At 68.7% G+C, this 48,316-nt stretch carries 44 protein-coding genes and 3 tRNA genes (1 of these 47 cut by a window edge); 16 read left to right on the top strand and 31 right to left on the bottom strand.

Features of this window, described 5'->3' with window-relative positions:
• Positions 1 to 567: 567 nt before the first annotated feature.
• From ASG80_RS06805 to ASG80_RS22830, 3 genes are all read left to right on the top strand, one after another.
• On the top strand, positions 568 to 756 hold the full coding sequence (locus ASG80_RS06805) for a hypothetical protein (protein WP_156401697.1): 189 nt from the start codon (positions 568 to 570) through the stop codon (positions 754 to 756).
• Between the two features lie 520 nt (positions 757 to 1,276).
• Positions 1,277 to 1,468 (top strand): hypothetical protein, encoded by a 192-nt coding sequence (locus tag ASG80_RS06800; RefSeq protein WP_156401696.1) that lies wholly within the window; start codon positions 1,277 to 1,279, stop codon positions 1,466 to 1,468.
• Between the two features lie 153 nt (positions 1,469 to 1,621).
• Positions 1,622 to 2,707, top strand: a complete 1,086-nt coding sequence (locus ASG80_RS22830; RefSeq protein ID WP_235508215.1) for a tyrosine-type recombinase/integrase — start codon at positions 1,622 to 1,624, stop codon at positions 2,705 to 2,707.
• Positions 2,708 to 2,874: 167 nt separating this feature from the next.
• Here ASG80_RS22830 and ASG80_RS06790 read toward each other — a convergent pair.
• The 7 genes from ASG80_RS06790 to ASG80_RS06760 all read right to left on the bottom strand — a co-directional run bounded on the left by ASG80_RS06790 (position 2,875) and on the right by ASG80_RS06760 (position 9,583).
• Positions 2,875 to 2,948, bottom strand: a tRNA-Met gene (locus tag ASG80_RS06790).
• Positions 2,949 to 2,985: 37 nt separating this feature from the next.
• Positions 2,986 to 3,057, bottom strand: a tRNA-Thr gene (locus ASG80_RS06785).
• An 86-nt stretch (positions 3,058 to 3,143) separates the two neighbouring features.
• Entirely contained in the window at positions 3,144 to 3,566 is a 423-nt protein-coding gene (locus tag ASG80_RS06780) for a phage tail protein (protein WP_056729417.1), read from the bottom strand.
• Positions 3,567 to 3,627: 61 nt separating this feature from the next.
• On the bottom strand, positions 3,628 to 5,490 hold the full coding sequence (locus ASG80_RS06775) for a glycoside hydrolase family 13 protein (protein WP_056729416.1): 1,863 nt from the start codon (positions 5,488 to 5,490) through the stop codon (positions 3,628 to 3,630).
• A gap of 132 nt (positions 5,491 to 5,622) precedes the next feature.
• The gene (locus ASG80_RS06770; RefSeq protein WP_056729428.1) at positions 5,623 to 6,546 is read right to left on the bottom strand and encodes a sugar ABC transporter permease; all 924 of its coding nucleotides are present in this window, start codon (positions 6,544 to 6,546) and stop codon (positions 5,623 to 5,625) included.
• Between the two features lie 65 nt (positions 6,547 to 6,611).
• The gene (locus ASG80_RS06765) at positions 6,612 to 8,231 is read right to left on the bottom strand and encodes an ABC transporter permease subunit (protein WP_056729415.1); all 1,620 of its coding nucleotides are present in this window, start codon (positions 8,229 to 8,231) and stop codon (positions 6,612 to 6,614) included.
• A 125-nt stretch (positions 8,232 to 8,356) separates the two neighbouring features.
• The gene (locus tag ASG80_RS06760; RefSeq protein ID WP_056729414.1) at positions 8,357 to 9,583 is read right to left on the bottom strand and encodes a maltose ABC transporter substrate-binding protein; all 1,227 of its coding nucleotides are present in this window, start codon (positions 9,581 to 9,583) and stop codon (positions 8,357 to 8,359) included.
• A 273-nt stretch (positions 9,584 to 9,856) separates the two neighbouring features.
• On the opposite strand from ASG80_RS06760, the gene ASG80_RS06755 reads away from it, so the two are divergent.
• The gene (locus tag ASG80_RS06755; RefSeq protein WP_056729413.1) at positions 9,857 to 11,626 is read left to right on the top strand and encodes a glycoside hydrolase family 13 protein; all 1,770 of its coding nucleotides are present in this window, start codon (positions 9,857 to 9,859) and stop codon (positions 11,624 to 11,626) included.
• A 243-nt stretch (positions 11,627 to 11,869) separates the two neighbouring features.
• On the opposite strand, the gene ASG80_RS06750 is transcribed toward ASG80_RS06755, so the two are convergent.
• The 6 genes from ASG80_RS06750 to ASG80_RS24000 form a co-directional block, all read right to left on the bottom strand.
• Entirely contained in the window at positions 11,870 to 12,766 is an 897-nt protein-coding gene (locus ASG80_RS06750) for an endonuclease domain-containing protein (RefSeq protein ID WP_056729412.1), read from the bottom strand.
• Between the two features lie 173 nt (positions 12,767 to 12,939).
• A complete protein-coding gene (locus ASG80_RS06745) occupies positions 12,940 to 15,054 on the bottom strand; it encodes a M23 family metallopeptidase (RefSeq protein ID WP_056729411.1) in 2,115 nt (704 codons plus the stop codon).
• A 666-nt stretch (positions 15,055 to 15,720) separates the two neighbouring features.
• The gene (locus ASG80_RS06740) at positions 15,721 to 16,551 is read right to left on the bottom strand and encodes an inositol monophosphatase family protein (RefSeq protein ID WP_056729410.1); all 831 of its coding nucleotides are present in this window, start codon (positions 16,549 to 16,551) and stop codon (positions 15,721 to 15,723) included.
• Positions 16,552 to 16,675: 124 nt separating this feature from the next.
• Positions 16,676 to 16,757 (bottom strand) — tRNA-Tyr (locus ASG80_RS06735).
• A 135-nt stretch (positions 16,758 to 16,892) separates the two neighbouring features.
• Positions 16,893 to 17,615 (bottom strand): PH domain-containing protein, encoded by a 723-nt coding sequence (locus tag ASG80_RS06730; RefSeq protein ID WP_082589841.1) that lies wholly within the window; start codon positions 17,613 to 17,615, stop codon positions 16,893 to 16,895.
• A 4-nt stretch (positions 17,616 to 17,619) separates the two neighbouring features.
• Positions 17,620 to 17,784 (bottom strand): hypothetical protein, encoded by a 165-nt coding sequence (locus tag ASG80_RS24000; RefSeq protein ID WP_164470558.1) that lies wholly within the window; start codon positions 17,782 to 17,784, stop codon positions 17,620 to 17,622.
• Positions 17,785 to 18,062: 278 nt separating this feature from the next.
• Between ASG80_RS24000 and ASG80_RS06725 the strand changes: the two genes are divergently transcribed.
• A complete protein-coding gene (locus ASG80_RS06725) occupies positions 18,063 to 19,082 on the top strand; it encodes a LacI family DNA-binding transcriptional regulator (RefSeq protein WP_056729409.1) in 1,020 nt (339 codons plus the stop codon).
• Positions 19,083 to 19,115: 33 nt separating this feature from the next.
• On the opposite strand, the gene ASG80_RS06720 is transcribed toward ASG80_RS06725, so the two are convergent.
• Positions 19,116 to 20,264 (bottom strand): ROK family transcriptional regulator, encoded by a 1,149-nt coding sequence (locus ASG80_RS06720; protein ID WP_056729408.1) that lies wholly within the window; start codon positions 20,262 to 20,264, stop codon positions 19,116 to 19,118.
• A 125-nt stretch (positions 20,265 to 20,389) separates the two neighbouring features.
• Between ASG80_RS06720 and ASG80_RS06715 the strand changes: the two genes are divergently transcribed.
• The 7 genes from ASG80_RS06715 to ASG80_RS06685 all read left to right on the top strand — a co-directional run bounded on the left by ASG80_RS06715 (position 20,390) and on the right by ASG80_RS06685 (position 28,829).
• Positions 20,390 to 22,525, top strand: a complete 2,136-nt coding sequence (locus ASG80_RS06715; RefSeq protein WP_056729407.1) for an alpha-galactosidase — start codon at positions 20,390 to 20,392, stop codon at positions 22,523 to 22,525.
• 42 nt (positions 22,526 to 22,567) lie between these two features.
• The gene (locus tag ASG80_RS06710; protein ID WP_082589839.1) at positions 22,568 to 23,890 is read left to right on the top strand and encodes an ABC transporter substrate-binding protein; all 1,323 of its coding nucleotides are present in this window, start codon (positions 22,568 to 22,570) and stop codon (positions 23,888 to 23,890) included.
• Position 23,891: 1 nt separating this feature from the next.
• On the top strand, positions 23,892 to 24,830 hold the full coding sequence (locus ASG80_RS06705) for a carbohydrate ABC transporter permease (protein ID WP_082589837.1): 939 nt from the start codon (positions 23,892 to 23,894) through the stop codon (positions 24,828 to 24,830).
• Complete coding sequence (locus tag ASG80_RS06700) at positions 24,830 to 25,747, top strand: carbohydrate ABC transporter permease (RefSeq protein ID WP_056729406.1); 918 nt, start codon at positions 24,830 to 24,832, stop codon at positions 25,745 to 25,747. The genes ASG80_RS06705 and ASG80_RS06700 overlap by 1 nt, the downstream gene beginning before the upstream one ends.
• A gap of 68 nt (positions 25,748 to 25,815) precedes the next feature.
• Positions 25,816 to 27,516 (top strand): alpha-amylase family glycosyl hydrolase, encoded by a 1,701-nt coding sequence (locus ASG80_RS06695; RefSeq protein WP_056729405.1) that lies wholly within the window; start codon positions 25,816 to 25,818, stop codon positions 27,514 to 27,516.
• 88 nt (positions 27,517 to 27,604) lie between these two features.
• The gene (locus tag ASG80_RS06690; protein ID WP_056729404.1) at positions 27,605 to 28,093 is read left to right on the top strand and encodes a YajQ family cyclic di-GMP-binding protein; all 489 of its coding nucleotides are present in this window, start codon (positions 27,605 to 27,607) and stop codon (positions 28,091 to 28,093) included.
• 13 nt (positions 28,094 to 28,106) lie between these two features.
• Positions 28,107 to 28,829: an NUDIX domain-containing protein gene (locus ASG80_RS06685; RefSeq protein ID WP_369816229.1), complete on the top strand. Its 723-nt coding sequence runs from the start codon at positions 28,107 to 28,109 to the stop codon at positions 28,827 to 28,829.
• Positions 28,830 to 28,842: 13 nt separating this feature from the next.
• On the opposite strand, the gene ASG80_RS06680 is transcribed toward ASG80_RS06685, so the two are convergent.
• The 10 genes from ASG80_RS06680 to ASG80_RS06635 all read right to left on the bottom strand — a co-directional run bounded on the left by ASG80_RS06680 (position 28,843) and on the right by ASG80_RS06635 (position 38,063).
• Positions 28,843 to 29,844 (bottom strand): alpha/beta hydrolase, encoded by a 1,002-nt coding sequence (locus tag ASG80_RS06680; RefSeq protein ID WP_056729402.1) that lies wholly within the window; start codon positions 29,842 to 29,844, stop codon positions 28,843 to 28,845.
• A gap of 105 nt (positions 29,845 to 29,949) precedes the next feature.
• Positions 29,950 to 30,831 (bottom strand): type II secretion system F family protein, encoded by an 882-nt coding sequence (locus ASG80_RS06675; protein WP_200952514.1) that lies wholly within the window; start codon positions 30,829 to 30,831, stop codon positions 29,950 to 29,952.
• Between the two features lie 11 nt (positions 30,832 to 30,842).
• Positions 30,843 to 31,799: a type II secretion system F family protein gene (locus ASG80_RS06670; RefSeq protein WP_082589835.1), complete on the bottom strand. Its 957-nt coding sequence runs from the start codon at positions 31,797 to 31,799 to the stop codon at positions 30,843 to 30,845.
• Complete coding sequence (locus ASG80_RS06665) at positions 31,796 to 33,304, bottom strand: CpaF family protein (RefSeq protein ID WP_056729399.1); 1,509 nt, start codon at positions 33,302 to 33,304, stop codon at positions 31,796 to 31,798. Before ASG80_RS06665 ends, ASG80_RS06670 begins: the two co-directional genes overlap by 4 nt.
• Complete coding sequence (locus tag ASG80_RS06660) at positions 33,291 to 34,652, bottom strand: AAA family ATPase (protein WP_162256605.1); 1,362 nt, start codon at positions 34,650 to 34,652, stop codon at positions 33,291 to 33,293. Before ASG80_RS06660 ends, ASG80_RS06665 begins: the two co-directional genes overlap by 14 nt.
• An 11-nt stretch (positions 34,653 to 34,663) precedes the next feature.
• The gene (locus ASG80_RS06655) at positions 34,664 to 35,419 is read right to left on the bottom strand and encodes a Flp pilus assembly protein CpaB (RefSeq protein ID WP_056729397.1); all 756 of its coding nucleotides are present in this window, start codon (positions 35,417 to 35,419) and stop codon (positions 34,664 to 34,666) included.
• A gap of 51 nt (positions 35,420 to 35,470) precedes the next feature.
• Entirely contained in the window at positions 35,471 to 36,529 is a 1,059-nt protein-coding gene (locus ASG80_RS06650) for a TadE/TadG family type IV pilus assembly protein (RefSeq protein WP_255355581.1), read from the bottom strand.
• Positions 36,529 to 36,921: a TadE/TadG family type IV pilus assembly protein gene (locus ASG80_RS06645; RefSeq protein ID WP_082589829.1), complete on the bottom strand. Its 393-nt coding sequence runs from the start codon at positions 36,919 to 36,921 to the stop codon at positions 36,529 to 36,531. The genes ASG80_RS06650 and ASG80_RS06645 overlap by 1 nt, the downstream gene beginning before the upstream one ends.
• Positions 36,922 to 36,997: 76 nt before the next feature.
• Positions 36,998 to 37,198 (bottom strand): Flp family type IVb pilin, encoded by a 201-nt coding sequence (locus ASG80_RS06640; protein WP_056729394.1) that lies wholly within the window; start codon positions 37,196 to 37,198, stop codon positions 36,998 to 37,000.
• Between the two features lie 214 nt (positions 37,199 to 37,412).
• Entirely contained in the window at positions 37,413 to 38,063 is a 651-nt protein-coding gene (locus ASG80_RS06635) for an A24 family peptidase (protein WP_056729393.1), read from the bottom strand.
• A gap of 119 nt (positions 38,064 to 38,182) precedes the next feature.
• On the opposite strand from ASG80_RS06635, the gene ASG80_RS06630 reads away from it, so the two are divergent.
• Entirely contained in the window at positions 38,183 to 38,506 is a 324-nt protein-coding gene (locus tag ASG80_RS06630; RefSeq protein ID WP_056729392.1) for a hypothetical protein, read from the top strand.
• Between the two features lie 75 nt (positions 38,507 to 38,581).
• Here the strand turns inward: ASG80_RS06630 and ASG80_RS06625 are convergent, their stop codons facing one another.
• From ASG80_RS06625 to ASG80_RS06615, 3 genes are read right to left on the bottom strand one after another with little or no spacing between them, the layout of a single operon-like run.
• Positions 38,582 to 39,955 carry an FAD-dependent oxidoreductase gene (locus tag ASG80_RS06625; RefSeq protein ID WP_056729391.1) on the bottom strand — a complete coding sequence of 458 codons (1,374 nt, stop codon included), beginning with the start codon at positions 39,953 to 39,955 and terminating at the stop codon, positions 38,582 to 38,584.
• A gap of 17 nt (positions 39,956 to 39,972) precedes the next feature.
• Positions 39,973 to 41,097: a polyprenyl synthetase family protein gene (locus ASG80_RS06620; protein ID WP_056729390.1), complete on the bottom strand. Its 1,125-nt coding sequence runs from the start codon at positions 41,095 to 41,097 to the stop codon at positions 39,973 to 39,975.
• Positions 41,098 to 41,144: 47 nt separating this feature from the next.
• Positions 41,145 to 41,855 (bottom strand): class I SAM-dependent methyltransferase, encoded by a 711-nt coding sequence (locus ASG80_RS06615; RefSeq protein WP_056729389.1) that lies wholly within the window; start codon positions 41,853 to 41,855, stop codon positions 41,145 to 41,147.
• A gap of 196 nt (positions 41,856 to 42,051) precedes the next feature.
• Between ASG80_RS06615 and ASG80_RS06610 the strand changes: the two genes are divergently transcribed.
• Together ASG80_RS06610 and ASG80_RS06605 are read left to right on the top strand one after the other, a co-directional pair.
• Entirely contained in the window at positions 42,052 to 42,336 is a 285-nt protein-coding gene (locus ASG80_RS06610) for a DUF427 domain-containing protein (protein WP_056729388.1), read from the top strand.
• A gap of 35 nt (positions 42,337 to 42,371) precedes the next feature.
• Positions 42,372 to 43,664, top strand: coding sequence for an isochorismate synthase MenF (locus ASG80_RS06605; protein WP_235508214.1), 1,293 nt, complete (start codon positions 42,372 to 42,374; stop codon positions 43,662 to 43,664).
• 111 nt (positions 43,665 to 43,775) lie between these two features.
• On the opposite strand, the gene ASG80_RS06600 is transcribed toward ASG80_RS06605, so the two are convergent.
• From ASG80_RS06600 to ASG80_RS06590, 3 genes are all read right to left on the bottom strand, one after another.
• Positions 43,776 to 44,633 carry a polyphosphate kinase 2 family protein gene (locus ASG80_RS06600; RefSeq protein WP_056729387.1) on the bottom strand — a complete coding sequence of 286 codons (858 nt, stop codon included), beginning with the start codon at positions 44,631 to 44,633 and terminating at the stop codon, positions 43,776 to 43,778.
• 98 nt (positions 44,634 to 44,731) lie between these two features.
• Positions 44,732 to 46,567, bottom strand: coding sequence for a 2-succinyl-5-enolpyruvyl-6-hydroxy-3-cyclohexene-1-carboxylic-acid synthase (menD, locus tag ASG80_RS06595; protein WP_235508213.1), 1,836 nt, complete (start codon positions 46,565 to 46,567; stop codon positions 44,732 to 44,734).
• A 52-nt stretch (positions 46,568 to 46,619) separates the two neighbouring features.
• Positions 46,620 to 47,111, bottom strand: a complete 492-nt coding sequence (locus ASG80_RS06590) for a PLD nuclease N-terminal domain-containing protein (protein ID WP_082589827.1) — start codon at positions 47,109 to 47,111, stop codon at positions 46,620 to 46,622.
• A gap of 73 nt (positions 47,112 to 47,184) precedes the next feature.
• On the opposite strand from ASG80_RS06590, the gene ASG80_RS06585 reads away from it, so the two are divergent.
• A complete protein-coding gene (locus ASG80_RS06585; RefSeq protein WP_056729385.1) occupies positions 47,185 to 47,487 on the top strand; it encodes a DUF4229 domain-containing protein in 303 nt (100 codons plus the stop codon).
• Positions 47,488 to 47,532: 45 nt separating this feature from the next.
• Here the strand turns inward: ASG80_RS06585 and ASG80_RS23440 are convergent, their stop codons facing one another.
• Positions 47,533 to 48,316, bottom strand: partial view of a hypothetical protein gene (locus tag ASG80_RS23440; RefSeq protein ID WP_156401692.1) — the 3' end only. The gene runs 929 nt beyond the window's last position; the window shows 784 of its 1,713 coding nt (coding positions 930–1,713); its start codon lies off the right edge, out of view; it ends in the stop codon at positions 47,533 to 47,535.

Here is a 48,316-nt window from a genome sequence, read left to right as displayed (position 1 = left end):
CCGCGCGACACGCACGACGTCGTCACGGAACTCGGCGGGGTAAGGCTTGGGCACAGCAACATCCTTCCAGGCCGCCCTCACGGGCAAGCCAGATCAGATGTCACCTATCCGTGCAGCAGACCCGCCAAACCCTCTAACCGTCAGGGATGTCCTGATACATCAACTGTCAGAGATGTCCTGATGCAGAACCGTCAGGCATGTCCCGATACATCACACCCGCGGTCGAAATGCGCGATCCTGGCGTGCCCACATTCTGCCCACAACTGCACGAGATCAATTGGACATCGCGGTGATCATGAAGACCGAAGTCCCGCGTATTCACTGGGATCGCGCGTGCTCGGCTCCGAGATTCCGCGGCATCCGGGCCGACTGACAATCGAAGCGTCACCGACACTGAGGGCGTTGGCGGTGCACGCGAGTCCGCGCTACCTAGCGGGTTCACAATGCACAAGTTGCCGAACGCCTACACCGTGGCGAACCAGGGCGACACAGCATGGATCCACGCGTGGGCTACGAATGTCGGACGGCCACGTGAGTATGGTTTCGATAACGGTGGAAGGTGGAACGGTGACCATTACGCTCAATGTCCTGTCGCCCGAGGACATCAGGACTCGGCGTGCCGAGCTCCTTGACTCCATCCATATGTCGTTTCAAGAGCTGAAGGCACGCGGCAGTGTGTTCGCATTGTCTCCGTACGAGCAGGGAATCCTCGACCAGATCCTGGACTTGGATTACCTCGGTGACGGCGACTCGTAGTCTCGAAGACGAGGTTCGAGCGTTTGTCACGAATCTCACAACTACGGTCAGCGGAACACTCCCGGGCATTAACGCTGAACCGTTCACAATCCAACTTGATCGGGCTGGTCGTCACATTACGGTGCGGCAGAGCGCACTTGAAGGAATTCCCCTCGTTGTCGAGGGCCAGCCTCTGCTCAACTTGAAGATCTCGCACCGCTGCGCCTGGAGCTCCGATAGGGAATTCCTGTCCGTCGTAGAGAGCGAGTATGTGCTTCTGTTCATGGGGCTTACGGAGCCGCTCTTTCGCTATCACTTCCGCCGGAAACCAACCGGTGGGCTACCATCGGCTCACCTTCACGTGCATGCCCACCGGGACGAAATGGTGGCAGCGATGCTCGGAGGTAGCGACAGGGGCAGGGTTCGAGAGCGACTGAGACAACTCGGGACCGGCTCATACCCGCGGCTCGCGTCCTTGCATTTCCCACTCGGCGGTCCCCGTTTTCGGCCGAGCTTAGAAGATGTAATCGAGATGGCGCGTGTGGAGTACCAGATTGAGACGCTGCCGACCGCCGATGACGCCCTTGCGAACGGGCGCTTGACGTACCGACAGATGCAGTTGATGGCCGCGGTCAGTGACGATCCCCTAACGGCAGCCGCCGAGCTGGAGCGTCTGGGCTTCGAGGTTGTTCCACCTTCTGGGAACCTGCCGCTGCGCCCCAACGAATACTGAAGCCTTCGGCCCTTCCGGAGACAGACGGGAGCCCGCGGTAAGCCGCTTTGCGGGAAGAAATTCGGACCTGGGGCTCCCGCCGAATCATGGTCGATAGGCTCGAAGTTCATCCGGAAGGGGAGCCCTTGGCGACAGTTGAGCCCTACACGACAAGTGCTGGTAAAGCGCTACCGTGTCCGATATCGCAAGCCGGATCATTCGCAGACGACCAAGCGTGGATTTAGGACCAAGAAGGAAGCTGAACTCTTCCTCGCGAGCGTAGAGCTCGGCAAGGCGGCGGGCACCTACATCGATCCCTCGAGTGGACGGATGACGGTGGGGTCGCTGGGTGCGGCGTGGCTGACATCGCAAACCCACCTCAAGCCCTCGTCGGTAGCCGTCGTCGAATCCGCGTGGCGACTCCACGTCGAACCCGCCTGGGGTCGGGTTCCGGTAGGCGACGTGCGACACAGTGACGTACAGGACTGGGTTGCCCGTCTAAGTTCCGGTGTTGCAGGAAAGTCAAAACCCAAGTCGCCGGCCCTCGTCCATCGCTGTTATGGAGTTCTTGCGGGGATTCTTGATACAGCGGTGAAGGATCGCCGGATTCCGTCCAACCCCGCACGTGGCGTTGGCCTTCCCCGCAAGGTGAGCCGAGAGCATGTCTATCTCAGTCACCGACAGGTCGACCGACGTGCGCGTGCTGCCGGCGATCATTCGACGCTCATTCGGGTGCTTGCATACACGGGTCTTCGATGGTGCGAGGTGAGCGGCCTCCGTGTTGGAGACGTCGACCTCGACAGACGCAGAATCTCAGTGAGTGTCAACGCAGTTCTGGTCGGGGGCAAGGTAGTTCTCGGAACGCCGAAGACTCACAAACGACGGGTCGTTCCGTTTCCCACCTTTCTCGCCGCGCCTCTATCCCAAGCGTGTGCGGACTGTGGACCGAGCTCAATACTCTTCTCCGACAAGTTCGGCAGCCATCTCACAACGCCAACGGTCCGTGAGAACTCGTGGTTCGACAAAGCGTTGAGGGAAGCTGGACTCGAGCCCATGACCGTGCACGATCTCCGTCACACTGCGGCAAGCCTTGCCGTATCCGCCGGGGCGAACGTCAAGGCCGTCCAGCGGATGCTCGGCCACGCCTCTGCAGCGATGACCCTCGACACGTACTCAGACCTGTTCGATGACGACCTCGATGTCGTCGCCACAAGGCTGGGCGAAGCAGCGGTCCAAGCCGGCGTCACCCTTGCGGTCTAACCCCGAGGTGACCGCGCCCGCGGCTTGAGCCCGGTCATCGGCTCATTCGGGCTCACTTTGAATCACCCCAAATTGAACGAAGTGTGGTCAAAATGTGGTCAGAGCAACGACCTGTCGCGGCCAAGCCAACAGAGTTGAGGCCTGAGATCCGCGGAATTCTGCTGTTGTAGCGAGGGCGGGACTCGAACCCGCGACACCACGATTATGAGCCGTGTGCTCTAACCACCTGAGCTACCCCGCCGGGAAGGTTCTTCGAGCATACGCCCGTGCAGAACCAGAGCCCCGAGTCAGGATTGAACTGACGACCCCTTCCTTACCATGGAAGTGCTCTACCACTGAGCTATCGGGGCGCGTGCCGAACTCGGCAACCGTACGAGGATATCACCTCGCCGGGCCTCCTTCGAACCGAGCACGAGAGCGCATCGCCCGCAATACGTCAGCTCTGATCGGCCTCTTCGTAGGCGATGACCACGGCTTCGGTGGACGTCGCGTCGTCGGTCTCGATCGACCGCACGTGGCACTTTCCGAACGAGAAGGTCTCCCTCGGGTTCCCCGATTCATCGCGGGTCATGACCGACACCTCGAACGGGTGGGCGGCCACGTCACGCCCGAGCGCGGCCAGGAACCAGTCGCCGATCGTCGCTGATCGAACAACGATGCCGCGGGTCACGGTGAACTCCCCCGACTTCGCCCGGCCGATCAGGTGTCGAACAACGTACTTCCCGTTCGCGGCCTGCTCCTTGAGCTCGGCCACGTCGGCGGCCGAGAGGCCGGATACCTCGATGACGCCGGGAATCTCGACGCCGTCGATGGTGACGACGAGCTCGTCGCCACGCGGCGAGTCAGGCGGGAGCGACATGTCGTCTCCTCCGTGGTCGAGCAGGCGGATGCCTCATCGTCGCACGGGAAGCATCCGGCCGTCAGCCCCACGCGGGCGCGGCCACGCCCGGCAGCGACCACGCGGCGAAGGCCGGGCCGTCGGCGGCGAGGTGCACGAGACCGTCGGATGCCGCGAGCCGGGCGTCACCGAACAGGGGCGCCGCGGCATCCGTTGCATCCATCGCGGCCGCCGCGACCTCGAGCGTCGCCGCCGTCCGCGCCGCGAACACGAGCACGGATTCCTCCGCCGACTCGCGCACGAACGCGAGCGCGTCCTCCCCCACCGCGAGCCAGCGGATGCCACCGGTTGCGAGCACCGAATGCGCGCGCCGCAGCGCCACGAGCGACGCGTACGTGTCGAGCACGGGCGCGACCGCGGCATCCGCTTCGCTCCCCCACGGGATGGGCGTGCGCGACGCCTCGCCGTCGATGCCCGTGAGCCCGAACTCGTCGCCCGCCCAGACCACGGGGATGCCGGGCAGCGTCACCGCGAGCCCGAACGCCACGGGCACCGTGCCGGACCGCGCCGACGTGCGGAACCGCGGCGTGTCGTGGGTGTCGAGCGCGTTCATCGTCGCGAGGCGCGTGCGCCATGGGAACTCCGCTGCGAACCGCACGTGCGCAGCATGGAAGTCGCGCCCGTCGTAGTTCGGCACGCGCTGCAGGGCGAACCCGATCCCGCCGCCGCCCACGCTGCCGGGCTCCTGCAGCCAGCTCCACAGCGGTCGCGTGAACGGCGTGTATGTCATCGCCCCATCCCACGCGTCCCCCTGGAAGTCGGATGCCGCGTCGTTCGTCGACTCGCCGAGGAGGATGGTGTCGGGGTTCACGTCGAGCATTGTGCGCCGGATCGCCTGCCGCACCTCGGCGTTGAGGTCCTCGCCGCCGAGCCGACCCGTCATGTTCGCGACGTCGATGCGCCAGCCGTCGAGTGAGAACGGCGGCTTCAGGTATCGGGCGACGATCGAGTCGGGCCCCTCGATGAAGCGACGGCGCAGCTCGGGTGAGCTCCAGTCGAACTTGGGCAGGCTCGGCACGCCGAGCCACGACTCGTAGCCGCCATCCTGCGCCTCGTCGCGGAGGTAATAGAAGGAACGCTCGGGCGCCGCCGGGTCGGCCTGCGCCGCGCGGAACCACTCGTGCGCATCGCCCGAGTGGTTCGACGTGAGGTCGCCGATCACGCGGATGCCGCGGCGGTGCGCCTCCTCGACGAGCCGCACGAGCGCGTCGTCGCCGCCGAGCAGCGGGTCGACCGCGTCGAACGTCGATGCGTCGTAGCGGTGGTTCGACCGGGCCGGGAACACCGGCGTGAGATACAGCAGGTTCACGCCGAGTCGCTCGAGGTGGTCCAGGCGCTCGCGCACGCCGTCGAGGTCGCCGCCGAAGAACTGCGCCGAGCGGCCGGGTGGCACCTCGTCGACCGGGTCGGACCAGTCGGCGGGGATCGCCCAATCGGGCGTCGGGCGGGCTGCCGCGGCATCCGACCTCGCGAACCGGTCGGGGAACACCTGGTACAGCACGCTCTCGGCCGCCCACTCAGGCGGCGCGGGGTGCGCGACGAGCCGGTAGTCGTCGTGATCGCGCGTCTCGGTGGTGAACAGGCCGAGCTGGTTCAGCCAGTGCTGCCGCCCGTCCTCCCCCACGAGCAGCCAGCGGTAGCCGTGCACCGGGTTCTCGACCTCGACGGACGCCTCCCACCAGTCCCAGCCGTCGACGGATGCCACGAGGACTGCCTCGCTGAACCGCGGCTCCCGATTCGGATTCGACCGCGTGCCCACCCACGCGAGCGCGCCGAAGTCCTTCGGCACCCGCAGCCGCACGCGCACCGTCTCACCGAGCGCGGGCGCCTGCGTCGAGACGTGCAGCGGGGATCCGTCGTGGTGCGGCAGGGGTCGCTCAGGCATCCTCATCCCTCACTTTGTGGTGTGCAGAATTCAGGAACGCGTGTGCAGTAGGTACCCGTGAGGCCGCGCGAAACCGTACGCCGACGGGCATCCGCGCACACCCGTTCCTGAATTCCGAAACGCTACGCTACTTCACTTCACGGCGCCGGCGGTCAGGCCGCCGACGATGTACTTCTGCAGGAAGAGGAACAGCGCCACGACCGGCAGCGCCGCCATCACGGCACCGGCCGAGAACGCGCTCCAGTCGGCATATCGTGGGTTCGAGACGAGCTTCGTGAGGCCCACGGCCAGCGTCTGCTTCTCGGTGTCGATGAGCAGCACGGATGCCACGGCGAACTCGTTGACCGTGAAGATGAACGACAGCAGGGCCACGACCGCGAGGATCGGGGCCGCGAGGCGCACGATGATCGTGAAGAAGATGCGGGCATGGCCAGCGCCGTCGATCTTCGCGGCCTCGTCGATCGACGCCGGGATCGTGTTGAAGAAGCCGTACATCAGGAAGGTGTTCACGCCGAGCGCACCGCCGAGGTACACCATGATGAGGCCGATCTGCGTGTTCAGGCCGATGGCCGGGAACCAGTCCGCAATCGCGCTCATGAGTAGGAAGATCGCGACGACCGCGAGCATCTGCGGGAACATCTGAATCACGACGATGGAGATGAGGCCGAACCGGCGTCCGGTGAAGCGCATGCGCGAGAAGGAGTACGCCGCGAGGCCGCCGAGGAAGACGGTGCCGATGGCGGTGGCGGCGGCGATGATCAGGGTGTTCCCGAACCATTGAGGGTACGGCACCTGGGGATCCGTGAGGATGCGCACATAACTCTCGAGGCCGATGCTCGAGAACAGGGCATTCGAACCCGTCAGCGTGCCCTGCGGGTTGAGCGACGACGAGATCACGAAGACGATCGGGAAGAGCGCGAACAGCGTCATGACGATGCCGACGATGTGACGCCAGCCGGTCGCCCGGAACCATCGCCCGAACTTGAACGGGCGCTTGACCGGGACACCCCGCGGGTGCGCGGCACGCTCCGCCTCGAGGTCGAGGCCCGACGCCATGATCTCGGCCTCGACGACGGGGGCCTCGACCCAGGAGCGGTGTTCCTTGGTGGGCTTCTTGGCCATCAGTTCAGCTCCTCGAGCGACTTGGTGCGACGGAAGGCGATGATCGCAATCACCGAGACCACGATGAAGATGATGATCGAGTACGCGCTCGCGAGGCCGTAGTCACGCGACTGCCCGGTGAAAGCCACCTTGTAGACCATCGTGATCAGGATGTCGGTGAAGCCGACGGGGATCGGCGCATTCGAATCTCGTGGACCGCCGTCGGTCAACATGTAGATCACGTTGAAGTTGTTGAAGTTGAACGCGAACGACGCGATCAACAGCGGCGCCACCGTCACGAGCAGGAGCGGCAGCTTGATCAGCCGGAACACCGCCCAGGGCTTGGCGCCGTCGACGGTCGCCGCCTCCTGGATATCGTCGGGGATCGACTGCAGGGCGCCCATGCACACGAGGAACATGTAAGGGAAGCCGAGCCACAGGTTCACGATGAGCACCGAGACCTTGGCCATGAAGGGGTCGGTGAGCCAGGGCACTTCGGCCCCGCCGAGCAGGACTTGGTTTATGAAGCCGAAGCTCTCGTTCATCATGCCTCGCCAGATGAGGGCGGAGAGGAACGTCGGGATCGCGTACGGCAGGATCATCAGCACGCGGTAGTACCGGCGGCCCCTCATGCGCAGGTCGTTGAAGACGATCGCGAGGAAGAGTCCGAGGAAGAACGTCGACGCGACCGAGATCAACGCGAACGCGAAGGTCCACAGCGTGACATAGACGAGCGGTTCCGCGAGCCGCTCGTCGGTGACGGCGCGCACGAAGTTGTCGAATCCGACCGTGATCTGCCAGCCCGGCAGCAGTTCCTCGCCGCTCTCGGAGGTGAAGGCACCGGTGCCGATGTCGGAATAGACCGTGCCTGTCGTGACATCCGTCATCGTGCCGGCGGCCTCGTCGTATTCGAGGGTCGACACGTACTGGTACGCGGTCGAGCCGTCGGGCGTGCGGAGCGCTCCGTCGTTGGGGTCGTCGGAGAACGGCACGGCGAGCTCGGTGATCTCGTCGGTGCGGGCGAGCACATCGGCGAAACTGAGGGATGTCCAGCCGTCGGTCGCGACGGCCTTGCCGCCTTCCATGTCGGCGTCGACCGGCTCCAGCGGCCTGTCATTGGTACCGACGTAGGCATCACCGTCTGGGTCGGTCGCGAGGAGGCCGAGCGTGCCGAGCTGGTCCACGACAGTGACGGGGTAGGTGGGCGAGTCTTCGACGCGCTGGAGCGACGACGCCATGAGCGACGAGACCGCCTGCTCCTGCGAGCCGTTGTGGCCCGTGCCGTAATTGGTGAAGGCGATGTACCCCGTGTAGACGAGCACGAACACCTGGAACAGCACCAGGAAGATGATGCCGGGGGTGAGGTACTTCGCCGGCAGCTTCCTGCGCGAGAAGTAGATCCAGTTCACGACGGCGGCCACCAGCGCGACCACCGCCGCGACCAGCCACTGCCCGCCCATGACGAGCACGAACACGGCGGACACCGCGATGGCGTCGAGGATACCGAGGAGCACGAGCTTGAGCACGAGCATCTTGATGCCGCCGGATGCCGCATCCGCGATGTTCGCGGCCTGCCGCTGTCGCTTGGTGGGTCGCTGCGGCGCCTTGGCGGCGACCTCTTCGTCGATCGTGCTGCTCATCCTGCTCGCTCTTCTCGTCCGTTATAGCAGGTTGAGGAGCGGCCGCGGGAGGCGGCGCGTCTCGAGACCGGCTGGTCTCGAGGCGCGTCGCGCTCCGCGCGGCGCTCCTCGACCTGCGATCGGGGTTACTTGATGGCGGCCTGCACGTCGCTGGTCAGCTTCTGCCAGGTCGGGACGGGGTCGGCACCGTTGATGATGTCGGCCTCGGCGATGCCCCAGTACTGCCACACCGAACCCATGGCGGGGATGGCGGGCATCGGCACGGCCTCGGCACCGACGGCGGCGAAGCCCGCGATGATCGGGTCGCTCGACGCGGTCTCGGCCGCGGCCGAGAGGGCGGGGAGGATGTTGCCGGCCTCGAAGAGCTCGAGCTGCACGTCCTCCGTGCCGATGTAGTTGACGAGGAAGTCGTTCGCAGCGACCTTGTTGTCCGACTCGGCCGAGATGAAGAAGCCCTTCACGCCGGCGAACGGCGAGGCAACCTCGGGGCCGGGGCTCGGCACGGTGTCGATCGCGACGTTGATGCCGCCGTCGATCGCGGCGCCCACATTCCACGGACCGGTCAGCCAGAATGCCGACTTGCCGGTGAGGAAGCTCTCCTTGGCGATGTCACTGGTGATGTCGGTGTTGAAGGCGCCGGTGCCGTTCTTGCCCTGGCTGCCGAGCCACGTGGCGAACTGCTCGCCGCCCGTGTTTCCGAGCTGCAGGTCGGTGGGGTCGTAGCCCTCAGCACCGCTGCCGAACACCGGGGAGCCGAACGCGGTCTGGAACGGGTAGAGGTGGTAGGGGTTGCCCTCTGCGCCCTGCTCCACCACGAAGGGCTGCGTGAGGCCGGCGGCCTGGCCCTTGGCGATCATGTCGTCGAAGCTCGTGGCGGGCTCGGGAACGAGATCGGCGTTGCGGAGCATCGCGATGTTCTCGACCGCATACGGGAGCATGTAGGTGGTGCCCTCGTAGGTCGACGCGTCGACCGCAACGGGGAGGTAGTCGCCGGCGGAGTCGCCGAGCTCGATCGGCGCGACGACGCCGTTCGTCGAGAGCTCGCCCAGCCAGTCGTGCGCGCCCATCGTGATGTCGGGGCCCTTGCCGGTCGGCACCTGCTGGATGAAGTCGTCCTTGATGTCGGCGACGTCCTTACCGACGATGTCGACCTCGACGCCGGTCTTCTCGGTGTAGGCGTCGGCCGCGCCCTTCAGCGCGTCGACGCGCTCGGCGTCGACCCAGACCGTGAGCGTGCCGCTCGACGTCGCGTCATCCGAGGTGTCGCCGCCGCCGGCGCAGCCCGCGAGGCCCAGCGTCACCACGACCGCGGCGGCCCCGGCAGCGAGGAGGCCCTTCTTGTTCACCCTCATTGGTGTGCCCTTCTCAGTGTGCGTGAGATCGGCGCCTTCGCCAAGGTGAGGGAGCTGTGATCCCCGTTCCGATCTCGGAACCGCGCACCGTGCCCGAAAGGCCGTTCTTCCGTTTGGAGTGCTCGCAGATATGCAAGCGATTACAGGTATACCGTGCATGACGTTCATTACCAAACCGGAGAGCCAGCATTGATACCGGTTCGTAACCATGGCGTGACACGCTGATGATGTAAGCGTTTCCATGCTGTAACGAGATGTCGTACAGTTTCCGTCATGACTTCCGAGTGGTGGCGCACCGCCGCGATCTACCAGATCTACCCACGGTCCTTCGCCGACGCGAACGGCGACGGCATGGGCGACCTCGCCGGCATCACCAGCCGACTGGGCGACCTGCAGGACCTCGGCATCGACGCCATCTGGCTCTCCCCCTTCTACACGTCGCCGCAGCGCGACGCCGGCTACGACGTCGCCGACTACTGCGACGTCGACCCGCGCTTCGGCACCCTCGCCGATTTCGACGCCATGCTAGCCGAAGCGCACGCCCGCGGCATCCGCGTCATCATCGATCTCGTGCCGAACCATTCGTCCGACGAGCACGAGTGGTTCCAGGCCGCGCTCGCGGCGCCGGCCGGCAGCCGCGAGCGCGGGCGCTATCTCTTCCGCGACGGCGGCGGCCCCGGTGGTGACGAGCCGCCGAACAACTGGGAGTCGGTCTTCGGCGGCCCCGCGTGGACCCGTGTCATCGAGTCCGACGGCACGCTGGGCCAGTGGTACCTGCACCTCTTCGACAGCTCGCAGCCCGACTTCGACTGGACCAATGAGGAGGTGCGCGAGGAATTCCGACGCATCCTCCGCTTCTGGCTCGACCGCGGTGTCGACGGCTTCCGGGTGGACGTGGCGCACGGCATGGTCAAGGCCGAGGGCCTGCCCGACTACACGCCGCCCGCCGAGGGCGGCAGCATGGGCGGCGCCGGCGGTGTTTCGGTCGGCGAGACCGTAGGCGCGACTGTCGGCGCGACCGTCGGTGCGACGGTCGGTGGGACGGTCTTCGCGACGGTGGGCGCCGACGCCACCGGCGTCGCGCTCGAGCCCGAGATCTCGACGGAGCCCGGCGCCCTCGCACCCTACTGGGGCCAGGAGGGCGTGCACGAGATCTACCGCGACTGGCGTGCGCTCCTCGACGAGTATCCGGGTGAACGCATCCTCGCCGCGGAGGCGTGGGTCGACCCGCTCCCCCGCGTCGCGAAGTGGGTGCGCCCAGACGAGATGCACCAGGCGTTCAACTTCGCCTACCTCGAGACGCCGTGGAACGCGGCAGCGCTGCGCCAGGTGATCGACGACTCGCTCGAGGCGTTCGCCGCGGTCGGGGCGCCGTCGACCTGGGTGCTATCCAACCACGACGTGGTGCGACACGCCACGCGCCTCTCGGTCACCGAGGCCAACCCGCAGGGCCATGGCCTCGGCCCCCGCTCGAAGGGCCTGCCCGAGTACGCGCCCGGTCTGCGGCGCGCTCGCGCCGCGACGGCACTCATGCTCTCCCTGCCCGGCTCCTCCTACCTCTACCAGGGCGAGGAGCTCGGCCTTCCCGAGGTCATCCACCTGCCCGACGACGCCCGTCAGGATCCGACGTGGTTCCGCACGGACGGCGAGCGCTACGGCCGCGACGGATGCCGCGTGCCGATCCCGTGGGAGGCCGACGCGCCCACCTACGGCTTCGGCCCCGACGGCGACCCGTGGCTCCCGCAGCCAGAGCAGTGGGGCGAGCTCGCCCGCGATCGCCAGCGCGGCGTGCCCGCGTCGACCCTCTCGCTCTACCGGGACGCGCTGCGACTGCGGCGCCAGCACGACCTCGGAGCCGGATCGCTCGAGTGGCTGCCCGGGTTCCCCTCGGACGCGGTCGCCCTGCGCAACGGCGACGTCGTCGTGGTTGCGAACACTGGCGCCGAGCCGGTCGAGCTGCCCGACGGCGAAGTGATGCTCGCGAGCGGGCCGCTCGAGGGCCGCTCGCTGCCGCACGACACCACGGCCTGGCTGCGCGCGTAGTCGTCGAGCGGATGCCGCGCGGCGGCGCCGCGCCCTCTCGCCGCGGCGCCCGCCGGCGGCATCCGCCCGCGCCGTCCGCCCATCCGCTGGTCCGCCGCACTCGCTCGCCCGCGGCATCCGCTGTCCTGCAGCCTCTCCTCGCGGTCGCCGTGATGCGAAAGCACATGAGAATCCGCATTTCGGTGCCCCCACAGCACCCATCGGCGGCATTCTCATGCGCTTTCTCGGCTTCGGAAGCCTGGTTCACGCGGGGATCGCCGGATGCGGCCCCGCGCCGAGCCACCGATGCTCGCCCCGCGCGACGAGCGCGAGGATCCCCGCCCGCGCGCGATCCCATTCGTGCATGACCTGCCGGTAGCTCAGCCGAAGCACCACGTAGCCGCGTGTGACGAGCTCGAAGTCGCGACGTCGGTCCTCCTCGAACGCCTCCCCGGTGTGGAACGCCTTCCCGTCGAGCTCGATGACGAGGCGGTCCCCCACGAGCACGTCCACTCGCCCGACTCCGTCGATCTCGACCTGGACGCGATGAGGGATCCGCTTCGACCGCAGCAGCAACCGGATCATCGTCTCGAGACCCGACTGGCTCTCGGGGTCGACCCGGTCGATCAGGTGACGGCGGGTCTTCGGCATCCACTCGCGGACCCTGTCGAGGTGTCCGAGATCGAGCTCCTGTCGCTCGAGCGCCGAGTCGATGGTCACGAGTGCGCTCGAGGCATCCGTGCACGTGAACATCTCCGCGAGCGCGGCGGTGAGCGGATCCCTCGCGCGATCGAAGCCGCCACGACTGCGGTAGTGCAGGCAGACGCGGTGCTTCACGCGATCGACTGGCAGCCGTCGGTCGTGGGGCGCGGAGAGGCGCCCGGTCGACGACCGCACACGCACATGCAGCATGCCGTCGTCGAGCAGCCAGAGCCGGTGCATGCGCGCCACGGATGCCGCGGTCGCGACGCCGCCGACCCGGACCGCGCGAATCAGGTCGGGATGCGCGCCGGGCACCGCGAACCAGCCGTTCCTCACCCGGAGGATCGAGCCGCGTCGAACCGCGGCCTCGACGTCAGCCCGGCTGAACCCGGCATGATCGAACGCGGTATGCGGAAGGACGCCGCTGTTGGCGCGGAGGTACTGGGCGACGGAGGACACGACACCGAGTGTGCCGATCGCGGCGGCCGCACGACGGTCTGTCGCGCTGATCTGTGGACAACCCGCCGAAACCGCAGGAGATTCCACGTGATGGTTCCGCCTGAGGCCCTGTGATGCGGATCCCCATGCGTTCTTCCGCGCGACGGCGCCACCCGGACGGAGCCGGACGGGTGCTAGTTCGTATTGGCGTAGAGCCACTCGAGCGGGTCGATCTTGGTGCCGTCGACGCCGCCGACGCGGATCTCGAAGTGGAGGTGCGGGCCGGTCGACATGCCGGTGTCGCCCGTGGTGCCGATGACGTCCGCGACGTGCACCGTGTCGCCGACCTCGAAGCGGCGCGAGTCGTACTCCATGTGCGCGTAGACGCTGGTGATGAGCTCGCCGTCGATCATGTGGTCGATCATCATCACGACGCCCAGCGAGCCGCCTTCGTCCGTCGACACGGCGACGGTGCCGTCGGCGATCGCCTGGATCTCGGCACCGAGTCCGGGGTTGAAGTCCTGGCCGCCGTGGTTGCTCGAGCAGCCGTAGCAGTCGCGGTATCCGAACCGGTCGCCGATGTGCACGCCGACCGCGAACGGCCACTGGATCGTGCCGGCCGGGTTGTTCGTGAATGTCGCTTCGGGGCGGATGCCGGCAGCGCGCGCGTACTCCTCGATGGTCTGGCTCTCGTAGCCCTCGCGCTGCATGCTCTGGGCGACGATGTCGCCGTTCACCACTACGCGCTGCCCGTCCAACGTGTCGCCGCCGTAATTCGCGAGCGCCAGCGCCTGCACGTCGGCGGGCGACAGCAGCGACAGCGACGGGATCGTCGTGGCGATCGCGAGGAGCGCCGCGAAGCTCATCGCCACCACGCTCACGACACGGCCGGCGGCGCCCCGTCGGCGTGCGGGGACGGATGCCCCGGGGCGCGTGCCGGGGCGAGTGGCCGGCTGCGGTGACCAGGACCGGGCCGGGCGGGCCGCGGGGGCCGGGGTGTCGTTGCGGGGGAAGTCGCGCCGTGATTCCGCGCTGCGGTCGGACGTGCGATCGCTCGCGGGCGCGGCGTCGAGCGACGGGTGGTGCCGGAGTGGCTCGGGGATCGATCCGAAACCGAGCAGGTCGGAGACCTCGGCGACGTCGGCGGGCAACTCGGCCGCGGCCGGGGACCCTTCGGGGCGGCTGCCGCGGCGCAGTTGCAGTTCGAGGTTGAGGGGCGCCGGCGCGGGAGCGGCTGACGGACCGGCTGCCGGCAGTGCGCCGGCGGCCGCGGCGACCGCCACCGCGAAACCGGCGGTCGGGTCGACGGGCGGGACGACCGCGGATGCCGCGCGGCCCTCCACTGCCGAGCGTGCGGGTGCCGCGGTTGCTCCGTGGGGCGCGGCCGCCCCGGGCCCGCCGTGGAGTCCGGATGCCGCGAGCCCCGCGAGTCCCGACGTGGTCGCCGCAGATCCGGCGTCGGCCGCCAGGGCTGACGCCGCCGACGCCGCGGCTCCGGTCCCATTCACGAGGAACGCGAGGTCGCCGTCGACGAGCTCGGGTGCCGCGGGAACAGCAGCACCGCGCCGCGGTCCAGGTGCCTTCGAGGAGGCCGAGCGCTTCGCGCCCTTCTCGGGCTTCTCGGGCTTCTCGGGCTTCGAGATCCTCGCCGCCTTCGCGGCCTTCGCCGCCTTGCGGTCGGCTCTGCCGCCTCGGCCACCGCGGCGATCGTTGCCGCCCTCTTCGTCGGGATCGACGGGGTCGTTATCGAGCCCAGAGAACAACGCGTCGAAACCGGCGGGCTCCTCTCGCCGGGAGGAACGGCCCGAGGAACGGCTGCCGGAAACGGAGGAGGCCGAGCTGCGACCGACGGGGCGGTCGACCTGCTCGGCCTCGAGGTGCGGGGTCGCCTCGACTGCAGCCCGGCGCCGGAGCGCGGGCGCTTCGAGTGTTTCGTGGGGTGCGACATCCGTGCCGCCGAAGATGGCGTCGAACCCGGGTCGTTGCGGCGTCGGCTGCGGCGCGATCGGCGTCGCCGCGTTGTGCGAGGCGACAGGATGCTGCAGGGCGATCGGCTGCACGGCCGCCGGCTGCTGGGCGATCGGCTGCTGCTGGGCGACCGGCTGCGTGGCCGCGGGCTGGTGCGGATATCGCGCCGGCTGCGGGGTCGTCGGCGCCGCGGGAGTCACGAGCGGCTGGTACACCGCTGCCGGCTGGATTGACGAGTACGCGGCCTGCTCGGGCGCGTGCACCGCTGCCGGCTGGATTGACGAGTATGCGGCCTGCTCGGGTGCGTGCGCCGCGCCCGGCTGCGCCGGATACTGCGGCACGGCAGCCTGCGTCGGATACTGCGGCGCCGAACCCTGCGTCGGATACTGCGGCGCCGAACCCTGAGCCGGATACTGCGGCGCCGAACCCTGAGCCGGATACTGCGAGACGGACGTCGACCCGTACGCGGCAGGCGCGCCGACCGGCGGAGGAGAGGCCTGCCCTAGCTGCCATGACGCCGGGTACGCCGCCTCAGGCGATCCATGCGATACCGGCGGTGCCGGTGCGGTCTGCGCGGCGCCCGCCTCAGCGTACGCCGACTCGAGCCGGAACGCCTCGGCCGCCTCTCGTTCCCGGATCTCCCGTCGCGTCAGGGGTCGCTCAGGCCGCAAAGGGACCTGTGTGCCTGGCGCAGAACCGTCGGGCACGAGGGGGGACTCGAGCACGTGGGGGACCTTCGGCGTATCGGGGGCGGAACGGGACAGGGAGGTGAGCATCCCGACCCTGCGTCGAGATAACGGGTTGGTAAAGACTAACCGTTCTCGTGGGCGTTCGCCACGAGCGTCGGCGAGTTCCGTCGCTCGCGGCTCGCCCGGACCGCGACATCCGCATCAGTCCGCGGATGTCGCGACGAGAACTCGCGCGATCGCGTCGCGACCCCGGCGAGTGCGCGCCGAAGACCGCTGCACGCACGGCCGCAGAGGGCACGGACGCGCCCGCAGCCGCCCTCAGGCGTCGATGCCCGCCGCCCGCAGCGCCGCGGCGAGCTCCTCGTACAGCACGGGCGGCGCGGCGACGAGCAACTCGCTGTTCTCGCGGCCACCGTACGGCCCGCCGACGCGGGCGCCCGCCTCGCGGGCGATGAGTGCGCCGGCGGCGTGGTCCCACGCGTTGAGCCCGTGCTCGTAGAACGCGTCGAGCCGGCCGGCGGCGACGGCGCAGAGGTCGAGCGCGGCCGACCCGATGCGGCGGATGTCGCGCACCTTCGGCAGCAGTTCGAGGAGCACTGTCGCCTGCTCGCGTCGACGCTCAGCGGCATACCCGAACCCGGTGCCGACGAGCGCGGATCCGAGCGACACGTCGGCGTTCACGGCGAGTTCACGCCCCGCCAGGCTGGCACCGCCGCCCGCGGTCGCCTCGAAGAGCTCGCCGGTGACCGGGTTCACGACGACCCCGGCCAGGGTCGTGCCCTCGACCTCGCCGCCGCCCGCACCCTCGACCACGGCGATGCTGACCGCCCAGGCCGGAATGCCGTAGAGGAAGTTGACGGTGCCGTCGATCGGGTCGATGACCCAGTCGACGCCGCTCGTGCCGATGTGGGTGGCGTCCTCCTCGCCGACGATGCCGTCGTCGGGTCGCGCATCGAGGATGAGCGAGCGGATCAGCGTCTCGGTGTCACGGTCGACGGCGGTCACGACATCCGTCGGCGTCGACTTCGTCGCGACGACGCTCACCCCCGCCCGCCGTGCGTCGAGCGCGAACTCCGCGGCCCGTACGGCGAAATCGCGGGCGAGGTCGAGCAGGGCGGCGGATGCGACGGATGCGACGTGCTGGCTCATGCCCTCACGCTACGCCAGCACGTCGCCGGCGGCCCGCCGCGCGGGCGCGCCGAGGTACCGCCCCCATGCCGCCAGACCGTGCCCGAGAACGACGAAAGCCCCGGATCACCGGGGCTTCCACACGTGGCGAGTGAGGGATTCGAACCCCCGAAGTCGTAGACAGCTGATTTACAGTCAGATCCCTTTGGCCGCTTGGGTAACTCGCCAGTCGCACCCGACCGCGTTCCGCACACAACCGGGGGCCTGTCAAGAATACCCGCGGACTGGCGTGGCGAGAAATCAGCGCCGATGAGCGGATGCCGCAGGGTCGAACGCCACGCAGATCGCGCGTCGTGGGGCCCTCAGCCCTCGGCGCGCCACCACGGCACGTCGATCGGGGCGGTGTCGGCGTTCGGCGCGACGGGGGCCGTGTCGGCGTTCGGCGTGACGGGGGCGGTCTGGCCCCCGGGGGCCGGCATGACCGGGGCAGTCTGGGCCGCCTGGGCGGCTGCAGCGGCGCTCTGGGCGGCCGCGGCGGCCTGGGCGGCCCGGTCGGCGCGGCTCATCGTGCGCGCCCCACCGGCGCCACGCAGACCGGATCGCTGGATGACCCGCTGGATCGTGAGCCCGCGCTGGGTCGGGGAGCCGACGTAGCGGATCTCCCGGAGCCCTTGCTCCTGAGCCGCCGACTCGAACACGAAGTGCCCGTAGTTGAAGATGCGGCCGAGGATCGGAACGTGCACCGAGATGTCGAGGATGCGCGAGATCGGCATCGTGGCCACGTGCTGCGAGAGGATGCCGTGCACCCGGAACACCCGCATGTTCGTGATCACGAAGCGGTCCATTCGCATGCCGAGCATGCGCCACAGTGCGTGCAGGAGCAGTGCCAGCGCCCCGAACAGCGGGACCCAGTACGCACTCGAGGGCAGCCAGAATACGAGCAGCAGCACCGGGATGATCGCGAACAGTTCGAGGATTGGGCCGAAGACGGCGGCCCAGTGCTTGTACACCTCGTCGATGATCACCTCGCCCTCGTCGGCGATGAGGTATCGATCGACGTGGGGATCGAGCGTGAAGACGCTCATGGCGTCACGTGGCGAGGGAAGTGAAGAACCGGCCCACCGCTTGGACTCCGCCCCACACCGCTCCGACCGCGCCCTCCACGGCGTTCGCGGCATCCTCGGGGCGTGTGATCAGGTAGAAGAGGGCGAAGAGCACGACCAGTGCCAGAGCGATGCGCCTGACCCACTTCATGGCGTGCTTCCTTCCTACGGCGACGGTGGGCGACTACCCCCGCGGGCAGGCCAATAGACAGATGCCTTTCTACCGCACGCGGGCGACTGCCGGCAACGGCCCGCCCGGCGCGGCGCGATCATTCCCACGCGATCGTCAGACGCCGACGTCGGCCGAGCCGAGGGCCGTAGGCGCCCCTCGATCGCACCAGCGCCCTTGCCTCGACCGCCCCGCGACCGGCCCGCACCGGCCCAGGCGATAGGATTTCCCTGACTCGGCGAGGCCGGGAATGAGGAGCCATGGCCGGCATCGAAGAGGTCGCGAAGCTCGCGGGGGTCTCCACCGCGACGGTTTCGCGCGCCCTCAGCGGGCGCGGGCACGTCTCCCCGGGGTCGAAGGCGAAGGTGGTCGAGGCCGCCGCCCGGCTCGGCTACGTGGTCTCGTCGAACGCGTCGAGCCTCGCGTCAGGGCGTACCCGCAACATCGGCGTCGTGATCCCGTTCCTCAACCGATGGTTCTTCTCGTCGGTGCTCGAGGGTGCCCAGCAGGCGCTGCTCCGCAGCGGCTACGACCTCACCCTCTACAACCTGTCGGGCGACGGTCAGGAACGCTCGAGCGTCTTCGAGCATTTCCTGCTGCGCCAGCGGGTCGACGCCGTCATCGCAGTGTCGCTCGAGCTCACCGAGCCGGAGGTGGCACGCCTCCATGACCTCGGCAAGCCCCTCGTCGGCGTCGGCGGCCCGATCCCCGGGGTGCGCACGCTCACGATCGACGACGTCGCGGTCGCGCGGCTCGCCACCGAGCACCTCATCGGCCTCGGACACACGCGCATCGCGCACATCGGCGGCCAACTGGAGTTCGACCTCGACTTCCACCTGCCCACGAACCGCCGCATCGGCTACGAAGAGGCGTTGCGCGACGCAGGCGTCGAGGTCGACCAGCGGCTGTTCGCGCCGGCCGACTTCACGATCCGCGGCGGCTACCACGCCGCCAAGCAGCTGCTCGGCGTGCCCCGCGACCGCCCGACCGCGATCTTCGCGGCATCCGACGAGATGGCGATCGGATCGATCCTCGCTGCCCGCGACCTCGGCCTCGTGGTGCCGCGCGACGTCTCGATCATCGGAGTCGATGACCACGACCTCGCCGACTTCTTCGGGCTCTCGACCGTGGCGCAGTTCCCGCGCCTGCAGGGCGAGAAAGCCGTCGAGATCCTCATGGAGCAGCTCGAGCCCGACGCAGATGCCGCGCCGCCCGCCGCGACGCCGCTGCCCTACGAGCTCCGCGTGCGCTCATCGACGGCGAGGCCGCCCGAGCGCTGACGCATCTCGCCCGCGACCGCCGCATGCCGCGACCTACGCCGGCAGCCGCAGCCGCCCCAGCGCCGCCTGGATCGCCACCGCCGCGGCGCCCCGCGCCCACGACACGAAGCCCGCGTCGTCGACGTGCACCTCGACGGGAGTCGCCTCGGCGTCGCGGTCCTCGGCGAGAGCGGCGAGCGCGACGTCGCCGACCACGTTCCAGAGCCCGACGCCCTCGCCCGACAGCACGATCGTGTCGACCATGGCGATGTTGGCGATGCCGGCCATCATGCGGCCGAGCGCGCGGCCGGCGGCGGCGGTGACCGACACGGCGAGCGGATGCCCCTCCCGGGCGAGTCGCAGCACCTCGTCGTAGTCCACCTCATGGCCGAGCGCGATGCCGAGTTGGGCGGTGATGCTCGGGATCGACAACATCGCGGTGGAGCATCCGCGGTGTCCGTCGCCGCAGAGCGGCCCGTTGGGGTCGAGCGGCAGGTGCCCGCCGAGGCCGAGTCCCGAGTCGGGCGTGGTGATCACGCGGTCGTGGACGACGAGCCCGTAGCCGACGCCCGCCCCGATGGTGACGACGGCGAACGCGGGTCGTCCCCGCACGTCGCCGAACCACTGCTCGGCGGTCGTGAGCGCGGTGACGTCGTTCTCGATCGTGACCGGGATCCCGAGCTCGCGCTCGAGCAGGTCGGCGAGCGCCACGTCACGCCACCCGAGGAACGGCGCGCGGGTGACGACGCGCTGCCCCGCCACGTTGCCGCCGATGCTGACGCCCAGCCCGGAGACCTCCACCCCGTCGCCGTCGCGGAGCTCCACCACGAGGTCGGCCACCGCCGCGACGACGGCGTCGACCTCGTGCGCGGCGAGCCGCCGCTCACCCTTATCGAGCGCGCCCGCGCGCAGGTCGGTGATGACGCCGAAGGCCGACTCGCCCGCGAGCTTCACCCCGACGAAACGGCGCGAGTCGACCTGCACGTCGAGCGGCGTGGCAGGGCGACCGGTCGCGCCCTGCACGGTCTCCGACGCCTCGATGAACCAGCCGCGGTCGAGGAAGGGCTTGCTGAGCCGCGTGAGGCTCGCCGGCGAGAGCCCGAGGCGGCGACCGAGCTCCGCACGTGAGATCGGGCCGTGGATGAGCACCTCCCGCGCGAGCTCGCGCGCCGATGCGCTGACCTCGGCCTGGTGCTCCGCCATCGGTGAACCCTCCCACGTTTGTTTCATTCTGACACGAAGCAGAGGAATCCGATCCACTCCACGCGCCCGGGACACCTGGATTCACCGGGTTGACAACTTAGTTATTTCTGTCATAGAAATAACTCATGCAGCGCAGCTCCGGGCTCCTCCACCTCCGCAACGGGGGAACCAGCGTCATCCTCGACGCCCGTCATGCCCCCCTGCCCGTGATCGTCTTCTGGGGGGCCGACCAGGGAGCGCTGGCCGAGGCAGAGCTCGCCGCGCTCGGCACGGCGGCGCTGCCGCAGCGGGTCTCGGGCGGGCTCGACCAGCCGGCGCCGCTCACGCTCATCCCGCAGGAGTCCTCGGGCTGGCTCGGCACGCCGGGTCTCGCCGGCCACCGCAACGGCCGGCACTTCTCGACCAAGCTCGTCACCGAGGCGATCGACGTCGACGAGGCATCCGCCCGCGCCGTCGTCATCGCAGCGGATGCCGCAGCCGGCCTTGCGGCCACGATCACGCTCGAGGTGACCCCCTCGGGCCTCCTCCGCCAGCGCATCACCCTCGAGAACCGCGCCGCCGAGCCGTACACGCTCGTCGCGCTCACGACGACGTTCCCCGTGCCGGGCGACGTCGACGAGCTCCTCGACACCACCGGCCGCCACCTGCGAGAGCGTTCGCCGCAGCGGCACGCCTTCACGATCGGCACGCACGTGCGCGAGAGCCGTCGCGGACGCCCCGGGTCAGACGCGAGCCTCGTGCTCGCCGCGGGTCGCGCGGGCTTCGGCTTCGAGCGCGGCCTCGTGCACGCCGTGCACGTGGCCTGGAGCGGCAACCACCGGCTCGTCGCCGAGCGGACGCCGACGGCCGAGTCGTTCCTGTCGGCCGGGGAGCTCCTCGGCTCCGGCGAGATCGTGCTCGGCGAAGGCGAGGCCTACACGACGCCATGGACGATCGGATCGTGGGGCGACGGACTCAACGAGCTGTCACGGCGCTTCCACGACGACCTGCGCGCCCGCCCGCAGCATCCGCGACGCCCTCGCCCCGTGACGCTGAACACCTGGGAGGCCGTCTACTTCGACCACGACCTCGACACGCTCGTCGCACTCGCCGAGCGTGCGGCCGCCGTGGGCGTCGAGCGGTTCGTGCTCGACGACGGCTGGTTCCGCGGCCGTCGCGACGACACCGCGGGCCTCGGTGACTGGTACGTCGACGAGGGCGTCTGGCCGGCCGGCCTCGGGCCGCTCATCGAGAAGGTCCGTGGGCTCGGCATGGAGTTCGGCCTCTGGGTCGAGCCCGAGATGGTCAACCTCGACAGCGAGCTCGCCCGCGAGCACCCCGACTGGATCCTGCGCGGCCGCGACGAACTGCCGGTGCCCGCCCGGCAGCAGTACGTGCTCGACCTCGCCAACGAGGGCGCCTGGCAGTACCTCCTCGAGCGGCTCGACAGCCTGCTCGACGAGCACGACATCGCCTACCTGAAGTGGGACCACAACCGTGACCTGCTCGAGGCGGGCGCCGCCGATTCGGGCCGCGCTCGGGTGCACGACAACGTCGAGGCGCTGTATCGCCTGCTCGCTGCGCTGAAGCGCCGCCACCCCGACCTCGAGATCGAGTCGTGCGCGTCGGGCGGCGCCCGAGTCGACCTCGGCATCCTCGAGCACACCGACCGAATCTGGACGAGCGACACCCTCGACCCCGTCGAACGCCTGCAGATCCAGCGTTACACGAGCCTCATCGTTCCGCCCGAGATCATGGGGGCGCACCTCACGAGCCCCACCGTGCACTCCACCGGGCGGCAGGTCTCGCTCGACCTCAGCGCGGGGGTCGCGATGCTCGGCCACCTCGGCATCGAGTGGGACCTCACCGCGCTCGACGACGCTGGCCTCGCCGCAGTGGCCCGCTGGGTCGAGCTGCACAAGCGTCACCGTGCACTCATCCACACCGGGGTGCTCGTGCACGGCGACACTCCGGATGCCACGACCGACGTGCGCGGCGTCGTGGCCCGCGACGGGGCATCCGCTCTCTTCACCTTCACGCAGGTCGCGACCAGCGTGACCTACCCGCCCGGCCGCTTCACGCTGCCGGGCCTCGACGACGACCGCCGATACACCGTGCGGATCGCAGCGGGCAGCGTGGCCGACGGGCCGGGCCAGTCGCCGCTCCCCTGGGCCGAGCAGCCGATCACGCTGACCGGCCGGCAGCTCGGCACGGTCGGCATGCATGCCCCCGTGCTGTTCCCCGCGCAGCTCGTGCTGCTCGAACTCACCACGACCGACTGACCCACCACGAGCTCCACCGAGTACAGCGCAAGGAGGCGCATCATGACGGACGAGACCACTCGGACGATCCCGCATCGGAGACGACGCACGAGACCACGGCGAGCGCTCGCCGCGGCATCCGCCATCGCCCTCGGCGGCCTGCTGCTCTCGGGCTGCGCGACGCCCGGCGACGGCGACGTCGTCACGCTCGACTTCTTCCAGTTCAAGGGCGAGGCGCTCGAGGACTTCTCGAAGATCATCGAGGACTTCGAGGCGGAGAACCCCGACATCCGAATCGTGCAGAACCAGGTCGCCGACGCCGACACGATGATCCGCACCCTGCTCGTGAAGGACAAGGCGCCCGACGTCATCACGCTGAACGCCAACGGCGGGTTCGGCCGACTCGCGCAAGCGGGGGTGTTCTACGACTTCTCCGATGAGCCCGTGCTCGACACGATCAACCCGGCCGTGCAGGAGATCCTCGCCAACCTCGGCAACAAGGAGGGCGAGGTCAACGGCCTCGGCTACGTGAACAACGCGAACGGCGTCATCTACAACCGTGCGATCTTCGAGGAGCAGGGGCTGGAGGTGCCCGAGACCTGGGACGAGTTCATCGCCGTGTGCGACGCGCTGCAGGATGCCGGGATCACGCCGTTCTACGGCACCCTCGCGGACTCGTGGACCGGGCTGCCCTCGTTCAACGCCCTCGGCGCCTACCCGGCGCAGGGTGACTTCTTCGACCAGATGCGCGAGGAGGGCGAGAACGTCGGGCCCGATTCGGAGGTCTCCTTCCAGAAGGACTTCCACGAGGCGATGGAGCAGCAGTACGAGCTCTTCAGCTACACGCAGGAGGGGTATCGCGGCAAGACGTACGACGACGGCAATGCCGCCTTCGCCAACGGCGAGGTCGCGATGCTCATGCAGGGCATCTGGGCGATCAACCCGATCAAGGCGGTCAACCCCGAGATCGACGCGGCCATCTTCCCCTACCCGGTCAGCGACGACCCCGACGACCGCCTGCTCGTCTCCGGCGTCGACGTCGTGGTCACGATGGGCGAGGACACGCCCCACCAGGAGGAGGCACTGCGCTTCATCGACTACCTCTTCGAGAAGGACGTGATCGAGGAGTTCGCGGCATCCCAGAACATGGTGCCTTCCGTTGAGGGAGCCGAGCTCAGCGACGACGCAGCGATCCAGTCCGTGAAGCCCTGGTTCGACGAGGGGAAGATCACCGGCTTCATCGACCACCAGATCCCGCCGAGCATCCCACTCGCCGCGATCGACCAGCAGTTCCTCTTCGACGGCGACGTGGATGCCGCGCTCGCCACCCTCGACAGCGAGTGGCGCAAGGTCGCCGCGCGCACGATCCCAGTGACGGGAGAATGACATGACGACGCTCACCGAAGCCGTGCGCACCTCGGCGTCCGGAGGCACCACGCGCGGACGCGCGACCCGCACCCGGACCGGCGCCAGGCGCGCGCTGCCCGCCTACTACTGGATGGTCTGGCCGGCCGTCATCGCCTTCGCCGCCTTCCACACCGTCCCGGTGCTCGTGGGCATCTTCTTCAGCTTCACGAACTACGCCGGATACGGGGACTGGAACTTCGTCGGCCTCTCGAACTACGCGAACCTCTTCAAGGACGACCGCGTGCTGGCCGCGTACGGGTTCTCGTTCCTGTTCGCGATCGCCGCGACGATCCTCACGAACGCGATCTCGCTCGTCATCGCACTCGCACTGAACGCGAAGATCAAGGCCCGCAGCTTCTGGCGCGGCGTCTACTTCGTGCCGTACGTGCTCGCGATCCTGGTCATCGGCTATGTGTTCCAGTTCTTCTTCTCGAACTCGCTGCCCAAGCTCCTCTCGGGCATCCCGCTGTTCCGCGACAACATCCTCACCAATCCCGACTGGGCCTGGACGGCGATCGTGGCCCTTGCGGTCTGGCAGGCGTGCGCGTTCACGATCATCATCTACCTCTCGGGGCTGCAGACGATTCCGGCGGAGCTCTACGAGGCCGCGTCCCTCGACGGGGCGAAGCCATGGCGCCAGTTCACATCGATCACCTTCCCGCTCATCAGCGCCTTCTTCACGATCAACGTCGTGCTGAGCCTGAAGGGCTTCCTGCAGGTGTTCGACCCGATCGTCGCCCTCACGAACGGCGGCCCGGGCACCTCGACGGAGTCGGTGACATTGCTCATCTTCCGCGGCGGGTTCTCGGGCGGCGAGTTCGCCTACCAGACGGCCAACGCGGTGATCTTCTTCATCGTGATCACGGTCGTGTCGCTCTTCCAGTTCCGGGTCCTTCAGCGCAGAGAGGCCGATTTCTGATGACCACCGCAACCAACACCGCCAGCCAGCTCGAGTCGGAGGTCGACGCCGTCACCGCCGTCGAAGGCCGCAAGCGGCATGGCGATCGCGAGGACGACACCCGTCGCGTCAACTGGTGGGCCACCGCGCTCATCGCCGTGTGCTCGCTGACGATCCTCATCCCGCTGTACCTCGCCGTCGTCGTCTCCCTGAAGACGCCCGACCAGCTGGTGAGCGGCACGGGCTTCGAATGGCCGAACCCGGTGCGGTGGGAGAACTTCCCCGAGGCGTGGGAACGCACGAACTTCCCGCAGGCGCTCTTCAACACGGCGCTCATCACGGTGGGCTCGGTGGTGTTCACGCTCCTGACGAGCTCGGTCGTGGCGTATGCGCTCGCACGCAACATCCATCGCCCGTTCTTCAAGGGCGTGTTCTTCTACCTCCTCGCCGCCCTGTTCATCCCGTTCCCGATCATCATGCTGCCGCTCGTGAAGCAGACCGCGATCCTCGGGCTCGACAACCAGGCCGGCATGATCATCCTGTACACGATCTACGGATTGTCGCTGAACATCTTCATCTACACCGCCTACATCCGGTCGATCCCGATCGAGTTGGAGGAGGCGGCACGGGTCGACGGCGCGAGCACCTGGCGGGTGTTCCGGTCGGTGATCTTCCCGTTGCTGATGCCCATGAACGCGACGGTCGGCATCCTCACGTGCGTGTGGGCCTGGAACGACTTCATCATGCCGCTCGTGGTGCTGACCGATCCCGCCGCTCGCACGCTGCCCCTGGCCCAGTACGTGTTCCAAGGGCAGTTCAACACCGACTACACGGTGGCGTTCGCGTCGTACCTCATGGCGATGGCGCCGCTCCTGATCGTGTACATCTTCTCGCAGCGCTGGGTGATCTCCGGCGTCACGCGGGGCTCGATCAAGTAGGCGAAACGACGACAGGCCGGTGAAGAGTGAGCCGGAGAAGAATGAGAAGGACCGGAGAAGAGGACAAGATGACCGAGTCGACCCTCGACGCCCGCACGACCGAGGCAGCCGTCGTGCTCGCGAACGACCCAGGCTGGTGGAGGCAGGCCGCCGTCTACCAGATCTACCCGCGCAGCTTCGCCGATGCGAACGGCGACGGCATCGGAGACCTGCCCGGCATCACGAGCCGAATCCCGTACCTCGTGGAGCTCGGAGTCGACGCGGTGTGGCTCTCGCCGTTCTACCCGTCGGCGCTCGCCGACGGCGGGTACGACGTGGACGACTACCGCGACGTCGACCCGAAGCTCGGCACCCTCGCCGACTTCGACGAGATGATCGCGGCGTTGCACGCCGCCGGCATCCGTCTCATCGTGGACATCGTGCCGAACCACTCCTCGAACCGGCACGAGTGGTTCCGCGAGGCGCTCGCGTCGCCGCGCGGGTCGGCCGCGCGCGACCGGTACATCTTCCACGACGGCGAGGGGCCCGACGGCACGGAACCGCCGAGCGACTGGCAGTCGATGTTCGGCGGCTCGGCCTGGCAGCCGGTTGGCGACGGACAGTTCTACCTGCACCTGTTCGCGCCCGAGCAGCCCGACCTCAACTGGGCCAACCCCGAGGTGCGCGCGGACTTCCTGCGAACCTTGCGGTTCTGGGCCGACCGCGGCGTCGACGGCTTCCGGGTCGACGTCGCGCACGGGCTCGCGAAGGACCTCACGTACCCGCTGCGGTCGCACGCCGAGCTCGAGGCGATGCGGATCGGTGCCGAGGGGTCGCATCCCCTGTGGGATCGCGAGGAGCTCGACGAGATCTACGCCGAGTGGCGTGCCGTGTTCGGCGAGTACGACCCACCACGCATCGCCGTGGCCGAGGCGTGGGTCGAGCCGACGCGACGCCATCGGTACGCCGCACCGACGAGCCTCGGACAGGCATTCAACTTCGACCTGCTGCGCGCCGACTTCGACGCCGCCGAATTCCGCGCGATCATCGACCACAACCTGGAGTCGGTCGTCGTGACGGGCTCGTCGAACACGTGGGTGTTCTCGAACCACGACGTCGTGCGCCATGCCACGCGGTACGGCCTGCCCGCCGACCACGGCGACGACGGCCAGATCGGCCGGGCCTGGCTCCTCACCGGCGGAGTCGCACCCACCGTGGACGTCGAGCTGGGCTTGCGTCGCGCCCGCGCCGCATCGCTCCTCATGCTGGCGCTTCCCGGAAGTGCCTACCTCTACCAGGGTGAGGAGCTCGGCCTGCCCGAGGTCGCCGACGTTCCCGAGGCCGACCGGCAGGACCCCACGTTCTTCCGCAGCCGCGGCACCGATGTGGGCCGTGACGGATGCCGCGTTCCGCTGCCCTGGACGCGCGAGGGGAGCTCATTCGGCTTCGGCGCCGACGGGGCACATCTGCCGCAGCCCGCGTGGTTCGGCGCCTTCTCGGTCGAGGTCGAGCGGGAGGATCCCGACTCGACGCTCAACCTGTATCGCCGTGCTCTGTGGCTGCGCCGCGACCTGCAGGACGTCGAGGAGCTCGCGTGGCGCGCGCACGCCTCGGGCTCCGATGACGTGCTCTGGTTCGCGCGGCCAGGCGGATGGGAGTCGATCACGAACTTCGGTTCGACACCGATCGAGCTCCCGTCGGGTGAGGTGCTCGTCACCAGCGCACCGCTCGCCGACGGGCGGCTGCCGGGCGCCACGACGGCTTGGCTCCGCGCCGCAGCTGCGGGTTGAGGAGCGCGCGAGGCGCGCGTCTCGAAACCCCCGCGCCCTCGCCTGCGGCATCCGCTCGCCTCACACGCCCCTCGCTAGACTGGCGCGCATGGCAGATTCAACGTTCGACATCGTGAGCAAGGTCGACAAGATGGAGGCCGACAACGCCGTCAACCAGGCCCGCAAAGAGGTCGAGCAGCGCTACGACTTCAAGAACGTCGGTGCCTCGGTCGAGTGGTCGGGTGAGAAGGTCCTGCTCAAGGCGCAGACCGAGGAGCGCGTGAAGGCGGTGCTGGAGGTTGTCGAGTCGAAGTTCATCAAGCGCGGCATCACGCTGCGCTCGCTCGACGAGGGCGAGCCATACGCGTCGGGCAAGGAGTTCCGCATCGAGATCGGCCTGAAGAACGGCATCGACAGCGAGAACGCGAAGAAGATCTCGAAGATCATCCGCGACGAGGCGCCCAAGAGCGTGAAGAGCCAGATCCAGGGCGACGAGCTGCGCGTCTCGTCCAAGAGCCGCGACGACCTCCAGGCCACGATGGCGCTGCTCAAGGGCAAGGACCTCGACGTCGCCCTCCAGTTCACGAACTTCCGCTGAGCGGCTCGCCGGCGTGAGTGAACGGATACCGCAGGCGAGCGTCGCGGCCGATGACGAGCGGATGCCGCAGGCGGGCGTCGACGTGCCCGACCGCCGTGGCCGCACGGGCCTGGATCGGGTCGGCCGTGACCTCGTCCGCAACCCGCGCGTTCGCGTGCGGGACGTGCGGGTGCTCACGTCGAACTGGTTCGTGACCCGCGCCACGACGTTCGACTTCCAGCACGCCGACGAAACCTGGACCACCGAGGAGCGCGAGACCTACGATCGCGGCGACGGTGCGACGATCCTGCTCTACGACCGCGATGCGCGCACGGTGCTGCTGACGCGACAGTTCCGCTTCCCTGCCTACGTGAACGAGCACCCCGACGGCATGCTCATCGAGTCCGCCGCCGGCCTGCTCGACGAGGACGGCCCCGAGACCGCCATCCGCCGGGAGGCCGAGGAGGAGACCGGCCATGTGGTCGGCAACGTCGAGCATGTCTTCGACGTGTACATGAGCCCCGGCTCCGTGACCGAGCGCCTGCACTTCTTCGCGGCGCCCTACGTTCGCGGCACGGTCGCCGACGGTTCGCGCGCCGGACTCGCCGACGAGGGCGAGGACATCGAGGTGCTGGAGCTCTCGTTCGACGACGCGCTCGACCGCATCGGCCGCGACATCGTCGACGCGAAGACGATCATGCTGCTGCAGTGGGCGGCGCTGCGGGGTCCGTTCGCGGCGCGGCATCCGCTCGCCTGATGCTGCAACGAGTTCAGCGGCCGGGTGCGTAGCCGCGCAGCCATCGTGTGATCGACGCGTAGGCCCCCGCGCGCGCCGGCTCCCGCGAAAGGAACACGTCGTGGAGCGCCCCGTCGATGCGCGCGACCGACACCTGCGGGGCGAGCTTCAGCACGCGCTTCGCGATGTCGTCGACGACGAGCACGATGTCAGTGGTGAGCATGGCCGGATCCCACTGCGGCTGGATCGTGGACCGCGCCGACAGGAGTGTCAGCACCGGCGCGCCCACGTCGATGCCCGCGGCGACGGTGGCGTGCCCGGCGAGGATCGCGGTGAGCCACGCCGGATGCGTCACGAAGCCACGGTCGGGTCGCCACTCGTGGGAGTACTCCCACTCGCCGTCCTGCTCTTTCGCCACCGATCGCGTGTAGAAGCCGAGGTCGACGTTCGGCATCGGGCCCATCGGGTTCACCTTCGCGCCCCACGCGATCACCGGGGCGAGCGCCTCGCGACCGACCCGGCTCATCTGGAACTCGAGCCACGGACTGTTGAGCACGAGTGCGGCGGCCCGTCCGGGATTCCGTGCGGCCCAGAGGCTCAGCGTAAGCCCGCCGGTGGAGTGCCCGAGCAGGATGAGCGGCCGAGCGAATGCCGCGGCATCCGTCGCCCCGTGCCCCATCGCGGCGAGCGCCGCCTCGATGTCGGCGTCGTAGTCGGCGAGGTTCGTGATGTAGCCGGGTGTCTGCCCGGGCCGCAGGCTGCGGCCGTACTTGCGCAGGTCGAGCGCGAAGAAGCGGGCGCCGGCATCCGACCAGTAGCGCGCGAGCTCGGGGTTGAAGAAGTAGTCGCTCCACCCGTGCACGTAGAGGACGTCGGCTCCGGATGCCGCGCCTCGCGTGAACCGCAGCCGGAACCCCGGTCGGTGCCGCACGAGCGTCGCGACGACCTCGCCCTCGTCGTCGCTTCCGAGCGGCAGCGTGAGCTGCTCGAACCCGTCGCCGAGCACGTCGGGGCGCCACCGCGCTGCATTAGCCAACCGAAGCGCCAGCCACTCCCATGCGACTTCCCCTCATGGGGCCTCAGCCTACCGACGAGCCGACCGCCCGAGCCGAGCCGCCCGCGCGCTCCCGTGCCGACGCGCTTAGAGACCGCCGGGTGAGCCGATACCGCCACCGAACGAGTTGAGAGCACCGATAACCGCTGGTGTGAGGAGCACGATGAAGAGCACCGGCAAGAGGCAGAACACCAGCGGGAAGAGGATCTTGACGGAGACCTTCATCGCCTGCTCTTCCGCGCGCTGTCGACGCTTGAGGCGCATCTCGCCGGCCTGAACGCGCAGGACGTCACCGATCGCGACGCCGTACGCGTCGGCCTGGATCACCGCTCGGATGAAGCGCCGCAGGTCTTCAGAGCTCGTGCGATGTTCGAGCTCGCCGAAAGCCTCGCGGCGGGTCCGGCCGATCGACATGTCCTGCAGCACTCTGATGAGCTCCTCCGCAAGCGGACCGTGTCCGTTGCGAGCGGCCTTCGCCATTGCGCCGTCGAACCCGAGGCCAGCTTCGACGGCGATCGTCATCTGGTCGAGGGTGTCGGGCAGGGAGCGCTTGATCGCCTCCTGACGGTCGTGCGCACGGCTGTTGATCAGCACGTCCGGAAGGAAGAAGAGGAGCGTCGTGGCGACTACCGCGATCAAAATCTTCAGCGGTTGGGGCCCGCCGACGAAGACGAACATGAGCCCGGACAGCGCGCCGACAATGGTGAGGACGAACTTCCAGGTGACGATCCGCGACAACGTCCAGCCGATCGGTCGCCCGGCGAATACGATCTGCTTCTCGAGCCAGCCCGTGTAGCCGCGTGGGGCCGCCGCGACGAGCGTTGCGCTGAAGGTCGATCGCTGCACGCGGCCGAGCGTTGGATGGATCTCCCCCGCCGATTCGGGAGCGACGCGCTTCCCGGGGAAGAGAACGAACACGAACACGCCCAGCCCGACCGCGGTCAGCCCGATCGCGGCGTATGCGAGCAACGAGGGATCCATCAGAACTTCACCCGCACCGTGAAGGAAACCCAGATCGTCCCGACGATGAGCAGCACAGCCGCCGCAATGAGGGCGATCACGCCGATGGGCGTCAGGAAGAATGCATTGAAGTACGTCGGCTGCACGATCAGCAGGAAGAGGAAGACTACAATCGGGAGCGCGACGAGGACGATGGCCGACAGCCGCCCCTCCGCGCTCAGCGCCTTCACCTGGCGGCGGATCTCGTTGCGGTCGCGGATGGTCTTGCCGACCTGGTCGAGCACTTCGGCGAGGTTGCCTCCTGTCTCCTGGTTGATGGCGATGGCCTGTGCGACCCACTCGAAATCATCGCTCTGCATCCGATGGGCCGTGACGGCGAGCGAGTCGGCAAGGTTCCGCCCGAGACGCGTCTCATTGACGACGCGGGCAAGCTCTTCACTCATGGGCGACTCCGTGTCATTCGCAGCTGCGGCGACGGTGCGCGAAAGCCCGTGCCCCGCACGCAGGCCCCCCGCCATGAGCTGCACGGTGTCGTCGATCTGGTCGGCGAACCTCGCGCGCCGCCTCGAAGTGCGGAGGATAACAATGATCTTCGTGCCTACAGGCGCGAAGATCGCGAACACGATCGCCCAGATGATGGAGGTGCCATTGGAGAGGCCGAGCAATACGCCGACGAGCGCGAGCACGCTCGCCGCTGATCCGATCAGCACGAGGAATCCGCCGGGCTCGGTCTTGATACCTGCCATCTCGAGCTCCTCCGGCCCGAATGAGCGGCGCGACTGCTTCGAGACCACATTCTCGAGAGCGGCGGTCGTGCGCTCAGCCACTCTCGACAAGCCAGAGACATGTTCGACCCCCGGCGCACGCCGACGATCCGAAGCGACCCGCGGTGCGGGCGGCGCGAGCACGAAGAACACCAGAACGAGCCCGGCGAGCAAGGCCATGGCGACCCCGCCGACGAGGGTCGTAGGGTTCATCGGATCTCTCCCAGCATCCCCCGGAGATCCGGCTGGAACAGCGACACCGGCAGCGGGATGCCGTGGTCGGCAATGCGTTCAGCGAAGCGCGGCCGCACCCCCGTCGGTTCGATTCGGCCGCGGAGTCGCCCCTCCTCGTCGTATCCGGCGGAGTAATCGAAAGTGAACGCGTCCTGGAGGGTGACGATATCGCCCTCCATGCCGTGCACCTCGGTGATGTGGGTTACGCGGCGCACGCCGTCCTTGTGGCGGGTGATCTGCACGATGAGGTCGATGGCCGACGAGACCTGCTCACGAATGGCCCGCAGAGGCAGGTCCATGCCGGCCATCAGTACGAGCGTCTCCATCCGGCTGATGGCGTCGCGCGGGGAGTTCGCATGGAGCGTCGAGATCGACCCCTCGTGACCCGTGTTCATCGCCTGCAGCATATCGAGGCTCTCTGCGCCACGAACCTCGCCGACCACGATGCGGTCCGGCCGCATTCGGAGTGAGTTACGCACGAGATCGCGGATCGTGATCTCACCGCGGCCCTCGATGTTCGGTGGACGCGACTCGAGGCGCACCACGTGCTGCTGTTGAAGCTGGAGTTCCACGGCGTCTTCGATGGTGATGATGCGCTCATCGCTCGGGATGAATGCAGACAGCACATTCAGCATCGTGGTCTTGCCGGTACCGGTGCCGCCGGACACAAGGATGTTCAGCTTGGCCCGCACGGCAGCGTCGAGCACCGTTGCAACTTCTCGGGTCAGCGTGCCGAATGTCACGAGATCTTGGACTGTATACGGCGTCGCTGCGAACTTACGGATCGTGAGCGACGATCCGTTCACGGCGAGCGGCGGGATGATCGCGTTGACACGCGACCCGTCTTCCAGGCGGGCGTCGACGAGCGGAGATGACTCGTCGATTCGACGGCCGACCCGAGACACAATCCGCTCGATCACGCGTCGCAGCTGCGGCTCGCCGGTGAACCGGTGGTGCGTCTCTGTGAGCCGACCGTTGCGTTCGACGTAGAGCTGGTCGAACCGGTTGACCATGATCTCGGTGACGGTCGGGTCGGCGAGCAGCGGCTCGAGCGGTCCGTACCCAAGCACGTCGGCGCCGATGTCGTCGATCAGCCGGTTGCGCTCTGCCGTCGAGAGGGCGAGCTGTTCGCCCGCCACGATCTCGGCGAGCTCGGCTCGGGCGATCGCGTGCAGCTGTTCCTCAGTGAGGCTCGCGTCGTTCAGGCGCGTGCCGATGCGCACAAACAGCTCCTGCGCCGCCTTTTCCTTCACCGCGGCGAGTGGGTCTACCAGCGCCGCCGGCCTGGCAACAGGCTGGACGACGGGAGCAGGTGCCGCATCTCCAGCTGGTGCTTGGAAGAACGACTCGGTCGGGGCGCTTGCGACCGAAGTGGTCGGTGGGCTTCGGACCGCGGAGTCGCTGGCCGGGCGGACCGGCGGCTCCACGTCCATTTGAACGATCTGCGGATTCCGGATCGCGTTCAGTCGTTCACTGAGATTCATTCGATCGCCTCCTTCTGTGGATGCGGGTGCGCTTGGGGTAGGCATCGGGTGCGATCCGCATCACGAGTGAACGAATCGCCTTCGCCGCAGGATCGCGGACATCGTCGTGAATGAGCGGAACGCCACGATTGCTCGAAAGAAGCACCGCCGAGGATCGAGGCACCTCGACGTCGACTGGAGCGCTCAAGATGTTCTCCACATCACGGGTCGTAAGGCCGCTCAGGCGGTCGGTCTGATTAAGCACGATGTGGCGATTCGCTGGCGTCAATTCGAGCTTGTGGAGCAACTCGAACTCGGTACGCATCGCCCTCAGGCTTGGCACGCTCATGTTCGTCACGAATATGGCGTCGGTCACGTGCTCGAGCATTGCAAGCGTGTGCTCGGGAAGGCCAGGCGTCGTATCGACGACGACGTACCGAAAGGTCGCCCGCAGCCGCTCGATGAGTACGGCAAGCGCCGTACCGGTGATCGCGTCCCCCGCCTCGGGTGAAGGCGCGCTCGCGACGACGAAGAAGCCGTCGTCGTGATGCGTCAACGCCGTCTTCAGCACCAGTTCGTCGGCGGCAGCATCTCCAGCCGCCTCGACAATCGTGCTATCCGGAACGAGCCCGAGTGCCGCTGTGATATCGCCGAACTGAAGATCCGCGTCGACGAGCACGACCGAATTGGGCGCAACCTCTGCGAGGCCGGTTGCCAGATTGATCGCGATCGTCGTCTTGCCTTGGCCGCCCTTAGGCGCGACCACAGCAATGGCTTCGCTTAGCACGCCGGACTCGAGGGGCGGAAACTCCCACCCCTGCTCGGGTTGTACCTGGGTGAGGGAGTCGAAATCCGGTCCGAGCCGCGTGCGATCTGTGTCGACCGGGTCGTCAACGTCGGAAGTCGGATGAGCTGAGGGGCTGGCCACCAGCGCTGCCAACACGTCGTCGGATGTCTCTCCGGCATCTACGGCATCCGACTCTTCGAAGTCCTCCTTGTCGGCCCGGCCGTTGACGACGAGCCACGCGGAGAGCCGCTCGATGAGTTCGATGGTGGTCTCATCAGTGGCCAATGGACTCAAGACGGCATGGAGCGACAGCTCGTCGACCCAATCTTCAAGGTCGGACCGTTGTTCGCGCACGACGACAAGCCCGATGTCGGGGTGCCGATCGGTGAGCTCTCTCGCAATGCCGCGCGTCTCCTCGAAGTTCAACACGGGCCCGAGCAGGGCGATCCGTGGTGTGCCATCGACACGCTTGATGACGGCGTCGACACCGAATGTGAGGAACTCCCCCGCGACGACGGCAAGCCGCCCGCCGAGGAGGCCCCGGAGTCGGGACTCATACTCGGCGGAACGGCTGACGAGCAAGTAGGGAGGCACTACCAGGCGTTGCTTCCGTCGACAGGGCTGGTACCGCTATTGTCGGTCTGCTCGTTCTCAAGGGTGAGCCACGTCTGGGCGTAGCTGGCCGCCTCTCCCTCGGAGAACCAAACCCAGCGCTCCACATCATGCGCCGACAGGGCGATGGTCACCATGATGCTGTCACCGGCAGCCTGGTCTTGGGCGGCGCCCGTCTCGGGGTCGGGCGTGACGACGCCTTGCACCTTCGTCACGAGCACGCCGTGGAATGCGAACCTGGAGACCGGGTTGATCACGTCCTCATCCTCGCCGACTTCGTCGGGGTCAACGGTTCCGACGAGACCGATGCGGTCACCAGCGCGTACCTGCCCGCCGACGACGCGGTCGGCCGGGAGCGTGAATGAGATGAGCTGCATACCCGCTGGGACAGGGACATCCCCGCGAGCGGCCAGTTCTGCCGGATCGATGAAGCGCGCTTCGGCCAGCTGCTCGCCCGGGAGGATCTCCGCGTCGGCGACGAGCCCGGCGAGGTCGGCGAGGTCGGTGACATAGCCATCGACGAGGTTGCGCTGGGGAACGGTGTCCACCTTCACGTACTCCTCGACGGACTCGCCAGCCGTCCCCTTTGGGATCGACTCCTGCACGATGTAGACGTCGCTGAGCTCAGCGCCGTCTGCCGCGCGCGCATCGGCGCCTCGAACATACGTGACGAGCACGAACGCGCCGACAGCGGCGAGGATGAGGGCGACGATCGCGCCGATGATTCGGGTCTTCATTTGGATCCTTGTCGAGCAGAAAATGGATTGGCGGTGAGGGCGCCCGCCCGGTCAACCGATCAGTCGAACGACCACGAGGCCGCCGCTGCCGCCAGGGACATCACCGAGATCGAAGTCCTCGCCGATCGCGACGTACTTGACGAAATACCCCTGCACGCCGAACTCGCCACTGAATCCCGGAGCGTGCTCCTCCCCCGGTAGATAGCAGTTGGCGCCCACCTTCACATTCGGCGGGACAACGCACTTCCCGCTCGCGATGTGGTAGCCCGTGATGTGGAACGCTGCGAACCGGCTGATGCTGTAGCTGCCGTTGGTTCCGGCGCTGCTCGGCGTGAACGCGACGTACAGCGGAATCAGGACGGTCGTTCCGATGAGGTCCGCGATGTAGTCGTCGGGGCATCCGCCGGCCTTCGTATCGGATTTGCCGGGAACGCCCGGTTCGGGCACTCCGACCTCCACCAATACTTCGCAGTCGGCATCGCCGTCGCCGTCGACGTCGTCACCTTCGAGCCAACCGAAGCCGCCGGGATAGCCGGGCGCACAGTCCGCGGGGCCCTTGGGCGACTTGCCCGGTCCGATGAGTTGCAGGATGAATGGCGCACCCGCTGTCTGCGTGCCTGGGTCGAAATGACTCGAGAGCTCGCACTCCGCGATCGCCAGGGGGATTGTGAAGCCGCCGTCGGGCGTGCCCCATTCGGCAGTTGCACGTGCACGCACGGTCGTGGAGTAGGGGTCATCGTCGCTATCGATGAGTGATTCCAGGAAGTGAGGGAAGTCGGCCGCCGCCGCGACGGTCACCCTGTTCTCATCGAGGTCGAGCAATTCGATCTCAGCGGCTCCGGAGACGGGGGTGCCGCTGTTGTCGGTGATCAAGTCGTTCGCGGTTGCCACTGCAGTCGAGGTGCACGCGCTTTCGTCTTCGGCGCACGAGGCTGCAACGCCAAGCGCGGCTGCGTCGGCGCCCAACTGCAATTGGGTTCGCTCAGCGTGCTGTGCCGAGAGGTCGAGCGCGAGGGCGCCGACGCCCATCATCGGAACGATGAGCAATGTGATGAGCACGGCGTTCGCGCCCCGCTCATCGTGGGCGACGCGCCGGAAGTGTTTCCTCATCATCCGCATGGCATCTTCCCTGTCGAACTCAATGTGATGGGGCTCCCGAGAGCCGCACTGAACCACTCGGTGATGGAGCCGGGAGACACGGTGATGCTCGACGTCGCCGCGTGGCTGGTGTCGCAGTCCACCGCCACGACGACGGTCGCGGCCGACCAGTTGAGAAGCCCGGGAACGGCCTTCGCTTCCAGAATCGCCTTCGCGATCACATCGGTGTCCTCATGATGGATCCCCGCGTAGCGTGCCGAGATCCCAGCCGCATCCGTCAACGTGGCCTGAATGTTCCAGAGCCGCGAGAACTCGATCACGGTGATCAGGAGGATGATCACGAGTGGAAAGACCAAGGCGAACTCGACAGCGGCGGCTCCCCGCTCGTTCTTACGAGAACGCATTCCGTTCACCCTTACCGCTGAGGGGGTTCGGGATGCCTGCCATCCCGAACCCCGCTGAACCGCTTGACGCGATGGCTCAAATGGGGCCTTGGGCGGCCATCCAGGTGCCGATGTCCTTGACGAGCTGGGTCAGGAGGGGGGTGAGGCCGATCGCGGCAACGACCAGCGCGATAGCGACGAGCCCCAGCACGAGCGCGTACTCAGTCGCGGTTGCGCCCTCTTCTTCGCTGTGGAGGGAGTTGAGGCGCGCGACGGCGCGGGTGTATGCCTTGAGCATTTGCTGTGTCCTTCGGGTTCGAGGAAGAAGAGTTGCCACCGGCGGGCACCGGCGGCTGACTGACGCTAACTGTGCGCGTGCATGCAACTCCACGCCCCCGTTCGGGGGACGACGGCGTTTGCAGTGCAACGGACCATCGAAAAGCCCGGAAAACCGGGCAACGAGTGAGCGCGAGTCCCCCGCAATGGGGGTACGGACGTGTACCCCGAACGGCTTACGAACCGACGAGGAGTATCGCGATAAATGCCCCCGCGAGCATCGAGGGCCCGAACGGGATCGATCCGCGAAGAGTGACACGGCGTAGCGCCAGCGCAGCCAGCGCGATCGCGCCACCCACCACGAACGCCGCGAGCAAGCCGACGAGCCAGGCGTTCAGCGCGAACCATCCGAGCAGCAGGCCGATCACCAGGGCGAGCTTCACGTCCCCCATTCCCATCGACGATGGTGAGATGAGCGCGAGCAGGAAGTAGACGGCGAACATCGCGGCGGAGCCGGCGAGCGACCAGACCAGCGACGTCCATTCGCCAGACGCCCAGGTGGGCGGCAGCAACAGCACCCCCACCGCACCCAGGGTCGGGAAGATCACCGCATTCGGGAGGCGCTTCTCCGCGAGGTCCACGAGGGTGAGCACGGTCGAGGCCGCAGCGAAGACGAGCAGCGCCGGGAGGATCCAGGTGAGGCCGAAGCGGAGGGCGAGCGCCGCGAACGTCACCGCGGTGACGACGGCGGATGCCACGCGCACCGTGCGGTGCGGCATCCGCTCACCGTTCATCGAGCGACGAGCCCACACGGCGAGCGGCCACCAGCCGAGCGCTCCCCCGGCGACGAACGCGACCACGGCGGTGGTCACGGTCGCGAGCGGCATGATGTGCAGCGTAGCGGCAGCTGCTACATCCGCTCGTACGGCTGCACAGCGACTCGACAAGACAGCATCGACACGCCCGGCCCATCCTGCGACAGTTGAGGGAGGACAACGGGGGCGACATGGGCACCGAGGCAGATCGTACGTACGACGCAGTGACGCGCGAACTGCTGCTCGACGAGGACTACGACGTCAACCTCGCGCCCGACGGACTGCTGGTGCACGGCCGGCTGTTCGCATTCCTCGACGGCGACGACCTGGTCGTCGAGTTGCCCGACGCTCGCTCGGCGGACCTCCGCAAGCGAGGCATCGCCGTACCGTTCCGCGGAACCCTCGGCGGGCCGAGCCGCAACTGGGTGCGCGTCTCCGACCGCGAACTCTGGTCCGAGTTGGCGCGGGAGGCGCACCAGTACGTAGGCGAGCCGCCGGTCGGGCGTCAGTCGTAGGGTCGGTGCCGGGTTTCGAGACGGCGCCGGCGCGCCTCCTCAACCCGCAGACGACGACCCCACCCCCAGAGCCGGTTACGCCTCGTCGCGCGAGATGATCACCATCTCGTCGCGGGGCACGACCTTGATGCGCTTGCGGCCCTCGGCCGAGCCGAGCGCCATCTCGTGCTCGTCGAGGCGGTGCCAGCCGTCGAGGTCGGTCCACTCGATGCCGCGGGATTCGAGCATCTCGATCACCGATGCCTCCGACGGCGACTCGGGCCGCCACCAGTTGCCGAGGTCGTTGATGACGTGCTTGATGGTCTCCATCGCGTCGGACTTCGTGTGCCCGATGAGACCGACCGGGCCGCGCTTGATCCAGCCCGTGGCGTAGACGCCGTACATCTGGCGCGGGTCGCCATTGCGCTCGTCGCGGATCATCACCTGGCCCTCGTGGTTGGGGATGATGCCGAAATTCTCGTCGAACGGGATGCCGGGCAACGGCGAGCCGAAGTAGCCGACCGCGCGGTAGACGGCCTGCACGGGCAGCTCGCGGATCTCGCCGGTGCCGACCACCCCACCCTCGCCATCGGGCGCGGTGCGCTCCCAGCGGATGGCGCCGACCCGGCCGGTGCCGTCGTCGACGATATCGAGCGGCTTCGCGAAGAAGTGCAGGTGCAGGCGGCGCGACGCCTGCCCGACTTCGCGCTGGCGCCACTGGTTCAGCACCTTGTCGATGACGAAGATCTGCTTGTTGCCCGAGACGGCGGCCCTCGCCGCGTCGTCGTAGTCGAAGTCCTCGTCGTAGAGGATCATGTCGACGTCGCGCAGCTCGCCGAGCTCGCGGAGCTCGAGCGGGGTGAACTTCACCGAGGTCGGGCCGCGGCGGCCGAAGATGTGCACGTCGGTCACGGGCGACGCCGCGAGGCCGGCGGCAACGTTCGCGGGGATCTCGGTGGGCATCAGGTCCTCGACGTGCTTCGCGAGGATGCGCGACACATCGAGGGCGACGTTGCCGTTGCCGATCACCGCAACCTCGCGGGCCCCGAGCGGCCACGTGCGCGGGAAGTCGGGATGCCCGTCGAACCAGCTCACGAACTCCGCGGCGCCGAACGACCCCGCGAGGTCGTGGCCCGGGACGTTGAGCTGGGCATCGCGCACGGCCCCGGTCGCGAAGATCACGGCGTTGTAGTGCTTCTTCAGGTCGTCGAGCGAGATGTCCTCGCCGTAGCGCACGTTGCCGAAGATGCGGATGTCGCCACGGTCGAGCACCTCGCGGAGGGCGGTGATGATGCCCTTGATGCGCGGGTGGTCGGGCGCGACGCCGTAGCGCACCAGCCCGTAGGGCGCAGGGAGGTGGTCGAACAGGTCGATCGAGACGTCGAAGTTCCGCTCTGCCCTGAGCAGGATGTCGGCGGCGTAGATCCCTGCGGGGCCGGCCCCGACGATCGCGAGTCGCAACTTGTTCACGTGCCTGGGTCTCTCCATCAGCTCTGTCGCTCCACGATCGTCTCGGCGAATCGAGTGAGCGCCTTCTTCACGCTGCCCTCGGGCAGCGGCGCGAGCGCCGCCACGGCCTCGCGCGCCCACCGGTGGGCCTCAGCGAGCGTAGCGCGCGTGGCTTCATGATCCCGCAGTTCGGCGACGATCGCATCGACGGTCTTGCGAGACGGCACGATGCGGGATGCGAGCGTGTTCGTGTCGAGGGGGTCGAACCCGTCGGCGGGGGTGGCGACGACGATCACGTCGCGCTCGATGCGCTCGAGCAGGTGGGCGGATGCGGCATCCGTCTTCGCGAGGTCTGCGAGACGCAGGAGCGGCAGCGTGACGACGCCGGCGCGCAGGTCGGTGCCGGGCACCTTGCCGGTCTCCTCGGGCTGCGGCGACAGGTCGATGACGTCGTCGATGAGCTGGAAGGCCACGCCGATCTTCTCGCCGAACTCGACGACGGGTTTCTCGAAGGCCGGGTCGGCGCCCGAGAACACGATGCCCGACTGCGCGGCCGCAGCGATGAGCGAGCCGGTCTTGTCGGCGAGCACCTGGATGTAGTGCCCGATCCGGTCCTCTCCCTCGGTCGGCCCGACCGTCTCGTGCAGCTGGCCGAGCACCAGGCGCTCGAACGTGTCGGCCTGCATGCGGATGGCCCGCTCGCCGAGGCTCGCCATGAGCTGGCTGGCACGGGCGAACAGCAGGTCGCCGGTGAGGATGGCGACCGAGTTGCCCCACACCGTCTGCGCGCTCGGCACGCCGCGGCGGCGTTCGGAGTCGTCCATGACGTCGTCGTGGTACAGCGATCCCAGGTGCGTGATCTCGATGGCCTCGGCCGCGGTCACCACGTCGTCCGTGATGCCGGCGCCGAGCTGGGCGGTGAGGAGCGTGAGCATGGGGCGCACGCGTTTGCCACCGGCCTCGAGGAGGTAGCGCGTCGAGACATCCGCGATCGAGTCGGCGAAGCTGACCTCGCGAAGCAGGCCGGCCTCGACCCGCTCGATGCCGATGTCGATCGCCTTCGCCATCGCCCGGTCGGCGGATGACGCGAAGACGCGCTCGCTCAGGCCCAGGTTCGCGGCGAGCGCTGAGCCGCGTCGTGCGACCGGGTGGCTCGGATTCACGCCCTCCAGCCTACCGGTGAGCTGATCGGGGGTCTGTTGCGCCCTCCTCAACCCGCAGCAGGCTTTCGGGCGCGGTGCAGCGCGACGATGCCCATCGTGAGGTTGCGCCACTCGACGTCGACCCAGCCCGCCTCGCGGATCCAGCCCGCGAGCGTGCGCTGGTCGGGCCAGGCGCTGATCGACTCGTTGAGGTATTCGTAGGCCGTGTCGTTGGAGCTCGACAGCTTCACGAGCGGCGGCATGACGTAGCGCTGGTACGCGTGGTAGCCGGCCCGCACGACGCCGGCAGGCGGGTGCGAGAACTCGCAGATCACGAGGCGCCCGCCGGGCTTCGCGACGCGCAGGAACTCTGCCAAGGCCTGCTTCGGCTCGTTCACGTTGCGGAGTCCGAACGAGATCGTGACGGCGTCGAACTCGTCGTCGCCGAACGGCAGCTGCGTGGCATCCGCCTCGACGAAGACGAGGTTCTGCACGCCCGCCTGCCGCCGGCGGCCGACCTCGATCATGCCGGGCGAGAAATCGGCGGCGACGACGGAGGCCCCGGACTTGGCGAAGCTCACGCTCGAGGTGCCCGTGCCCGCCGCGACGTCGAGGATGCGCTCCCCCGCCTTCGGCGCGACCGCGCGCGTGGTGGCGACCCGCCAGAGCGGTGCGTTCCCCACCGAGAGCACGGTGTTCGTGCGGTCGTAGCGGGCCGCGACGCGGTCGAACATCGCCGACACCTGCGAGGGATCCTTGCCGAGATCTGCGCGCGTCATCCTCCGAGTCTACGGCGCGGCCCCGGCGGTGCCGGGGCGTCGGTGCGACGTCGGATCGGGCGCGGATCGGGCGCGGATCGGCGCCGTCTGGGAGCCGGCTGTGCGAGTCCCATGCGTCGGAATGCACCGGTGGCCTGCCGCGTTGGCATACACGGCAGACAGCGATGCGGGCGCCCCGCCTGCGAGGAGGAGATCCATGAAGGCCATCTGGAACGGAGCGGTGCTCGCGGAGTCCAACGACACGGTCGTCATCGAGGGCAACCACTACTTCCCGCAGGAGTCGCTCGACCCGCGCTATTTCGCGCCGAGCGCCAACCGCAGCGTGTGCCACTGGAAGGGCACGGCCGACTACTTCCACGTCGAGGTCGAGGGCAAGCGCAACCCGAACGCGGCCTGGACCTACCCCACCCCCTCCGAGGCGGCGGCGCAGATCGCGGGCCACGTGGCATTCTGGCACGGCGTGGAGGTCGTGGCGGCCTGACCGGCGGCCCCACGGGCGCGACGTAGGCTGGTCCGGTGATTCGAACGGATGCCTCGGCGCATCATTCCGACCGACCTCGGCTCGTCGTACGCACCGAACCCGTCGAGGAGCTCGCGCCCTTGATCCCACGCGCCGACCCGCGGCATCCGCTGCTCTGGATGCGACGCGGCGAGGGCATCGTGGGGCTCGGCGAGACCCTGCGCATCGAGACGAGCGGCCCGAGTCGCATCGAGGACGCGGCGGCAACCTGGACGGCGCTCGCCGCCGACGCCGACATCGACGACCGCGTGGGGCTGCCCGGCACCGGGCTCGTGGCATTCGGCGCGTTCGCGTTCGCCGACGAGTCCGCCTCCACGAGCGTGCTCGTGGTGCCCGAGCTCGTGCTCGGCCGCCGGGAGGGGCGCGCCTGGGTGACGCGCATCGCCCTCGCCACGGGCGACGACGAGGCAGCGGATGCCGCGGCATCCGTCGTCCTCGAGATCCCCGAGCCCGCGCCGAAGCGCCGCGTGCCGCGCGTGACGTTCACGCCTGGCGCGGTGCCGCCCGAGGAGTACGAGTCAGCGGTCGCCGAGGCGGTGCGGCGCATCGACGGCGGCGAGCTCGAGAAGGTCGTGCTCGCCCGCCAGCTGCTCGGCGAGCTGCACGAGGAGGACGGCCTTCGCGCCACGATCAACCGCCTCGCCGAGGACTACCCCGACACGTGGGTGTACGCGGTCGACGGCCTGATCGGCGCGAGCCCCGAGACGCTCGTGCGGGTCGACCACGGCACCGTCTCTGCGCGCGTGCTCGCGGGCACGACCGCACGGGGCGCCGGCGAGGCATCCGACCGCGAACGCGCCGCCGCCCTCGCGCACTCGGCGAAGGACCTCGCCGAGCATGCCCTGGCGGTGGCGAGCGCCGTGAAGCGACTCGCGCCCCACACGGCTCGCCTCGACACGAGCCCGGAGCCGTTCACGCTGCAGTTGCCGAATCTCTGGCACCTCGCCACCGACCTCAAGGGCACGCTCGGCGACGGTTCGAGCTCGCTCGATCTCGTGCAGGCGGTGCATCCGACGGCCGCCGTGGCCGGCACGCCTCGTCGCGTCGCCCTGCACGTGCTCGCCGAGCTCGAGGGCTTCGACCGGGGGCGCTACGCCGGTCCGGTCGGCTGGATCGACGGCGACGGCGACGGCGAGTGGGCGATCGCGCTGCGCTGCGCTCAGATCTCTCCCGACGGCACCGTCGCCGCATATGCCGGATGCGGCATAGTGCACGATTCCGAGCCTGCCGACGAGCTCGCCGAGACGGTCATGAAGTTCCGGCCGATCGTGGAGGCCTTCGGCGGCTGAGTGCTCGCGCGCCTGCCGGCTCCCGCCCGCCTGCCGGCTCTCGCGTGCCTGCCGGGTCCCGCGTGCCTGCCGGCTCCCGCGGGCGCGCGAAGCGGATAGCGCGGCATCCGCTCAGCTCGCGATGAGCCGAGCCTTCTCGGTCTCCACGTCGTAGTCGGGCTTCGGCCAATCGAGGTGCATGGCCTCGAACGCCTGGATGAGCAGCTGTTGCACGGCGAGCCGCGCGTACCACTTGCGATCCGCCGGGATCACATACCAGGGCGCGATCGGCGTTGCGGTGCGGTCGAACGCGATCTGGTACGCCTCCTGGTACTTCGGCGCGAGCATCCGTTCATCGATGTCGCCCGGGTTGAACTTCCAGTGCTTCTCGGGTCGCTCGAGCCGGTCGAGGAGGCGCGCCTTCTGCTCCTCGGACGAGATGTGCAGCATGACCTTGATGATCGTCGTGCCGGCGTCGGCGAGCTCGGCCTCGAACTCGTTGATCGCGCCGTACCGCCGCTCGATCTCCTCGGGCGGCGCGAGCTCGCGCACGCGCCCGATGAGCACGTCCTCGTAGTGCGACCGGTCGAAGACGCCCAGCTTCCCGGCCCCGGGAACCTGCTTGCGGACACGCCAGAGGAAATCGTGCGCGAGCTCCTCGTCGGTGGGCTTCTTGAACGCCGCGAGTTGTACGCCCTGCGGATCGACCGCGCCCACGACGTGCTTCACGATGCCGCCCTTGCCCGCGGTGTCCATGGCCTGCAGCACCAGCAGGATGCGCCGTCCGTCCTCGCCCACCTGGTGGTTGGCGAAGAGCCGCTCCTGCAGGTCGGCGAGCACGAGCGCGCCCTCCGCCAGGGCGGCCTGCCCGGCGGCCTTGTCGCCGTCGAACCCGGGACTCGCGTCGGTGGCCGCCGTCGCGAGCTTGAACCCGGGCTTGACCAGCAGGAGTTCGCTCGGGTCCTCGGCCCAGTACGCCTCGCGGCCCATGACACGCTCCCCTCGCGCGACGCGGCGCCGCGTAGGCTTCCATCCTGTCGATCGAGCGGATGCCGCGGCAAGGGGTCCGCCCGTGCGCGTGGCGCCGGTCAGCGCGGCAGCGGCACCTCGACGAGCTGCGGTCCGTCGATGCCGCCCGTGAGCGCCTCGTCGAGCTCGCCGCGCGTCGTCGCTCGCGCGTACCTCCATCCGTATGCCGCGGCGATGGCGGCGAGGTCGACCTGCTGCGGCGTGAACTGCACGCGGTCGAACGCGTCGGGCGATGCCGAGCCGGCGACCTCGAGCGCGTCGAAGATCGTGCCGCCGCCGTCGTTGCCCACGATGAGCTGCAGCCGCGGCCGCGGCTCGCCCTGCCCGAGCAGGAGCGAGCCGACGTCGTGCAGCAGCGTGAGGTCGCCGATGAGGGCGCGGGTGACGCCCGTGCGGGTTGAGGAGCCGCGCAGCGGCGTCTTGAAATCCTGCTGCGCTGGGTCGGGGTTTCGAGACGCGTCCGGCTGCGCCGAGCGCTCCTCAACCCGCGGCGCCGGCGACTGGCTCGCGATCGCGATGCCGAGCGCGGTGGCCACCGTGCCGTCGATGCCGGCGAGGCCGCGGTTCGCGTGCACCGCGATGCGCCGACCGGGCACGGCGCGGTCGGCGTCGCGGACCAGGCGGGACGCGCCGAACACGAGCCGGTCGTGCGGCCAGGTCGCCGCCCACACCGCGTCAACGAGCATGCGCCGCGTCACCGGGGCCCGCACGGCGGCGAGCTGGGCGCGCACGTACTCGCGCTGCGCGGCGAAGTCCGACACGTGGCCGGTCTCGTCGACGCCGCTCCGCACGGACGCCGCGTCTGGCAGTCCATCGGCGACGAGCATGCGGCTCGCCTGCACCCACCGGCCCGTCCACGCCCGCTCGTCGGCGGTCTGCGCGTGGTCGGCGGCGCGCACCGCCCGCTCAAACCGGCGCACCCTGCGACCGGGGTTGTACCACTCGATGCCCGTCGGGGCGACGACGACGGCCTCGACGCCGTCGCGCTGCACGAGCGCCGGCACCTCACGCGAGAGCGTCGGATGCCCGAACACCACAACGCGTTCCACGGTGTCGCCGAACCCCGGTTCGCGGAGGAGTTCGCGGTAGGCGACCACGAGGTTGGGCCCGAAGTGCGCGCCGCTCGTGACCTCGGCGATGAGCGGCCAGCCTGCGGACCGAGCGAACTCCTCCGCGGCGGGGCCGGCGCCGGCGCCGGCGACGACGAGCGTGCGTGGCCCGGGCTCGATGACGGCGGTGGGTTGAGGAGGGCGCGCAGCGCCCGTCTCGAAACCCCGGTTCCCTAAGGTCGGGTTTCGAGACGCCCCTTCGGGGCCCCTCAACCCACTGGCGTCCTCGAGCGTGAGCACGGCGGAGAGCGGCTCGCGCAGCTGCAGGTTCACGTGCACCGGCCCCGGTCCGGGATGCGGCACCGGGTCGCCCGAATCGTCGCGGCCCAGCGCGGCGTCGACGGCCTCGCGGGCGAGGCGAGCCGCGGCATCCGCTTCACCGCTCGCACCCTCGGGCGCCACGACGTCGCGCTCGAGGCGCACCGCACCGGCGAAGATGCCCGGCTGCATCGTGGTCTGGTTCGAGCGGATGCCGCGGAGCTCCGCCGGACGGTCGGCCGAGCACACGATGAGCGGCACGCCCGCGTGGTGCGCCTCGAGCACGGCGGGGTGCAGGTTCGCGACGGCCGTGCCCGACGTGGTCACGACCACGGCAGGGCGACCCGATTCGATCGCGGTGCCGAGCGCGAGGAACGCCGCACCCCGCTCGTCGATCCGCACGTGAAGCCGGATCGCGCCGACGCGCTCGAGCTCCGCCGCGGCGAGCGCAAGCGCCTGCGAACGAGACCCGGGCGCCACGACGACATCGCGGACGCCCTCGCGCACGAACGCGCTGAGGAGCGCCATCGCGGCATCGCTCGCGGGGCTCCGCCGGGCATCGACCCGATGGGGCGCCGGATCAGCCATTCGGTCGCCCGGACGGGCCCGCCTCACCGGGCGCCTCAGGCGCGTCGGGGTGCTTGTGCTCGGTCCCGAGCGTGTCGCTGCCGCTCTCGAACCCATCGTCGGGCGTCGGCGTGCCTGAGCCCGGGGTGCGACCGGTGCCGGGCGTCGTGCCGTTATGGAATTCGTCGTCGAGCTCGGCGAGCTCCTGCTCCATGCGGCGGATCCGCTCGTCCTGCGCGGCGTCCTCGCGGAGGTGGCGCAGGAACTCGGCGTCGTCGTCGGGTGCGACCGTGCCACCGCGCGACGGGCCGACGCGGCTCGCGCGGCCGCGGCCGATGATGAACCACAGCAGGCCGCCGATGATCGGCACGAACAGGATCACGACGATCCACCAGCCCCGGCGCAGGCCTCGGATGCGCGTGCGGTCGAAGAACGCGCAGTCGGCGACGGCGTAGATCGTGAAGATCACGGCAGCGACGCCGAGTCCGAAGAGCAGCCGGGCCATTCTCACAGTCTAGGCGCGTCAGCCGGGAGCGCGGCTGTGAGACCGCTCAGCAGACCCGACTTACACTGTGAGGGTGAAGTCCGTGCCCGTCTGGATCTGGTACACCGCGTTGCGCATCCTGCTGTTCGCCGTGCCGCTCGCCGTGCTCCTCCTCGCGGGCGTGAACCCGTGGGTCTCGGCGTTGGTCGCCGCCGTGTTCGGACTCAGCGCCTCGCTGCTCTTCCTCCGCCGCCAGCGCGAGTCGATCGCAAGCGACCTCTACGCGGCACGACACCGGGAGGCTCCGGCCGTGCGGCCCGACGACGAGGAGGAGGACGCCGCGATCGACGCGACGGCGCCCGAGCCCCGCGACGAGGAGCACCCGGCCGCGAGCTGAAACCAGATGGTGGAGCACAGTCGTCGAATCTCGAATCCGATTGGCTTAGGCAGACGTTCGGCTGCCACGCCCGCGTTTGCTCTGGCCTGATCCGTTGCGGCGGCGGATTGACGCAAGCGTTGCGAGGATCACCACTACCGAGAGAGCAGCGGCCCAATACCAAGGCACGCGGGATAGTGCGAGTGCGGCAACCACGAAACCTGCAGCGGGCAACGCGAGAGCGAATGCATGCTTGAGCAGCGTATGTGGGATGCTCCGACGCAGTCGGACAACGGTGTCGGGCGGGATCTGCAACCTGAAGCGGATCTGTGATGAAACCCAAGCGCGAAGGTGCTCGGGAACGTCGAGGCGCGTCGCGACATCCCCAATCGACTGGCGCGCTTGATGCCCTGTCTTTTCGCCGAGTTGCTTACGCATCGTCTCGAGGGTCGATTCGGTCTGCAGCAGGACTGTGGCCCCGATCGTTCGCCAGCCCCACGAGACGACGATGCGATCGCCCGAAGTGACACCGAGGAGGTCGAGGGCGGTCGAATCAACCCGGACGATCCGGTCGCCGTCGTCCCCGACGAGCCCTTCGGTGGATCGTAGCGCCACTGTAGGGGCCCCCACGAGGGCTTCGCCGAAGGCTCTGATCGGACGCTTCCGGGCTGCCCAGCGAGGCCGTGAGACGGTCTGGACCCAAACGTGGTCGTCTCGGATCCGACCACCGTTATTCTGCCTCAGTCCGAGCAACCGTCGGCCAGCGTAGCCGATCCGTACCGAACCTGTCGGCACGTGCGAGCGGCCGACCACGCGAAATGGAGCAGCAATGGTTGGCGAGATGACGAGG

It is taken from the genome of Agromyces sp. Soil535, from assembly GCF_001428255.1.
Taxonomy (GTDB): domain Bacteria; phylum Actinomycetota; class Actinomycetes; order Actinomycetales; family Microbacteriaceae; genus Agromyces.
This window is presented reverse-complemented; position numbering and strand designations above follow the sequence as displayed.

What these genes read in the sequence shown, in the direction of transcription:
- ASG80_RS06640 (WP_056729394.1), bottom strand. Translation starts at nt 37,198, where the DNA reads ATGCTCAAGGCATACACCCGCGCCGTCGCGCGCCTCAACTCCCTCCAC.
- ASG80_RS06765 (WP_056729415.1), bottom strand. Translation starts at nt 8,231, where the DNA reads ATGAGCAGCACGATCGACGAAGAGGTCGCCGCCAAGGCGCCGCAGCGA.
- ASG80_RS06720 (WP_056729408.1), bottom strand. Translation starts at nt 20,264, where the DNA reads ATGGCGGAGCACCAGGCCGAGGTCAGCGCATCGGCGCGCGAGCTCGCG.
- menD (WP_235508213.1), bottom strand. Translation starts at nt 46,567, where the DNA reads ATGGCGCTCCTCAGCGCGTTCGTGCGCGAGGGCGTCCGCGATGTCGTC.
- ASG80_RS06655 (WP_056729397.1), bottom strand. Translation starts at nt 35,419, where the DNA reads ATGAAGACCCGAATCATCGGCGCGATCGTCGCCCTCATCCTCGCCGCT.
- ASG80_RS06770 (WP_056729428.1), bottom strand. Translation starts at nt 6,546, where the DNA reads ATGGCGTCGGGCCTCGACCTCGAGGCGGAGCGTGCCGCGCACCCGCGG.
- ASG80_RS06635 (WP_056729393.1), bottom strand. Translation starts at nt 38,063, where the DNA reads ATGCCGCTCGCGACCGTGACCACCGCCGTGGTCGCGTTCGTCGCCGGG.
- ASG80_RS06755 (WP_056729413.1), top strand. Translation starts at nt 9,857, where the DNA reads ATGACTTCCGAGTGGTGGCGCACCGCCGCGATCTACCAGATCTACCCA.
- ASG80_RS06650 (WP_255355581.1), bottom strand. Translation starts at nt 36,529, where the DNA reads ATGAGGAAACACTTCCGGCGCGTCGCCCACGATGAGCGGGGCGCGAAC.
- ASG80_RS24000 (WP_164470558.1), bottom strand. Translation starts at nt 17,784, where the DNA reads ATGAAGTGGGTCAGGCGCATCGCTCTGGCACTGGTCGTGCTCTTCGCC.
- ASG80_RS06590 (WP_082589827.1), bottom strand. Translation starts at nt 47,111, where the DNA reads ATGGCCCGGCTGCTCTTCGGACTCGGCGTCGCTGCCGTGATCTTCACG.
- ASG80_RS06630 (WP_056729392.1), top strand. Translation starts at nt 38,183, where the DNA reads ATGGGCACCGAGGCAGATCGTACGTACGACGCAGTGACGCGCGAACTG.
- ASG80_RS06600 (WP_056729387.1), bottom strand. Translation starts at nt 44,633, where the DNA reads ATGGGCCGCGAGGCGTACTGGGCCGAGGACCCGAGCGAACTCCTGCTG.
- ASG80_RS06690 (WP_056729404.1), top strand. Translation starts at nt 27,605, where the DNA reads ATGGCAGATTCAACGTTCGACATCGTGAGCAAGGTCGACAAGATGGAG.
- ASG80_RS06740 (WP_056729410.1), bottom strand. Translation starts at nt 16,551, where the DNA reads ATGAGCCAGCACGTCGCATCCGTCGCATCCGCCGCCCTGCTCGACCTC.
- ASG80_RS06700 (WP_056729406.1), top strand. Translation starts at nt 24,830, where the DNA reads ATGACCACCGCAACCAACACCGCCAGCCAGCTCGAGTCGGAGGTCGAC.
- ASG80_RS06715 (WP_056729407.1), top strand. Translation starts at nt 20,390, where the DNA reads ATGCAGCGCAGCTCCGGGCTCCTCCACCTCCGCAACGGGGGAACCAGC.
- ASG80_RS06725 (WP_056729409.1), top strand. Translation starts at nt 18,063, where the DNA reads ATGGCCGGCATCGAAGAGGTCGCGAAGCTCGCGGGGGTCTCCACCGCG.
- ASG80_RS06670 (WP_082589835.1), bottom strand. Translation starts at nt 31,799, where the DNA reads ATGAACCCTACGACCCTCGTCGGCGGGGTCGCCATGGCCTTGCTCGCC.
- ASG80_RS06760 (WP_056729414.1), bottom strand. Translation starts at nt 9,583, where the DNA reads ATGAGGGTGAACAAGAAGGGCCTCCTCGCTGCCGGGGCCGCCGCGGTC.
- ASG80_RS06695 (WP_056729405.1), top strand. Translation starts at nt 25,816, where the DNA reads ATGACCGAGTCGACCCTCGACGCCCGCACGACCGAGGCAGCCGTCGTG.
- ASG80_RS06610 (WP_056729388.1), top strand. Translation starts at nt 42,052, where the DNA reads ATGAAGGCCATCTGGAACGGAGCGGTGCTCGCGGAGTCCAACGACACG.
- ASG80_RS06710 (WP_082589839.1), top strand. Translation starts at nt 22,568, where the DNA reads ATGACGGACGAGACCACTCGGACGATCCCGCATCGGAGACGACGCACG.
- ASG80_RS06615 (WP_056729389.1), bottom strand. Translation starts at nt 41,855, where the DNA reads ATGACGCGCGCAGATCTCGGCAAGGATCCCTCGCAGGTGTCGGCGATG.
- ASG80_RS06730 (WP_082589841.1), bottom strand. Translation starts at nt 17,615, where the DNA reads ATGAGCGTCTTCACGCTCGATCCCCACGTCGATCGATACCTCATCGCC.
- ASG80_RS06665 (WP_056729399.1), bottom strand. Translation starts at nt 33,304, where the DNA reads ATGAATCTCAGTGAACGACTGAACGCGATCCGGAATCCGCAGATCGTT.
- ASG80_RS06780 (WP_056729417.1), bottom strand. Translation starts at nt 3,566, where the DNA reads ATGTCGCTCCCGCCTGACTCGCCGCGTGGCGACGAGCTCGTCGTCACC.
- ASG80_RS06705 (WP_082589837.1), top strand. Translation starts at nt 23,892, where the DNA reads ATGACGACGCTCACCGAAGCCGTGCGCACCTCGGCGTCCGGAGGCACC.
- ASG80_RS06775 (WP_056729416.1), bottom strand. Translation starts at nt 5,490, where the DNA reads ATGCCTGAGCGACCCCTGCCGCACCACGACGGATCCCCGCTGCACGTC.
- ASG80_RS06645 (WP_082589829.1), bottom strand. Translation starts at nt 36,921, where the DNA reads ATGCGTTCTCGTAAGAACGAGCGGGGAGCCGCCGCTGTCGAGTTCGCC.